Genomic DNA, 56,057 nt, shown 5'->3' with positions numbered 1-56,057 from the left:
GCGGCACCGCCACCGTGGCGCGGGCCGGCGGCTTCCGCCGCGAGTGCCCGAGCTGCAACGCCCACCACTTCCCCCGGGTCGACCCGGTGGTGATCATGCTGGTGCGCCGGGGCGACAGCTGCCTGCTCGGCCGCGGGCCGCATTTCCGGCCGCACATGTATTCCTGCCTCGCGGGCTTCCTCGAGCCCGGCGAGACGATCGAGGACGCGGTCCGCCGCGAGGTATTCGAGGAGACGCGGATCCGCGTCGGCGCAGTCACCTACCGGACGTCGCAGCCCTGGCCGTTCCCGTCCTCGCTGATGCTCGGCTGCGCCGCCGAGGGCCTCGACGAGGCCATCGTCACCGATCCGAGCGAGCTGGAGGATGCGCGCTGGTTCACCCGGGCCGACGTCGCGGCCATGCTGGCGGGGACGCATCCCGAGGGGATCCAGGCCCCGCCGCCCATGGCGATCGCCCACTACCTGATGCGCGCCTTCGTGGCCGGGGAGACCTGACCCGGGCCTGCCGGGCCTGCCGGTGCTCCGGCTCGCGGCGTCGACGGCTTCAGCCCGAATGCGCAACAGCCGCTGACTTGAAGCGCCCCCGGGGGCCAGAGGGCGTGGCGCATGGCGTCCGGCGGGCGGACGACGCCGCCCACGCCATCCGGCCTCAGACCGCGACGCGGCTCTGCTCGGCCTGGGCCGGGAGCGCGCCCCGCATCTCCGAGAAGGCCTCGCCCACCATCAGGAGTGCCGGACCGTCGAGGCCGGCCGCCTCGACCCGGTCGGCGAGGTCCGCGGCCGTGCCGCGCAGCGCCTGCTGGTTCGGGCGGGTGGCGTTGAACACCAGCAGCGCCGGCGTCGCGGGCGCCAGGCCCTCCGCCACGGCGCGTGCGAGCAGCGCCCGCAGGGTCCGCTTCGGCATGTAGACCACCGTGGTGACGCTCGGATCGGCGAGCGCGCCCCAGTTCAGATCGTCCGGCAGAGCGCCGCGGCGGTCGTGGCCGGTGACGAATTGCAGGCGGCGCGCGGCGTCGCGATGGGTCAGCGACAGGCCCAGGGACGCCGCCGCACCCTGCGCGGCCGAGACGCCCGGAACCACGGTCACCGGGATGCCGGCGGTCCGGCAGGCCTCGATCTCCTCGCCCGCCCGGCCGAAGACCAGCGGGTCGCCGGATTTCAGCCGCACCACCTGCTTGCCGGAGCGGGCGAGCTGCACCATCAGCGCGTTGATGTCGTCCTGGCGGCAGGACGGGCCGTGGCCGGTCTTGCCGACCAGCATGGTGCGGGCCTCGCGGCGGGCGTAGTCGAGGATCTCGGGGGCGACGAGGTCGTCGTAGAGGATGACGTCGGCGTTGCGCAGCGCCCGCAGCGCCTTCAGCGTGAGGAGCTCCGCGTCGCCGGGGCCGGCCCCGACCAGCGTCACGGCGCCGCCCTTCGGGGCGGTCTCGGTCTCGCCGAGCAGCTCGGCGAGATCCCGCTCCGACGGCGCCCGGTCGGGCTCCGCGAAGGCCCGGTCGGTGAAGCGCTCCCAGAAGAGGCGCCGGTCGGCGAAGCCGTGGAAGCGGGCGGTGACGCCGTCGCGCCAGTCGCGGGCGGCCGCGACCCAGCGGGCGAACCCGCGGGGCAGCATCGCCTCGATCCGGGCACGCACGGTCTGGCCGAAGACCGGGGCGGCGCCCTCGGTCGAGATGCCGACCACGAGCGGCGAGCGGTTGACGATGGCGCCGAACTTCACGTCGCAGAGGTGCGGCCGGTCCACCGCGTTGACGATGGCGCCGGCCCCGCGGGCGGCCGCCACGAAGGCGACGCACTCGGTTTCGTCCTCCATCGCGCCGATGCAGAAGGCCGCGCCCCAGAGGTCGTCCGGGCTCCAGGCGCGTTCGTGCAGCTCCACCCGCCCGTCGACGATCTCGCCCGGCACGGCGCGCAGCTCCTCGCCGGGCTCGGGCGCGTAGACGTCGACGTGGGCGCCGGCCGCGGCGAGGACCTTGACCTTCCAGGGGGCGCCGCCCGACGCGCCGGCGAGGACGACCCGCTTGCCGCGGAGGGGCACGAAGACGGGCAGCACCGCCAGCGGCTCCAGGCCGGCGGCCTTCGTCTCGCGGGGGGCGCGGGCTGCGCGCAGGGGGGTCTCGGTCACGGGCCTGTCCTGGATCGTCGCGAGCCGGCCACTCCCGTCCGCCCCCTCGCCCCGAGGAGCCGCGCAGCAGCCTCGAAGGAAGGCTCCAGGGATCGCGCGGCCGGCTGGAGGGCTCCTTCGAGGCCCGCGGACGCGGTCACCTCGGGATGAGGGGATCGGATGGGATCACCCGGTCCGTCCTTGCCGGTGAGTGTATCAGATAATCACGCGGCGCGGGCGGTCTGCCCGGCCAGCATCTTGCGGATCTCCGGTATGCAGGAGCCGCAGTTCGTGCCGGCCTTGCAGGCTGCGCCCACCGCCTCCACGGATGCGGCGCCCCCGGCAATGGTCGCGGCGATGACGTCGGCGCCGACGCCGTGGCAGGCGCAGACCACGGGGCCCGCCGAGGCGGTCGCCGCGCGGCCCGAGAGCAGCGCCCGTCGTTCGGCGGCGCCGGGCGCCTCGGCGGCGAACAGGGCCTTGGCGGCTTCCCAGTCCGGCCGTTCCCCGGCGGGCGCGTAGGCGAGGCAGGCGACGAGGCGGTCGCCGTCGTAGACCGCGCAGCGGTAGCGGTCGCGGGCGTGGTCGGCATATTCCGCCAGTTCGCAGCCCGACAGCGCCTCGCTCTGGATCAGCCCGCGGACCATCAGCGCCACCGCCCGGGAGCTGTCGGCGGTGGCGAATTGCGCGCCCCAGCCGCCGGTGATCGCGGCGCGCGCCCACCACCAGCCCTCGGGCATCGCCACCTGCCGGCGCGTCAGCAGGAAACCGCGGGCGCGGTAGCCGACGGAGGCGATGGCCGCCGGGGTCGCCTTGAGTTCGGGCTGACCGGAGACCGGGTCGGTCATGCCGCGCACCAGCGCGCCGACCCGGGCCCGCGACGCGAAGGCGCCGCCCCAGTGCATCGGCATGAACAGGCTGCCCGGCACCACCGTGTCGGTGACCGTCACTTCCAGCTCGGCCGCGCCGTGCGCGGTCGTCAGCCGGGCGATGTCGCCCTCCACCAGGCCGTGGGTCGCCGCGTCGTCCGGGTGGACCTCGACGAACGGGACGGCCCGGTGCGCCGAGAGGCGCTGGCTCTTCCCGGTGCGCGTCATCGTGTGCCAGTGGTCGCGGACCCGGCCGGTGTTGAGCATGAGCGGGAATGCCGTCGAGGCCGCGAGCGCGAGGGCCGGCGGCTGCACCGCGACGAAGCGGGCGCGCCGGTCGAAGGTGTAGAACCGGCCGTCGCCGAACAGACGAGCCTTGCCCTGGGTGGCACCCCGGAGGCCGGAGCGTTTCGGGATCGGCCACTGAACCGGCGGGGCCGCGTCGTAGGCGGCGTCGCTGATGTCGGTGAGCGCGCCGAGGTCGAAGTCGCGGGTGCCGTTGTTCTCGTAGGCCGAGAGCCCGGCATGCTCGCGGAAGATCGCCGCGGCGGAATCGAACGCGAAGGCCCGGCCGTGGCCGAGGCGGCGGCCGACCTCGGCCAGCGCCGCCCAGTCCGGCCGCGCCGCGCCCGGGCTCGTGAGGAAGCGGCGCTGGCGCGAGATCCGGCGCTCGGAATTGGTGACGGTGCCGTCCTTCTCGCCCCAGGCCTGGGCAGGCAGCAGCACTGTGGTCTTGCCGCGACCCAGGGCGGTGTCGGAATCCGCCACTGCCTCGGACACCACGTAGAGGTCGAGGCCGGCGAGCGACGCGCGGATCGCGTCGGCGCGCGGCATCGAGACCAGCGGGTTGGTGCCCATGACCCAGAGGGCCTTGATCTTGCCCCGGGCAATCGCATCGAAGAGCGCCACCGCCTTCATCCCCTCGCCGGTGATGATCCGCGGGGCGCCCCAGTAGCGGCGCACCCGGTCCACCTCCTCGGGGGTGAAGTGCATGTGGGCGGCCAGCATGTTGGCCAAGCCCCCGACCTCGCGCCCGCCCATGGCGTTCGGCTGGCCGGTCAGGGAGAAGGGCCCCATCCCGGTCTCGCCGATGCGGCCGGTGATGAGGTGGCAGTTGATGATGCTGTTGCCCTTGTCGGTCCCCTGAGCCGACTGGTTCACCCCCTGCGAGAAGGCCGTGACGACCCGGCGCGTGCCGGCGAACAGGGCGTAGAAGGTCGCGATGTCGGCCTCCGCCACCCCGGTGACGGCGGCGACCGCCGCGAGATCCGGCGCGATCTGGCGGGCGCGGTCGAGGGCGCCGTCGAGGCCGGCCGTGTGGGCATCGACGAAGGCGCGGTCGCGGAAGCCGTTGTCGGACAGGTAGACCAGCAGGCCCGCGAACAGGGCGGTGTCGGAGCCGGGCCGGATGCCGAGGAACAGGTCGGATTCCTGCGCGGTCTGGGTGCGGCGGGGATCGATGACCACGAACTTGGTGCCGCGGCGCTCCTTGGCGTCGGCCATGCGGCGGAACAGGATCGGGTGGCACCACGCGGTGTTGGAGCCGACCAGCACGATCAGGTCGGCCTCGTCGAGATCCTCGTAGCAGCCCGGCACCGTGTCGGAGCCGAAGGCCCGGCGGTGGGCCGCGACCGCGCTCGACATGCAGAGCCGCGAGTTGGTGTCCACGTGCGGCGTGCCGATGAAGCCCTTCGCGAGCTTGTTGGCGACGTAGTAATCCTCGGTGAGGAGCTGCCCCGACAGGTAGAAGGCGATCGCGTCCGGCCCGTGCTCCGCGGCGACCGCGCCGAGCTTCTTCGCGACGGTGTCGAGAGCGGCGTCCCAGGAGACCTGGGCGCCGTCGACCTGCGGGTGGAGCAGGCGGTTCTCCAGCGACAGGGTCTCGCCGAGCGCCGAGCCCTTCGAGCACAGGCGGCCGAAATTGGCCGGGTGCTCGGCGTCGCCCGCGATCGTGGCGCCGCCCTGGCCGTCCGGGGTCGCGAGCACGCCGCACCCGACCCCGCAATAGGGGCAGGTGGTCCGCACCGTCGGCGCCGCCACTGGCTGGGTCATGGCTGGATCCTCGAAGGGTCGTCCTGGGCGGGAGCAAGCGCCGCGCCGCATCGCCCTCCCCCGGCACAGGGGGGAGGGTTACCGGTGCTCAGTAGACGTCAGCCTGATACCGCCCGGCCTTCTTGAGCGCCGCGAGGTAGGCCACCGCGTCCTCGGGGCTCTTGCCGCCGAACTGCGCCGCCACGTCGATGATCGCCCGCTCGACGTCCTTGGCCATGCGCTTGGCGTCGCCGCAGACGTAGAAATGCGCGCCGCCCTCGAGCCACTTCCACAGCTCGGCGCCGTTCTCGCGCATCCGGTCCTGGACGTAGGTCTTCTCCGTGCCGTCGCGCGACCACGCCAGGGACAGGCGGGTGAGCACCTTGTCGTCCTTCAGGCTGTTCAGCTCGTCCTTGTAGAAGAAGTCGCTGGCCTGCCGCTGGTGGCCGTAGAACAGCCAGTTGCGGCCCGGCGCCCGCGTGGCGGCGCGCTCGCGCAGGAAGGCCCGGAACGGCGCGATGCCGGTGCCGGGACCGCACATGATCACGTCCTTCGCCAGGTCGGCCGGCAGGCCGAAGCCGTGCGCCTTCTGCAGATAGACCTTCACCTTGGTCTGCTCGGGCAGGCGCTCGCCGAGATGGGTCGAAGCGACGCCGAGCCGCAGCCGCGAGCGGTGATTGTAGCGCACCGCGTCCACCGTCAGCGACACCCGGCCGACATCCATCTTCGGCGAGGACGAGATCGAGTAGAGCCGCGGCTGGAGCTCGTCCAGGGCCTCGAGGAAGACCTCGGCGTCGGGCCGCGCGCCCGGGAACTTGTGGAGCGCGCCGAGCACGTCGAGATAGGCGGCGTCGCCGTCCGGATCCTCGCCGGAGGCGAGCGCCTGCGCCTTCTTGCGCGCCGCTCCGGAGGTGAGCAGCGACAGGAGCTGGTAGAGGTTGTCGGGCGCCGCGCCGAGCGCGTAGTTCATCAGCAGGTGCTCGCGCAGGGTCTTCTCGCCGATCACCCGCTCGGGCCGGGCGCCGAGCTCCGCGATCACGGCGTCCACCAGCGCCGGGGCGTTGGCGGGGAACAGGCCGAGGGAGTCGCCGACCTCGTACTGGATCGGCGTGCCGTCCAGGCCGATCTCGATGTGCCACGTCTCCTTCTCGCCGCCCGGATCGTTGAGGCGGCGGCGGGACAGGAACAGCGCCTCGACCGGGTTCTCGCGGCAGTAGCCGAGCGGGCCCAGATCGGCCGCCGCCTTCGGGGCGTCGTCGTCCGCCTTCGGGGCAGCCGGGGCGCCTCCGGCGGCGCCGAACTCCTCGTCGAGCTTCTTGAGCATGCGCAGGGTCTCTTTGCCGCCGGGCTGGCAAAGGTTCAGGCGCGCCTCGTTCTTCAGGAAGATCGCGTTGGCGTAGTCGGCGCAGTTGTAGCCGCACTGGCCGCAATCCTGCTGGGCCATGGCGGCCATCAGCTTCTGCGGCTCGGGCCGATCCTTGGCCATCTCCATCCGCTCGCCGATCGGCACGGAGGGGTCGTGCCAGGGGGCGTCGTCGTTGTCGGCGAGCTTCGGGCCGCTCGCGGGAGCATCGCCCGGCGCCAGCGCCGTGGCACCCGCGGCGGAGGGGCCGAGCAGGGCCGCGAAGTAGCCCGAGAGCCAGGCGCGCTGGTCCTCGTTGAAGGGCGCGGTCTCGGGGATCAGGACGAGGGGGGGCGAGACGTGCTGGGTCATGCGGCGGCCTTCAGGGCGGGCTGGTCCTCGGCGGCGTCGCGGAGCGCCTCCGCGCCGGTGCGGCTGGTGAAGGCCTGGAAGCTCTCCTCGGGGCCCTGGCGGAGGGCGAGGTAGGCGCGCAGCAGCGCCTCGACGCGGGCGGGCGCGTCCTCGGCCTTCACGGCCTTCCAGATCTCGGTGCCGATCTTCGGGTTCTCGGCGAAGCCGCCGCCGACCACGACGTCGTAGCCCTCGACGGTGTCGCCCTCCTCCGAGACCACGACCTTGGCGCCGATCAGCCCGATATCGCCGATGTAGTGCTGGGCGCAGCTGTGATGGCAGCCGGTGAGGTGGACGTTCACCGGCACGTCGAGGTTCGGCACGGCCTTCTCGACGTGGTCGGCGATGATCAGGGCGTGGCCCTTGGTGTCGGAGGCCGCGAACTTGCAGCCCCGCGCGCCCGTGCAGGCCACGAGGCCGGAGCGGATGCCCGCGGCCTTGGTGGTGAGGCCGAGCGCTTCCACGCGGGCTTCCACCTCGGCGACCTTCGCGTCCGGAACCCCGGAGACGATGAAGTTCTGCCAGACGGTGAGGCGGATCTGGCCGTCGCCGCACTCCGCCGCGACCTTCGCCAGCGCCCGGACCTGATCGCTGGTCATCTTGCCGACCGGCAGGACGACGCCGATCCAGTTGAGGCCGGGCTGCTTCTGGGCGTGGACGCCGACATGGGCGAAGCGGTCGGTGGGTTTGCGCGGGGCCACGTGCTCCGGCGCGACCCGGTCGAGCTTGCGGCCGAGCTTGTCCTCGACGGCGGCGAGGTACTTGTCGAAGCCCCAGGCGTCGAGGACGTACTTCATCCGGCTCTTGTTGCGGTTCGTCCGGTCGCCGTTCTCGATGAAGACGCGGATGATCGCGTCGGCGACGGCGTTGCAATCCTCCGGCTTCAGGACGATGCCGGTGTCGCGGGCGAGGTCGCGGTGGCCCGAGATGCCGCCGAGCACGAGGCGCATGTAGATGCCGGGCGGCACGGCGGCCCCGTCCAGCACCTCCACGGCCTGGAAGCCGATGTCGTTCGTCTCCTCCAGGGTCGGCATCACGCCGCTGCCGTCGAAGGCGACGTTGAACTTGCGCGGCAGGCCGTAGAGGGAGCGGTCGTTCAGGATCCAGTTGTGCCAGGACTTGGCGAGCGGGCGCGTGTCCAGAAGCTCCTGGCCGTCGATGCCGGCGGTCGAGGAGCCGGTGACGTTGCGGATGTTGTCGGCGCCCGCGCCCCGGGCCGTGAGGCCGATATCGGTGAGCCCGTCGAGGAAGGGCTGGGCGTGCTCGGGATCGATCTCCCGCACCTGCAGGTTCGCCCGGGTGGTCACGTGGACGTAGCCGCCGCCGTGCTGGTCGGCGAGGTCGGCGACGCCCGCGAACTGCCAGTGGTGCAGGATCCCGTTCGGGATCCGCAGCCGGCACATGTACGAGACCTGGTTCGGCGCGACCCAGAACATCCCGTGGTAGCGCCAGCGGAAATTGTCCTCGGGCTTCGGCTGCTTGCCGGCGGCGGCCTCCCGGATGAGGCGATTGTGGCCGTCGAACGGGTTCTCGGCGCGCTTCCACTTCTCCTGATCGCAGAGCTTGCCGCCGTCCCGGACGGTCCGGTCCTGCGCCTTGATGTGGATCGCGTCCGGGCCCGTGGGCTCGGCGGGCGGCGCGGCCGCCCCGGCCCCGCCCGGGGCGAGGCCGCCGGTCAGGCGGACGGCGGCGATGCCGGAGGCGAAGCCTTCGAGGTAGCGCTTCTGCTCGGCCTCGAACGCGCCCGCGGCGCTCTGGGTGGTGGTCTCGGACATCCGCGCCTCCTCAAGCAGCGAGCGGCTCGGGCGCGGGGCGCCCGAACATCAAGTCGTCCACGTTCTCGATCGGGGCGCCGGAGCGGATCAGGCCCTTGCAGGCGCCCTGCTCGGCGATGTCGCCGACGAACACCGCGCCGATCAGTCGGCCGTCGCGCACCAGCAGCTTGCGGTAGAGGCCGGCACCGGGGTCGGAGAGCACGATCGCCTCGGCATCGTCGGGCGTGTCCACGATCCCGGCCGAGAAGACCGGCAGGCCCGACACCTTCAGGCTCGTGGACAGGGCCGTGCCCCGGTACTCGGCCGCCTCGCCGGCGAGGTGGCGGGCGAGCGTGTCGGCGTGCTCGTAGGCGGGCTCGACCAGGCCGTAGATCTGGCCGCGGTGCTCGGCGCACTCGCCGAGCGCGAAGATGCGCGGGTCCGAGGTCGTCATCCGGTCGTCGACCGTGATCCCCCGGCCGATCGCCAGCCCCGCTTCCTGGGCCAGCGCCACCGAGGGGCGCACGCCCACCGACATCACCACGAGGTCGGCCGGGAGCGCGGTGCCGTCCGCCAGGATCAGGCGCTCGACCCGGGACGCGCCCTCGACGCGGGCGGTGTCGGCCTCGAGGATGACCCGCACGCCGCGCGCCTCCATGGCGCGCTTCACCAGCCCGGCGGCGTGGTGATCGAGCTGGCGCTCCATCAGCCGGTCCATGACGTGGAGCAGCGTGGTCTCGACCCCGAGGCGCGCGAGCCCGACCGCCGCCTCGAGGCCCAGGAGGCCGCCGCCGATGACGACGGCCCGGGCGTGCCGGACGGCCGCCGCGCGGATCGCCGCCACGTCGGCGAGGTCGCGGAAGGTGATGACGCCCGGAAGGTCCATGCCGGGCTTGGGCAGGCGGATCGGCAGGGAGCCGACCGCGAGGACCAGCCTGTCGAAGGGCACGACGTGGGTCTCGCCCACGATGACGAGCCCGTTCTCCCGATCGATCTGCGTCACGGGCGCGCCGGTGATCAGGCGGATGCCGTGATCCGCGTACCAGTCGAGGCCCCGGAAGGCGCAGGCCGCCTCGTCGACCTCGCCGCCGAGCAGCGAGGAGAGCAGGACCCGGTTGTAGGCGGCCGTGGGCTCGGCCCCGATGCAGGTGATGTCGTAGCGGCCGGGCGCGGCCTCGGTCAGCCGCTCCAGGAAGCGCAGCGAGGCCATGCCGTTGCCGACGACGACCAGCCTCTCGCGCGGCGGGCCGTTCCCGGCGCGCGCGTCGTGTCCGCGTGTGTCCTTAGGGGATGTCGCCATCGCTCGATCGCGTCTGGAACCTCGATTGCAGGGTCGTTGGCGGACCGCCCACGAAAAAGCCGCTGCCGGTCATCTCCCGGCAGGCTTCAGCCTCAGGGAGAACCGGATCAGCGGCCTCGCTGACGGCGCTGTCCGTCGCCGTTGACGGACGCGGGGGGTCTAGCAGGTTCCGTGCCAGACGGCGGCCGGCCCGCGAGGGGCGCGCGGATTGTCAGGACCGGCGGCGCGCTCGGTGCTCGGCGGCGGGTCGGAGCGGCGGCTGCGGCACTGCACAAAAACTGTGCGACCCGTCGCGAAAGCGATCAGGCGCGGACCGGACTGCCGGTCGGGATTGTGGACGGTCGCGCGCGTGCGGAACGCGCGAGGTCGAAGGGGTCACGCGCACGGTCGATCGTGCCGTCGGCGCGCGGGGTGTGGCCGGCAGCGCCGCGCGCGTGGACGCTCTGTGCGGATCTGGTCAGGTCGCACGACCATGCCGCCGCGCGAAGCTCCCATGTTCGCGAGACGGAGCCACAGCTTCGCAATACAGGTGATCTGCGGGTGCCTGGCCGGCGATCCGTTACAGGAGCGTCGACAGCATCGCCAGAAGGCCGAGCGTCGGCATCGCGCCGGCGGCCAGGACCCAGTACCACGCGTGGTGCGCGCCGGCCCGACGGTTGTCATTGCAGGCGCGGGGCACTCGGCCGCCCCGGGTCACGTAGCGTCGAAGCTCGACCCGCCCGCGCGGATGCGAGATCAACGATCCAGTTTCGAGTTTGCGGCATCCAGGCATGGCGGAAGCACAACGGGCGAGCCTGCCCGACGTTCCGCCACTGTTCGCACCGATACCGCGGGTCGGTGACGAACTGCGGGAAGTGTCGCCGCCCTCAGGAATCCGCGACCGCCGCCCTGTAAAGATCCGGCCTGTAGACCGTCGCGATCGCCGCCGCGATGTCGAGATCCGCGGGGAGCTGCCGCGCCGCGCGCATCTGCTCCAGCAGCCACCGGGCCTGCGCGGCGCGCGGCTCCTCGACCGCCGCGCCGAAGCGGATGCGCGGGCCCGGCTCGGCGGACGCGTCCGGATCGCCGGCGAAGGCCCGCCCGACCAGGGCGGGATCGAGGTCGAGGTAGGTCCGGCGGGCGAGGCGATGGATCAGTTCGGCCCGGTTCTCCGGATCGGCGCACCAGCGTCCGGCCCGGGCGACCGCCCGCACCAGCGGCAGGATCGCGCCGTCGAGCCGCGCGGAGACGGCCAGCACTTTCTCGGTCGCGTTCGGCGCCAGGGCGCTGCCGTGGACCGCGATCCGCCCGTGGCCGGCCGCGGCCGCCACGTCGTTCCAGGGCGCGCCGGCGCAGAACCCGTCCACCAGGCCGCGCGCCAGCGCCTCCACGCAATGCTGCGGCGGGACCACGACCGTGCGGAAAGCCGCCGCGTCGAGGCCGCCGGCCTCGGCGAACAGCCGCAATTGGTAGCTGTGGCACGAGAAGGGGTGCACCGTGCCGAGCGTCAGGGGGCTGCCGGCGCGGAGCCGCGCCTGCGCCACGCCCGCGAAGGCGCGGGCGACGTCCGCCAGGGCCTCGCCGTCCGGGTCCATCGCCGCCCAGAGGGTGCGGGACAGCGTGACGGCGTTGCCGTCGGTGCTGAGCTGGAGCGGCACGATCAGGTCGGAGGGCGGCCCCGACAGGGCGAGCCGGCTCGCCAGCGCCAGCGGCGCCAGCATGTGCGCGCCGTCGAGATGGCCCAGCGCCAGCCGGTCGCGCAGCGTCGCCCAGGAGGGCTCGGCGGTGAGGTCGAGGTCGAGCCCCTCGGCCCGGGCGAAGCCCAGTTCGTGGGCCGCGATCAGCGGGGCTGCATCGCAGAGCGGAACGTAGCCGAGCTGGAGCCTCATCCGAGCAGGTCCGCGGTGGTGACGATCGCCCGGGCGATGTCGGCGATCTTGCGCTTCTCGTTCATGGCCTTGCGGCGCAGCTGCTTGTACGCCTCGTCCTCGGACAGGCCCTTCATGGTCATCAAGATGCCCTTCGCCCGCTCGATCAGCTTGCGATCGGCGAGTTCGCTCCGCGCCTCCGTCAGTTCGCGCTGGAGGCGCGCGAAGGCGTTGAAGCGCAGGATCGCGATGTCGAGGATCGACTTGATCCGTTCCGCCCGCAGGCCGTCCACAACGTAGGCGGAGATCCCGGCATCGACGGCGGCCTGCATCATGGTCGAGTCCGAGCGGTCGACGAACATCGCCACCGGCCGCTCGACCTGCCGGGAGACGCCCGACATCTGCTCCAGGATGTCCCGGCTCGGGCTCTCCAGATGGATCACCACCACGTCGGGCTTGAGGGCGGCGACGCGCTCCATGAGGTCGGCGGTGTCGGGAATCACGACCACGCGCCCGATCCCGGCGGCGCGCAGGCCCTCTTCCAGGATCGCCGCGCGGGCGCGGCTCGGGTCGATCACGGCGACGGTGAGATTGGTCTCAGTCATCTTGGCCCGGTACGGGGCGGGTCTTCTTCTGGAGGCCGGCCCGGCGCGGGCCACCGGACGCTAAGCAAGGCCCGTGCCCGCGGCGCGCCCGTCGGCGGACGTTTCCGCGGTATCCCGTCCCGCGGCAGCAGTAACCGCCGCGCAAAGAAATGGTCCAGCTTCCGCCGCAATGCTGACCGCACTCTGCAGACCTCGCGGCGGTCATGGAGATCGGTGATTCGGATGCGCAGGCCAGATCAGCCCGCCCTGACGGACGCCGCCCACGGCCGCGTGTCCATGCCCTTCCTGCCGACGCTGGCCGTCGTGGCGGTCCTGGGCGTGGCCTCGCTGTACTGCCCGAGCTCGAAACCGGTACAGCCCGGCGCCCGGGCCGAGGCGGGCGTGTCCGCCGCTCCCGGACCCACGGATTTCGCGCCGATGGCCGCCATCGCGGCGCCGGGCCGACCGCCCGCCGTGATCGCGTTCGCCGAGCAGTACCCGCTCGACGCCGTGATCGCGCGGACGGGGTCCCTGCCCGCCCGTCCGGCCGTGGCCGCCCGCGCGACCTCCCACGTCGCGGCCGCGGGCCGGCGCGCCTGCCCGGGCCGGCGCTGCCCCGAGGCGCCGCGCAGCAACCCCGATCCCATGGCGCCCGCGCGCGCGGCGGCCGCCGATGAGGCCGAGGACACCCTGCTCCCGTCGCAGGCCCTGCCCTTCGCGGCCTCGGTGGTGGAGACCCTGGTTCCGGCCGCTCGGGCCGTCGGTGATGCGGCGACTCTCGTGCGCAGCGGCGCGAAGGCGGTCCAGGGCACGGTGGCCCTGGCCGTGGCGGACTGCCTGCGCTGACCGCACCCGGCGGCGGGCGTCCGAACCTCTGGATCTCGTGACCGGACGTCCTAGGTGCGTCGCAGCGGACGGACCGGACTGCCGGCCGCGGACCGGAGCCGGGGCCGGATGGCTGCACGCATCGAGGATTACGCGCTCGTCGGGGATTGCCGCAGCGCCGCGCTGATCAGCCGGCAGGGCAGCGTGGACTGGTTGTGCTGGCCGCGCTTCGACGCGGCCGCCCTGTTCACCAGCCTCCTGGGAACCGAGGCGCACGGTTTCTGGAAGATCTTCCCCGAGGCCGAGAATGTCGAGACCCGCTGGTCCTACAGGCCGGGCAGCCTCGTGCTGGAGACCCGCCACACCACGCGCCAGGGCGAGGTCCTGGTCACGGATTTCATGCCGGTCGGCGACGGGGCCCATCTGGTGCGGCTCGTGGAGGGCGTGCACGGGCGCGTCGCCATGCGGATGGAGATGGCGGTCCGCTTCGATTACGGCTCGGCCGTGCCCTGGGTCTCCCGCTCGGAGCTGGGCGACCTGCGCGCCGTCTCGGGCCCCCACAAGGTCGTGCTGCGCACCGACGTCCATCTCAAGGGATCCGACGCGCAGACGACGGTGTCCGAGTTCACCGTCCATGCCGGCGAGAAGCACCGGTTCGTCCTGAGCTACGGCCCCTCGCACGAGGACGATCCGCCCCCGATCGAGCCGCGCAAGGTCCTCGGGGCCACGGACCAGCACTGGCGCGAATGGTCGTCGCGCTGCACCGGCGGCACGCGATGGGACCGGATGCTCCAGCGCTCGCTGCTGACCCTCAAGGCCCTGATCTACGAACCCACCGGCGGCATCGTGGCGGCGCCCACGGCCTCCCTGCCGGAGGGGCTCGGCGGGATCCGGAACTGGGATTACCGCTTCTGCTGGCTGCGCGACTCGACCCTGACGCTGATCGCCCTGATGGACGGGGGCTACATCGACGAGGCGCGCGACTGGCTGGGCTGGCTGCTGCGGGCCGTGGCGGGCAATCCCGAGCAGGCGCACATCCTCTACGGCATCGCCGGCGAGCGGCTGCTGCCCGAGATCGAGCTCGACTGGCTGCCCGGCTACGAGAACTCGCGGCCGGTCCGGATCGGCAACGCCGCAGCCAGCCAGTTCCAGCTCGACGTCTACGGCGAGCTGTTCGACGCGCTCTATCAGGCCCATGCCCGCGGCCTGCCGGTCAGCAAGGACGGGATACGGGTCGGCCTCGCGATCCTGAACCACCTGGAGAAGGCGTGGCGCGAGCCCGACGAGGGGATCTGGGAGGTGCGCGGCGGCCGTCGCCACTTCACCCACTCGAAGGTGATGGCCTGGGTGGCGTTCGACCGGGCCCTGCGCATGCACGAGATGCACGAGAACGGCGCCACCGACGCGCAGGCCGCGCGCTGGCGCGCGATCAAGGACGAGATCCACGCCGAGGTCTGCGCGAAGGGCTTCGACCCCGCCCTCAACAGCTTCGTGCAGTCCTACGGCGCGAAGGCGCTGGACGCGAGCCTACTGCTCATCGCCCATACCGGCTTCCTCCCGCAGCACGATCCCCGGGTGGTCGGCACCGTGGAGGCGATCGGCAAGGGGCTGATGCGGGACGGCTTCATCCTCCGCTACGAGACCGAGGGTCAGACCACCGACGGGCTGACAGGGACCGAGGGGGCTTTCCTCCCCTGCACCTTCTGGTACGTCGACAACCTCATCGGCCTGGGGCGGCGCGACGAGGCCGGGGCGCTGATCGAGCGCCTGATCGGCATCTGCACCGATCTCGGACTCGTCAGCGAGGAATACGACGTGCAAGCCAAGCGTCTTGTGGGTAACTTCCCTCAGGCGTTCACCCACGTCGCCCTCGTCAACACGCTCCTCAGCTATACGCGCGGCGAAGGGCCGGCGGATCGGCAGGGTGGTAAGGCCAACGGAGCTCCTCCCGCCGTCCTACGGCAGCGCGAAGCCGCGAAGCGGACCGCGCGAGGCGAACTGGAAGACGCGACATCATGAGCGGTGCTGACACTCCCGCCAAGGCGGCCCTCGCTGAGATCGATACGCTCAGCATCAACACGATCCGGACGCTCGCGATCGACGCGGTGCAGAAGGCCAATTCCGGCCATGCCGGCGCGCCCATGGCGCTGGCGCCGGTCGCCTACACCCTGTGGAACCGCTACCTGCGCTACGACCCGGCGCATCCGCACTGGCCCAACCGCGACCGGTTCGTGCTGTCCTGCGGCCACGCCTCGATGCTGCTCTACGGGCTCCTGCACCTCGCGGGCGTCGCCGAGAGCGACGGCGGCAACGCCCCGGCGGTGTCGCTGGAGGACATCAAGAAGTTCCGCCAGCTCGACAGCCGGACCCCGGGCCACCCGGAATACCACTTCACCACCGGCGTCGAGACCACCACGGGCCCGCTCGGCCAGGGCGTCGCCAACTCGGTCGGCATGGCCATGGGCAGCCGCTTCCTCGGCCAGCACCTGAACCGGCCGAACCTGCCGCTGTTCGACTACAACGTCTACGCCGTCTGCTCGGACGGCGACCTCATGGAGGGCGTCGCCTCGGAGGCCGCCTCGCTGGCCGGCCACCTGCGGCTCGCCAACCTCTGCTGGATCTACGACGACAACACCATCACCATCGAGGGCCACACGGAGCTGGCCTTCGGCGAGGAGGTCGCGACCCGCTTCCTGGCCTACGGCTGGCAGGTGCTGCGCGTCGCCGACGCCAACGACGTGCACGCGCTGGCGGGCTCGATCGAGACGTTCCTCGCGACCAACGACCGGCCGACGCTGATCATCGTCAAGTCGGTGATCGGCTACGGCGCGCCCAAGAAGCAGGGGACCTCGAAGGCCCACTCGGACGCGCTCGGCGAGGACGAGGTGAAGGGTGCCAAGCGCGCCTACGGCTGGCCGGAGGACGCCCAGTTCCTCGTGCCGGACGGCGTGCAGGAGAACTTCCGCGATGGGATCGGCAAGCGCGGCGCCGGCCTCTACGACGCGTGGCAGGGCCTGCTCGCCAAGGCGAAGGAGGCCGATGCCGCCCACGCCGAGGACCTGAACGCCTTCCTGGAGGGCCGCCTGCCGGAGGGCTGGGACAAGGACATCCCGGTCTTCGAGCCGGACGCCAAGGGCCTCGCCACCCGCGAATCCTCCGGGAAGGTGCTGAACGCCATCGCCCAGCACGTGCCGTTCCTGCTCGGCGGCTCGGCGGACCTGGCGCCGTCCAACAAGTCCAACCTGACCTTCGAGGGCGCGGGCTCGTTCGGCCCGTTCTCGCCGGGCGGCCGCAACCTGCATTTTGGCGTCCGCGAGCACGCCATGGGCTCGATCGTGAACGGGCTCGGCCTCTCCGGGCTGCGGGCCTACGGCGCGACCTTCCTGGTCTTCGCCGACTACATGCGCCCGCCGATCCGGCTGGCCTCGCTCATGGAGCTGCCGGTCTTCCACATCTTCACCCACGACTCGATCGGCGTGGGCGAGGACGGGCCGACCCACCAGCCGGTGGAGCAGCTCCTGTCGCTGCGCTGCATCCCCGGCCTCGTCACCCTGCGCCCGGCCGACGCCAACGAGGTCGCCGAGGCCTACCGGGTGATCTTCACGCTCCGGAACCAGCCGGCCGTGCTCGCGCTGTCGCGCCAGCCGCTGCCCACGCTCGACCGTACGAAGTACGGCGCGGCCTCGGGCACCGCCAAGGGCGGCTACGTGCTCGCCGACTGCGACGGCACGCCCGACGTGATCCTGCTCGCCTCGGGTTCCGAGGTGCAGCTCTGCGTCGGCGCCTACGAGGCGCTGAACGCCGAGGGCGTGAAGGCCCGGGTCGTGTCGATGCCGTCCTGGGACCTGTTCGAGCGGCAGGACCGAGCCTACCGCGACGCGGTGCTGCCCCCCGCCGTCAAGGCGCGGGTCGCCGTCGAGCAGGGCAGCGTCATCGGCTGGGACCGCTACGCCGGCTCCGAGGGCGCGGTGATCGGCATGCACACCTTCGGCGCCTCGGCGCCGATCAAGGATCTCCAGACCAAGTTCGGCTTTACCCCCGAGAAGGTCCTGGACGCCGCGAAGGCGCAGGTGGCCAAGCATAAGAAGTAGCCCGGGGGGCTGCTCTCCCGCCCGGTCCGGGCGGGAGAGCGCGTTCGGGCGCGAGTACGCGGTACGCGAGACGAGGAATCGACATGAACGCGCTCAAGGCCCTGCACGACGAACAGGATCAGGCGGTCTGGCTCGACTTCGTGGCCCGCGGCTTCATCGCGAAGGGCGAGCTGAAGCAGCTCGTGGAGCGCGACGGCCTGCGGGGCGTCACCTCCAACCCGTCGATCTTCGAGAAGGCGATCGGCCACTCGGACGAGTACGACGACAGCCTCAAGGCGGTGCAGGCGACCGGCGACAGCCGCGTCATCGACCTCTACGAGGGGCTCGCCATCGCCGACATCCAGGCGGCCGCCGACGTGCTCCGCCCGGTCTACGAGGCGAGCGACGGCGCGGACGGCTACGTCAGCCTGGAGGTCTCGCCCTACCTCGCCCTCGACACCGAGGAGACGTTGGCCGAGGCGCGGCGCCTGCACAAGGCGGTGTCCCGCGACAACCTGATGGTCAAGGTCCCGGCGACACCGCAGGGCATCCCGGCGATCCGGCAGCTGACCAGCGAGGGCATCTCGATCAACGTCACCCTGCTGTTCTCGCAGGAGGCCTACGAGGCCGTGGCGCGCGCGTTCATCGACGGGCTGGACGAGCGTGCGAAGGCCGGCCACGACGTCTCGCGCATCGCCAGCGTGGCGAGCTTCTTCATCAGCCGCATCGACGTGCTGGTCGACAAGCTGCTGGACGAGAAGATCGCGGAGGCCAACGACCCCGACGAGAAGATCGCCCTGGAGCAGCTCAAGGGGAAGGTGGCGATCGCCAACGCCAAGCTCGCCTATCAGCGCTACAAGCGCATCTTCGCCGAATCCAAGTGGACGGCGCTCGCCGAGAAGGGCGCCAAGGCGCAGCGGCTGCTCTGGGCCTCCACGGGTGTGAAGAACAAGGCCTATTCCGACGTCCTCTACGTCGAGGAGCTGATCGGCCCGAACACCGTCAACACCATGCCGCCCGCCACCATGGACGCGTTCCGCGACCACGGCGTGGTGCGGGCGACGATCGAGGAGGACGTGCCGGGCGCCGAGGCCGTGATGGCCAAGCTCGCGCGGACCGGCATCGACATCGAGACGATCGCCGAGCAGCTGGTTCGCGAGGGCGTGCAGCTCTTCATCGACGCCGCCGACAACCTGCTGGGCGCCGTCGCCGGCAAGCGCGCCGCGCTGCTGGGGCACCGGCTCGACGGCCAGAGCCTCGCCATGGACGACACCCTGGCGGCCGAGGCGAAGAAGGCTGTCGAGTCCTGGCGCGCCAGCGGGTCGATCCGCCGGCTCTGGGCGGGCGACGCCTCGGTCTGGTCCGGCCACGACGAGGCGAACTGGCTCGGCTGGCTGCACATCGTCGAGGAGGAGCTGGAGAAGGCCGCCGACTACGCCGCCTTCTCCGAGTGGGTGAAGGCGCAGGGCTTCACCGACGCCGTCGTGCTCGGCATGGGCGGGTCGAGCCTCGGCCCGGAGGTCCTGAGCCTGACCTACGGCCAGCGCGAGGGCTTCCCCAAGCTCCAGATCCTCGACTCGACCCACCCGGATCAGGTGCGCGCCCTCGAGGCGAGCATCGACCTGGGCAGGACCCTGTTCATCGTCGCCTCCAAGTCCGGCTCGACGCTGGAGCCGAACGTCTTCCGCGACTACTTCCTGGCCCGCGCCAAGGACGTGCTCGGCGACCGGGCCGGCGACCATTTCGTGGCCGTGACCGATCCCGGCTCCGACATGGAGCGCGCCGCGCAGAGCGATAAGTTCAAGAAGATCTTCTACGGCGTGAAGCAGATCGGCGGGCGCTACTCGGTGCTCTCGGCCTTCGGCCTCGTGCCGGCCGCCGCCATGGGCCTCGACGTGAAGGCGCTCCTCGAGACCGCCCGCATCATGGTCCGCTCCTGCGGCCCGGCCGTGCCGCCGGCCGTGAATCCGGGCGTCCTGCTGGGCACGGCCATCGGCGCTGCGGCGCTCGCCGGCCGCGACAAGGTGACGATCGTCGCCTCCCCGGCGATCGCGAGCTTCGGCGCCTGGGCCGAGCAGCTGATCGCGGAATCGACCGGCAAGCAGGGCAAGGGCCTCGTGCCGGTGGACGGCGAGCCGGTCGGCGTTCCGGCGGTCTACGGCCACGACCGGTTCTTCGTCTACCTCCGCCTCGACGGCAACGCCGAGGCCTCGCAGGACGAGGCCCTGCGCGCCCTGGAGCGGGACGGCCACCCGATCGCCCGCATCACCCTCGACTCGATCGAGCAGCTGCCGCAGGAATTCTACCGCCTGGAGATGGCGACCGCGGTGGCCGGCGCGGTGATCGGGATCAACCCGTTCGACCAGCCCGACGTCGAGGCCAGCAAGGTCGAGACCAAGAAGCTGTTCGCCGAGGCCGAGGCGAAGGGCGCCCTCCCCGCCGAGACGCCGCTCTTCTCCGACGACGCGATCGCGCTCTACGCCGATCCGCGCAATGCCGAGGGTCTGCCGCAGGCGACCGACGGCCTGGAGGCCGCGCTCAAGGCGCAGGTCGTGCGGCTCAAGGACGGCGATTACCTCGGCCTGCTCGCCTACGTGCCGCGCGATGCCGAGGCCGCCGGCATCCTCCAGGAGGCGCGGATCGCCGTGCGCGACGCCCGCAAGGTGGCGACCTGCCTCGAGTTCGGGCCGCGGTTCCTGCACTCCACCGGCCAAGCCTACAAGGGCGGCCCGGATACCGGCGTGTTCCTGCAGATCACCGCGGATCCGTCGCAGGATCTCCCGATCCCGGGCCGGTCCCTCGGCTTCGCCACGGTGGTGGCCGCGCAGGCACGGGGCGATTTCGCCGTGCTAGCCGAGCGCGGCCGGCGGGCGCTGCGGGTCCACATCAAGGGCGACCTCGAGGCCGGGCTGAAGCGCGTCGCGGCCGCCCTCAAGGCCGCGGTGGCGTAGGCGCACCTTTCCCCCTCCCCGGTTTCAGGGAGGGGAGACTCTGAGGAGATCGGCAATGCAACTCGGCATGATCGGCCTCGGCCGGATGGGCGGCAACATCGTCCGGCGCCTCCTGCGCGACGGGCACACCGCCGTGGTGTTCGACCAGAACCCGGCGGCCGTCGCCGCCCTGGTCGAGGCCGGCGCGGTCGGCGCGTCGAGCCTGGAGGACCTGGTCTCCAAGCTGGAGGTGCCGCGCGCGGCCTGGGTGATGCTGCCGGCCGGGGCGATCACCGAGCAGACCGTCCAGGCGCTCTCGGGGCTGATGCAGGCGGACGACTGCATCATCGACGGCGGCAACTCGTTCTACGGCGACGATGTCCGCCGCGGGGCCGCCCTGAAGGAGAAGGGCCTGCACTACGTGGATGTCGGCACCTCGGGCGGCGTCTGGGGCCTGGAGCGCGGCTACTGCATGATGATCGGCGGGGACAAGGAAGCCGTCGACCGCCTCGACCCGATCTTCAAGACCCTGGCGCCCGGCGTCGGTGACATCCCGAAGACGCCGAACCGCGAGGGGCGCGACCCCCGCGCCGAGCAGGGCTACATCCACGCGGGTCCGACCGGCGCCGGCCACTTCGTGAAGATGGTCCATAACGGCATCGAGTACGGCCTGATGCAGGCCTACGCGGAGGGTTTCGACATCCTCCGCCATGCGAATTCCGCGGACCTGCCGGCCGAGCGCCGCTTCGATCTCAACATGGGCGACATCGCCGAGGTCTGGCGCCGCGGCAGCGTCGTCTCGTCCTGGCTCCTCGACCTGACCGCCCAGGCGCTCGCGGGCGACGAGCAGCTCACCGACTTCTCCGGCTACGTCGAGGATTCGGGCGAGGGCCGCTGGACCATCAACGCCGCCGTCGAGGAGGGCGTCCCCGCGACGGTGCTCTCGGCCGCCCTCTACCGCCGCTTCCGCTCCCGCGAGCACGCGAGCTACGCCGACAAGCTGCTCTCGGCGATGCGCAAGGGCTTCGGCGGTCACCAGGAGCCGAAGGGCTGAGCGGGACGCCCGCGGACCGCCCCGTCCGACCCCCGAAGCCGCAGGGCCCGAACCCATGAGCCTTCCCGTCGGAACGCACGTCCTGAAGGATCCGGAGGCGGTCGCCCGCGAGGCGGCCGAGCGGATCATCGTGGCCTGCGGCGAGACTCGGTCCGAGCGGATCGCGCTCTGCCTCTCGGGCGGCTCGACCCCCAAGGTGCTGTACGGCCTGCTCGCCGGGCCGGATTACGCGGCCCGGGTGCCGTGGGAGCGGATCCACTGGTTCTTCGGGGACGACCGCGCGGTGCCGTGGGACGACCCGCGCAGCAATGTCCGGATGGTCCGGGAAGCGTTCGGCCGCGGATCCCGGATCCCGCCGACGCATCTCCACTTCATCCCCTCGGACGCGGGCCCCGAGGCGGGCGCCCGCGCCTACGAGCGGACGCTCCTCGACTTCTACGGCGCCGACAGCCTCGATCCGGCCCGCCCGCTGTTCGATCTCGTGCTGCTCGGCCTGGGCGAGGACGGCCACACCGCCTCGCTGTTTCCCGGCAAGCCCGCCGTCGACGAGACCCGGCGGCTCGTCGTCGCCGTGCCGGAGGCCGGCCTGGAGCCGTTCGTCCCCCGGATCAGCCTGACGTTGCCGGCGCTCGCGTCTTCCCGGCACGTGCTGTTCCTCGTCACCGGTGCCGGCAAGCGGACCCCGCTGGCCCGGCTCGCCGCGGGCGAGGCGCTGCCCGCCGGCCGCGTGACCAGCACCGGCGCCGTGGCGTGGTTGCTGGACGAGGCCGCGGCCGGCTGAGGCCGGCTGCCGCTCCCGCGTCGTCCGGGTGGACGCGCCGGCGTCGGGCTCGCGGGGTTCTCCGCCCTCGCGCAACGCGGTTTCTCGCGGCCGCGCTTTCGCGCAATGACTTTGCCGCACCGGGCGATATCGGGTGCGAGAACGCAACCCGCCCACGCAGGACCTTGGGTACTCTTCGTGCAGCCTCGTGAAGGGCACCGAAGGAGACTGGCCGATGCCGCAGACTGCGACCCCGAACGACGTCGAGGCGATGCTGGCGAACCTCGCCCGCTCCGCGGGCCGGTCGCCGGAGGCCTACCTGGCCTCGGCCCGGTCCACCCTGGTCCGCATCCTGGCGCAGCCGGACCTGCTCGACCCGTCGCGGCTGGTCGGCCAGGGGCCCGGCCTGAGCCGGAACCTCCTGTTCGGCACCGAGGCGATCAGCGTCTGGGCGATGGTCTGGGCGCCCGGCACGGTGACGCCGGTCCACGACCACCACTGCTCGTGCTGCTTCGGCCTGTTGCGCGGCAGCCTCCGGGAGACGTGGTACCGCCCGATCAGCGAGACCCACGCCGTGGCGACCATGGACGCCGTCCGCGAGCCCGGCTTCGTCGCCTGCATGATGCCCACGGGGCCGAACCTGCACCGGATCGCCAATGACGGGCCGGAAGCGGCCGTCTCGATCCACGTCTACGGCTACGACCACCGGGCGCAGGACTCGTCGATCCACCGGACCTACGCGGTGGCGGCGGGCTGAGCCCCGCCGCAGCGCGGTCGCCTCACGCCACGTAGATCGTCGGGACGGCGGTCGTGTACTTCATCTCCTCCATGGCGATGGAGGAGGACAGATTCGAGAAGTCGAGCTTGGCGATGAGGCGCTGGTAGACCGCGTCGTAGGCCTCGATGTCGGGCACGACGATCCGCAGCAGGTAGTCGATCTCGCCGGTCAGGCGCCACGCCTCGACGATCTCCGGGAAGCCGGCGACCACCCGCCGGAAGGCGTCCGACCAGTCTGCGGCGTGGCGCGGCGCCTTCACGGCCACGAACACCGTGGTGGGGACGTTGACCTTGCGGCGATCCACCAGGGCGACCCGGCGACGGATCACTCCGGACGCCTCCAGCTTCTTCACCCGCCGCCAGCACGGCGCCGCGCTGATGCCGACCTGCTCGGCGAGCTCGGCCACCGGGAGCGTCGCGTCCTGCTGGAGGAGATCGAGGATCTTCCGGTCGACGGCGTCCATGCGATCGCTGCTCCCGTCTGCGGGTCCGGGCCGGACTACAGGGCGAAATGCTTCGAGAGCTTGAGCCCCTGGGCCTGGTAGTTCGAGCCGGCCCCGGCCCCGTAGAGCGTCTCCGGCAGGTCGAGCATCCGCTCGTAGACGAGGCGGCCGACGATCTGCCCGTCCTCCAGGAGGAACGGCACGTCGCGGGAGCGGACCTCCAGCACGGCCCGCGCGCCCGCCCCGCCCGCCCCGGCATAGCCGAAGCCCGGGTCGAAGAAGCCCGCGTAGTGGACCCGGAACTCGCCCACCAGGGGATCGAACGGCACCATCTCGGCGGCGTGGTCCGGCGGGACCTGCACGGCCTCCTTCGAGGCCAGGATGTAGAACTGGCCGGGGTCGAGGATCAGGCTGCCCGACCCGTCGGCGGCGAGGGGCTCCCAGAAATCCGCGGCCCGGTGGCGGCCGGGGGCGTCCACGTCGACGAGGCCGGTGTGGCGCTTCGCCCGGTAACCCACGAGGCCGTCGAAGCCGGCGAGGTCCACCGAGACCGCGACGCCGCCCTGGAAGGACGGGCTGCCGGCGTCGACCAGGGCCGAGCGGGCGTGCAGCAGGCCGAGCTCGACCTCGGTCAGCCGCGGCGCCCCGCGGCGGAAGCGGATCTGCGACAGCCGCGAGCCGCTGCGCACGAGGACCGGGAAGGTGCGCGGCGAGATCTCCGCGTAGAGCGGCCCGTCGTAGCCGGGCTCGACCTGGTCGAAGGCCTCGCCGCGGTCGGTGATCACGCGGGTGAAGACGTCGATGCGCCCGGTCGAGCTCTTCGGGTTCGCGGCCGCCGCGAGATCGGCCGGCAGGGCGAGGCTCTCCTGGAGCTCCGCGATGTAGACGCAGCCCGTCTCCAGGACGGCGCCCGGGCGCAGGTCGACGGCGTGCAGCGACAGCCGGTCGACGCAGGCCTGGACCGTCCGTCCCGAGCCGGGCAGGAAGCTCGTCCGAACCCGGTAGGCCTTGGCGCCGAGGCGCAGGTCGAGGCTCGCGGGCTGGATCTGGTCGGGTGCGAAGGGGCTCGCGGTCCGGATGCCGCCCGCCTGGGCCAGGGCGGCGATCGCCTGGGCCGGCAGAATGCCGGATCGGCCGTCCGCGCTCGACTCGGCGGCTCCCGTGGCTGCGCCCGCGTTCATCGCGCCCCTGACTCCCTCGCGCGCCCCGGCCGGTCCGCGTCACTCCGATCAGCGTTGTCCGTCGGGACCCGCTAACGCGGGCTTAACCGCTTCCGCAGGCCGCGTCATGCCGGCGCCGCGCCCCGCCGGGGGACCGGCGTCGCGCGAGGTAGTCCGCCGCAATTGACGGCGATTCCGCCGCCCACTACCACCGGCCGGGAAGCGCGTTCCATTCGGCTTCAGCGAGTCGTACCGTCCGAAGAAGGGCCAAATAGGGCGATGTACAAGGCCGAGACGCGGGGAATAAGTGTGACGGTTCAGTCTCGTTTCGTCGAGGAGGAGTCCTCGCCGACCGAGAGCCGCTACTTCTTCGCCTACACGGTCGAGATCGTGAACAACGGCAGCGAGCAGGTCCAGCTGCGCTCGCGCCACTGGCGGATCATCGACGGCCACGGCGCCTGCCAGGAGGTGCGCGGCACCGGGGTGGTCGGCAAGCAGCCGGTGCTGGAGCCGGGCGAGTCCTTCTGCTACACCAGCGGCTGTCCGCTCAACACGCCCGACGGGTTGATGGCCGGCAGCTACACCATGGCGACGGTGGCCGGCGAGAGCTTCGAGGCCGAGATCCCCGCCTTCTCCCTCGACAGCCCGCACGTCCGCCGCAGCCTGCACTGAGGTCCCGGCCGGGGCCTCGCCCCGGAGGAATCCATGTCCGCGACCGGCGAGCGGCTGAGCCCGCTCGACATGCTCGCCCGCCTCGTGTCCTTCGATACGGAGAGCGACAAGTCCAACCTCGCCCTGATCGACGCCGTCAGCGCCTATCTCGACGGCTGGGACGTCCCGTACCTGCGTCTCCCGAACGCGGCGGGCGACAAGGCCGCCATCCTCGCGACGGTCGGCCCGATGGTCGACGGCGGCGTCGTCCTGTCCGGCCATACCGACGTGGTGCCGGTGACGGGCCAGGCCTGGACCAGCGACCCGTTCACCCTGCGCGTCGCCGACGGCCGGGCCTACGGACGGGGCGCGGTCGACATGAAGGGCTTCGACGCGCTGGCCCTGGCCCTGGTGCCCGACATGATCGCCGCCGGCCTGAAGCGGCCGATCCACATCCTGCTCTCCTACGACGAGGAGACGACCTGCCTCGGCTCGATGGACGGGATCGCGCGGTTCGGCGACGGCCTGCCCCGCCCGGCCGCGGTGATCGTCGGCGAGCCCACCGGGATGGAGGTGGCGGACGCCCACAAGAGCATCGTCACCTGCCTCACCACGGTCCACGGCCACGAGGCCCATTCCGCCCGCCCGGCCCTCGGCGCGAACGCCGTGTCGGCCGCCTGCGACCTCGTCGCCGGCCTCAACCGGATCGCCGACCTGATGATCGAGCGCGGCGACCCGTCCGGGCGGTTCGATCCCGCCTCGACCACGGTCCATGTCGGGACGATCCAGGGCGGCACCGCGCGCAACATCCTCGCCAAGGAGTGCCGCTTCCTCTGGGAGTATCGCGGCCTGCCCGATCTCGACCCGGCCGAGATCCCGCGGCTCTTCGCGGCCGAGGTCGAGCGGGTCACCCGCGAGCGCCTCAACCGCTACGGCGCGTACGGGCGGATCGAGACGCTGGAGGAGGTCGACATTCCGGGCCTCGCTCCGGAGCCGGGCTCGGAGGCCGAGCGCCTCTGCCTGCGCCTCGCGGGACGCAACCGCACCGTCGCGGTCCCCTACGCCACGGAGGCCGGGCGCTTCCAGGCGGCGGGTCTCCCGACGGTGGTCTGCGGCCCCGGCGACATCGCCCAGGCGCACCAGCCCGACGAGTTCATCACCCTCGATGCCCTGGGCCAGGGTGAGCACTTCCTGCGCAAGCTGATCGAGGTGGGTGCGTCATGAATGCGGTGACCGGTATCACCATCAAGCTGCGCCCGCTGGAGCGGGAGGACCTGCGCTTCGTCCACCAGCTCAACAACAACGACAGCATCATGCGCTACTGGTTCGAGGAGGCTTACGAGTCCTTCGCCGAACTGCAGCAGCTCTACGAGCGCAACATCCACAATCAGACCGAGCGGCGCTTCATCGTGGCCGACCCGAGCGGGGAGCCGGCCGGGCTGATCGAGCTCGTCGAGATCAACCACCTGCACCGGCGCTGCGAGTTCCAGATCGCGATCCACCCGAGCTTCCAGGGCCGCGGCTACGCGTGGCAGGCCACCCGGATCGCCATGGATTACGCCTTCAGCGTGCTCAACATCCACAAGCTCTACCTGCATGTCGACCGGGACAATGCCCGGGCCGTGCGGATCTACGAGCGCTGCGGCTTCCACCCCGAGGGCGTGCTGAAGGACGAGTTCTTCGTGAACGGGCGCTATCGCGACGCCGTGCGGATGTGCCTGTTCCAGCCCGAATATCTCAGGGCCCGCGGCGGCGGCGGCGACATCGCGGAGCCCGTCCTGAAGGCCTGAACCGGGTCCCGTCCGCCGCCCGCGGGCGCCGTCGACCCGAGACGACGAGGGGGAGGAGCCGGTCGGCCCCCCCCCCACGCTCACGCTTTTCAGTTGCGGCCGGTACCGCCCGCCTGGCCGCCGGCCCGGCCGGCGCCCTGGGCGCCGCCCATGGCGCCGTTGCCGCCCGTGCTGCCGCTCATGCCGCCGCGCTCCGCGCCGCCGGTCCGGCCGCCCTCGGCGCCGGACTTCATGCCGCCCTGCTGGCCCCCGCGATCCGACGCGTTGCGGATGCCGTCCTGCTGGCCGCCGCGCATGTCGCTGTTGCGCACGCCGTCGTTCTTGCCCTCCTGACGGGACGCCTTGTCCATCCCGCGATCCTGGCCGCGGTCGTTGCGGTCCGTCCGGCCGTCGTTGCGGCCCTCGTTGCGCGACGCGTTGCGGATGCCGTCCCGCTCGCCGCGATTGTCGAAGCGCGCCCCGGCGCGCTGCTCGGAGCGGAAGCTCGCGCTGACCGCGCCGCCGCCGCTCAGGCGCCGGTACTCGGCGGAGCCGTAGCGCACCCGCTGGCCGCGGATCGTCACGAAGCGGTCCTCCTGGACGGAGACGAGGCGGCGGTACTCGGGGGAGCCGTACACCACGCGCTGGCCGCGGATGACGACGTAGCGCGCGCGCGGGCCGGTCTCGCGGACGCTGACCAGGCGGCGGTACTCGGGTGAGCCGTAGAGCACCCGCTGGCCGCGGATCACGACGTAGCGCGCGCGCGGGCCGCGGTTCTCGGTGACGACGAGGCGGCGATACTCCGGCGAGCCGTACACGACCCGGCGGCCGCCGATGAACACGTAGCGGCCCTCGCGGCGGAAGCCGCCCTCGACCCGCTCGGACCGGACATCCGTCCGGCTCACGTCCGTCCGGCCGCGGAAATCGGTGCGGTCGGCGCGACGGTCACCGCGGCGGTCGCCGCGATCGGCACGCGCGCCGTCGCGATCCCCGCGCTCGTCGCGGTCGGCGCGATCGCCGCGGCGGTCGCCCCGCTCGGCGCCGGCCCTGTCCTGAGCCGTGCGATCCTGGGCCATGCGATCCTGGCCCGAGCGGCCCTCGCCGCCGGCCTCGCGGCCCTGCGCGGACCGACCCGCCTCGGCGCCGGAGCGGTCGGACGCCGCCTGGCGACCGCCCTGCATGCCGCTCTGCATGCCGCCGCGGTCGCCGCCACCGGCCTTCATGCCGGACTCGGCGCCACCCTGACCGCCGCGACCGCCCATCCCGGCGCCGCGATCGGCGCCACCCTGCTGGGCATAGGCCGAGGTGCTGATCAGCAGCGCGGCCAATCCGATCGACAATTTCCGCATGGCGTACCCTCCAATGTTGAATCTGCCACGCAACGTCAAAGGTCGCGAAACGGTTCAGCCTGGAGGGCTCAAAAATTTACGCAACGAATACCGATCTTCGTGCGTTTCGCGCGGAAAAGCTTGGCCGTAGACGCGGGCATGCTGGTCCGCAGGCCCGCTGTCCTGCGCTCTACTGGCTCGGCTGTCCGGCGATCTCGGCCTCGACCTCCTGGGGATCGAGGTCGTAGCGCCGGGAGCAGAACTCGCAGGTGATGACGATGCGCCCGTCATCCGCCACCATGTCGTGCCGTTCCTGCGGCGAGAACGAGCGGATCATGCCCATCACGCGCTCCCGCGAGCAGCGGCATGTCTCCTGGACCGGCTGACGGTCGAACACCCGCACGCCGCGCTCGTGGAACAGCCGGTAAAGCAGCCGCTCGCTGGACACGTGCGGATCGACCAGCTCGTGGTCCTCGATGGTCGCGACCAGCGAGCGGGCCTCGACCCAGGCATCGTCCTCCGGCGCCTCCCCCGAGAGATGCGCGTGGCCCTCCGGGATGTCGCCCGGGGGCAGGTCGGCGAGGCGCGCCCGGTCCACCGACTGGGGCAGGAACTGCACGAGCAGGCCGCCGGCCCGCCAGCGCCCGGCCCCCTCCTCCACGGCCTCGGCCACGGCGAGGCGCACCTGCGTGGGGATCTGCTCCGACTGGCGGAAATACTGGTGCGCGGCCTCCTCCAGGCTCTGGCCCTCGAGGGCGACGACGCCCTGGTAGCGGCTCGCGGCGGTGCCCTGGTCGATGGTCATGGCGAGATGGCCGGTGCCGATCAGCTCGGCATCCTTGAGCGGCCCGGCGCCGAGGGCGGCGACCCGCTCCGGCTCGAACCGCGCGGTGGCGCGCAGCCGGTCCGGGGCCTCGAAATCGACCACGATCATCGCGACCGGACCGTCGGTCTTGGTCTGGAGCTGGAACCGGCCCTCGAACTTGAGCGAGGAGCCGAGCAGCACCGTCAGCGCCGCCGCCTCGCCGAGGAGGCGCGCCACCGGGTCCGGGTAGCCGTGGCGGCGCAGGATCGTGTCCACGGCGGGACCGAGCCGGACGACGCGCCCGCGCACGTCCAGCGCCTCGACGGCGAAGGGCAGCACGGCGTCGTCCGCGCCGGCGTGGCCGTTGCCGGCATTCTCGGCCCGCGACTGGGATGGCGACTGGGGGTGCGACTGCGTTCCTGAGGTCATGCCCTCTCCGATCGATGCGTCCGGCCTCTCGTGCCGGCAGAGCGTGGACCCGTCCTCCCGGGGGCCGGGCGGCGTGAGGCGATGACCTTGGCGGAGCGATCGGATCCCTCACCCCGTCCAGCCCGGAGCGGGAGCGGCGGCGCAGCGCGCCCCGTTCGTCGCCGGGATGCCGCCTTCCGGCGGCCGCGATGGGGAGACGGACGGCACGGGCCGCCCGCTCACGCCTATATGGTGCCCCGACCCCGCGAGCGCGAGGCCGGACGTGGCGACCGCGGGCTCAGAGCCCGCTGGCGCCCAGGCACCAGGCCAGGATGCCCTTCTGCGCGTGCAGGCGGTTCTCGGCCTCGTCGAACACCACGGAGCGCGGGCCGTCCATCACCTCGGCCGTCACCTCCTCGCCGCGGTGGGCCGGGAGGCAGTGCATGAAGATCGCGTCCGGGTTCGCCGCCGCCATCAGCGCGTCGTTGACCTGATAGGGGCTCAGCAGGTTGTGCCGGTGCGCCTCGTCGTCGTCGCCCATCGACACCCAGCAATCGGTGACCACCGCATCGACGCCGTCCACGGCCGCGAAGGCGTCGGTGGTGACGTGGACGTCGGCACCCTCCTGCTGCGCCCAGGCGAGGAGCGCCGGCGGCGGCGCGAGTTCCGGCGGGCTCGCGATGTTCAGGGTGAAGTCGAACCGGGCGGCGGCGTGGACCCAGCTCGCCAGCACGTTGTTCGCGTCGCCCGACCACGCGACCTTGCGGCCCCGGATCGGCCCGCGATGCTCCTCGAAGGTCAGCACGTCGGCCATGATCTGGCACGGGTGCGAGACCTTGGTCAGCGCGTTGATCACCGGGACGGTGGCGTACTCGGCCAGCTCCAGCATCTGACCGTGGTCGAGGATGCGGATCATGATCGCGTCGACGAAGCGCGAGAGCACCTGCGCGGTGTCGCCGATGGTCTCGCCGCGGCCGAGCTGCATCTCGGAGCCGGTGAGCATCAGGGTCTCGCCGCCGAGCTCGCGCATCGCCACGTCGAAGGAGACGCGGGTGCGGGTCGAGGGCCGGTCGAACACCATGGCGAGGGTCTTGCCGGTGAGCGGGCGCTCGGCGGCCAGCTCGCCCTTGCGGCGGCGCGCCTTGATGGCGGCGCTGGCATCGAGGACCCGGCGCAGCTCCGCCCCGGAGAAATCCTTGAGATCGAGGAAATGACGAGGGCCGGCACCGTTCAGGTGCCTGGCCGGGGCGTGTGCCCGGCCGTCAATCTGGGCTTTCATCGCGTCACAATACTAGAGTCTGCTCAACGATCACCTGATCATGAACCGCACTCTACCTCCTGGCAGGGGCATCTCCGTCACGCGCGGCGGGATCGACCGCGCCCGGAAATGCTTCGGGCCGCCCTCCGGGATCCGGAGGGCGGTGTTCTCAAACGCGCGGATCGATCCTACTCGGCCGCGCCGCGCACGGCCTCGAAGCCGGACGCCGCCGCCTCCAGGCGGCGGACCGCCTCGTCGATCTCGGCCTCGCCGATGGTCAGCGGCGGCAGCAGGCGGACGATGTTGTCGCCCGCCGGAATCACCAGCAGGTGGGCGTCCCGCGCGGCGGCGGCGAAGTCGGTGTTCGGCACGCCGAGCTTGAGGCCGAGCATCAGCCCCTCGCCGCGGATCTCCTGGATGACGTGCGGGTGGCGGTCGCGCAGGGCCGCGAGCTTCTGCTTGAGCAGCAGGCCGGACCGGGCGACGCGCGCGAGGAAGCCCTCCTCCAGCACCACGTCCAGCACGGCGTTGCCCACCGCCATGGCGAGCGGGTTGCCGCCGAAGGTGGTCCCGTGCGTGCCGGCGGTCATGCCGCGGGCGGCCTCGCGGGTCGCGAGGCAGGCGCCGAGCGGGAAGCCGCCGCCGATGCCCTTGGCGACGCTCATGATGTCCGGGGTGATGCCGGACCATTCGTGCGCGAACAGCCGGCCCGTGCGGCCGACGCCGGTCTGGACCTCGTCCATGATCAGCAGGAGGCCGTTGGCGTCGCAGATCTCGCGCAGCCGGCGCAGGTCCGCGTGGGGGATCTCCCGAACGCCGCCCTCGCCCTGGATCGGCTCGATCATCAGCGCCGCCGTCTCCGGCCCGATCGCCGCCTCGAGCGCCGCCCAGTCGCCGGCCGGGACTTGGTCGAAGCCCTCGACCTTCGGACCGAAGCCCTCGATGTACTTCTGCTGGCCGCCGGCCGCGAGCGTCGCCAGCGTCCGCCCGTGGAAGGCGCCCGCGAAGGTGACGATCCGGTAGCGCTCCGGCTGCCCACCGGCCGCGTGGTACTTGCGGGCGATCTTGATCGCCGCCTCGTTCGCCTCCGCGCCCGAGTTGCAGAAGAACACCACGTCCGCGAAGGTCGCGTCGACGAGCCGCTGCCCGAGGCGCTCGCCGCCCGGAATCTGGAACAGGTTCGAGGTGTGCCAGATCTTGCTCGCCTGCGCGGTCAGCGCGCCGACGAGGTGCGGGTGCGCGTGGCCGAGGCCGTTCACCGCGATGCCGGCGCCGAAGTCGAGGTATCGCTCCCCGCCCTCCGTCACGAGCCAGGCGCCCTCGCCGCGCTCGAAGGCGAGCGGCGCGCGGACGTAGGTCGGCAGAAGGGCTGACGTCACGGGTCCCATCTCCGTTTCACACAGGATCCCGGAGCGAGCGTTGAGCCGGCTCCAAATGAAAGTGCCGCCTCAGTCCTGGGCGGCACGCGCGCGATTACTATGAAAGAGCCGCCGCCTGTCAACGTTTCAGTGCCCGGCGGACCCGCCGGGCAGCCCTGCACGCGGCACCGATAGGGCTGATCTCGACGGTCAAGCGGCGGCGGTCTCGCCCCGGGCCGACGGAGAATCGAAGGTCTGCGGAACCGGCACTTGCGCCGCGGGGGGCGGCCGTGCTCCTGCTCCCGCGGATTCGCAGGAACCAGGGAGAACCCGATGAGCTCGATCAAGGAACGCCTGGCGGCGCTGGGCCTGACCCTGCCGAGGGCGGCGGCGCCGGTCGCCAACTACGTGCCGTTCGTGCGCACCGGCAACTTGGTGGTGATCTCCGGCCAGGTCTGCTTCGGCGCGGACGGCGCCATCGCGGCCGAGCACAAGGGCAAGGTCGGCGGCGGCGTCTCGGCCGAGGCCGGCAAGGCGGCCGCCCGCCTGTGCGCCCTCAACGTCCTCGCCCAGCTCGAGGCCGCGGTGGGCGACCTCGACCGCGCGGTGGTCCAGTGCGTCCGGCTCGGCGGCTTCATCAACGCGGCGCCGGGCTTCTCGGCCGTGGCCGGCGTGATGAACGGCGCCTCCGACCTGATGGTCGAGCTGCTCGGCGACCGCGGGCGCCACGCCCGCTCCACCGTCGGCGTGGCCGAGCTGCCCCTCGACGCCGCCGTCGAGGTCGAGGCGATGTTCGAGGTCCGCTGACGGTGGCCGCCCCCGACTGGCTCACCGCGCGGCCGATCGCCCATCGCGGCCTGCACGACCGCGCGGCGGGCCGGCCGGAGAACACGCTGGCGGCGGCCCGGGCGGCGGTCGCGGGCGGCTTCGCCATCGAGTGCGACGTCCAGCTCAGCGCCGACGGCGAGGCGATGGTCTTCCACGACGCCGCCCTCGGGCGCCTGACGGGGACGGGCGCGGCTCTGGCCGACCGGTCGGCCGCCGAACTCGGGACGCTCGCCGTCGCCGGGTCCGCGGAGACGATCCCGACGCTGCCGGCCTTCCTGGCGGCGGTGGCCGGGGCGGTGCCGGTGGTGATCGAGGTGAAGTCCCGCTACGACGGCGACCTGCGGCTCGCGACCCGCACCGCCGAGATCGCCGCGGCCTGCGCCGGGCCGGTGGCGCTGAAATCCTTCGACCCGCAGGTGGTCGCGGCCCTGCGCGACCTCTGCCCCGCCACGATCCCGCGGGGCATCGTGGCGGAGACGACGCAGGACGATCCGGTCTACGCGGCCCTGACGCCCTCGCTCCGCCGGTCGCTCTCCGACCTGCTGCACCTCGCCGAGACGCGGCCCGACTTCCTGTCCTGGCGGGTGGACGACCTGCCCTGCGCGCCGACCTACCTCTGCCGGCTGCTCGGTCAGATCCCCGTCATGACCTGGACGGTCCGGACCGCGGAGCAACGCGCCCGCGCGGCCGCGCACGCGGATCAGATGGTGTTCGAGGGGTTCGTCCCGTAAATTTTCCTACGCCCTGTCCGATTCCGTCCGACCAAGATCGCCATGACCGTTACGAGTGACGCGCGCGCGCGGTTCGCGCGGCTCTGCCGGGGCCTCGCCCTCGCCGCGACCCTGCTCTCCCCGGCACCCGCTGCGGCGGCCGACCCGTGCGAGGGCACGACCCAGGCGGATCTCAACGCCTGCGCGGGCGCCGATTACCGGGCCGCCGACACCGCGCTGAACGCCGTCTACGGGCAGCTGACGAAGAAGATCGGCCCGAAGACGAAGGACGCCCTGCGGGGCGCCCAGAAGGCCTGGCTGTCGTACCGGGACGCGACCTGCTTCCTCGAGACCCTGGGCCTCGACGGGGGCTCGGCCTACGCGATGGCGTACAACGGCTGCCTGAAGGGGCTGACCGACGCGCGGATCAAGGTCCTGAAGGGATACCTCGACTGCAAGGCGGACGACGTCTCCTGCGTCGGCCGCCTCGGCGAGTGAGCGCGCGCCGCGACCGCGACGTCCGGTTCGGGCGTCCGGCGCGACGACGGGTCCGGGCCGCGGCGGGTGACGTCGGCGGCCGTCTGACAACGCTGCCGCGGGTGCCGTGCGCATCCGCCCGCTTGCTCCCGGCCGGTCACGGGCTAGACTCCGGCCCATGAAGCAAGCACCCGGGCCGACGCCGGAGACCGCCGCACTGACCGTGCGAGCGCTTCCCGGATTGAAGGAGATCGGCGCGGCGGAATGGGATGCCTGCGCCTTCTCGTCCGAGACCCTGGCGGCGGGCGACGAGACCCACAACCCCTTCCTGTCGTACGCCTTCCTGTCGGCGCTGGAGGATTCGGGCTGCGTCTCGCGCAGGACCGGCTGGCTGCCGCTCCACGTCTCCGTCGAGCGCGACGGCGCGCGCCTCGGCGTGGCGCCCTGCTACCTGAAATCGCACAGCCAGGGCGAGTACGTCTTCGACCACGGCTGGGCCGACGCCTACGAGCGGGCCGGCGGCGCCTACTACCCCAAGCTCCAGGTCAGCGTGCCGTTCACGCCGGTGACCGGGCCGCGCTTCCTGATCGCCCCGGGGGCCGATCCCGACGAGGCCACGGCCGGCCTCGTCGCGGGCCTGCGGGCGCTGCGGGGCGAGACCAAGGCCTCCTCGATCCACGTCACCTTCATGCGCGAGGCGGAGTGGGAGCGGGCCGGCGCGGCCGGCTTCCTGCAGCGCACCGACCAGCAGTTCCACTGGCAGAACGACGGCTACGCGACCTTCGACGATTTCCTGTCCGCCCTCGCCTCGCGCAAGCGCAAGACCATCCGCAAGGAGCGCCGCGACGCCCTGGCGCCCGGCATCACGGTGGAGCACCTGACCGGCGCGGACATCACCGAGGCCCACTGGGACGCGTTCTACGCCTTCTACATGGACACGGGCTCCCGGAAATGGGGCCGGCCCTACCTCAACCGCCGGTTCTTCTCGCTCCTGTCCGAGCGCATGGCCGACCGGGTGCTGCTCGTGATGGCCAAGCGCGGCGACGCCTACATCGCCGGGGCCATCAACCTGATCGGCGACACGGCGCTCTACGGGCGCAACTGGGGCTGCATCGAGGACCACCCCTTCCTGCATTTCGAGGTCTGCTACTACCAGGCGATCGATTTCGCGATCGCCCGCGGCCTGAAGCGCGTGGAGGCGGGCGCCCAGGGGGAGCACAAGCTCGCCCGCGGCTACCGGCCGGTCCTGATGCACTCGGCCCACGACATCGCCGACCCGGCGCTGCGCCGCGCGGTGGCCGATTACTTGCAGCGGGAGCGCGCCCACGTCGCCGAGGCGGTCGATGTCCTCGACACGCTGACGCCGTTCCGGCGCGCGGACCAGGGCGGCGCCCGCGAGGGCGCGACGCCGTCCGGATCCCCGTCCCCCAACACGTCCCCCCCCGAGAGTGCCGAGTCATGAGCCCGATCGACCGCATCAAGACCTACGCCGACGAGTTGACGGCCCTGCGCCGCGACCTGCACGCCCATCCGGAACTCGGCTTCGAGGAGGTGCGCACCGCCGGCATCGTGGCCGATCTCCTCGAGAAATTCGGCTGCGAGGTGCATCGCGGCGTCGGCGGCACCGGGGTGGTGGGCCTGCTCAAGGGCCGCACCGACAACGGAAAGCGCATCGGCCTGCGCGCCGACATGGACGCCCTGCCCATCGAGGAGGAGACCAACCTCCCCTACCGCTCGACCTACGCGGGCAAGATGCACGCCTGCGGCCATGACGGGCACACCACGATGCTGGTCGGCGCGGCGCGCTACCTCGCCGAGACCCGCGACTTCGACGGCACCGCGGTGTTCGTGTTCCAGCCGGCCGAGGAGGGCCGCGGCGGCGCCCGGGCCATGCTGAAGGACGGCCTGTTCGAGCGCTTCCCCTGCGACGAGATCTACGGGCTGCACAACCAGCCCGGCGGCGGCCACGGCATGATCAAGCTGCGGCCGGGACCGATCATGGCGGCGGCGGACTTCTTCGACATCCACATCCGCGGCAAGGGCATCCACGCCGCCCAGCCGCACCGGGGCGTCGACCCGATCATCATCGCCACCGGCCTTGCCCAGGCCCTCCAGTCGATCGTGTCGCGCAACGCCGATCCGCTGAAGTCCATCGTCCTGTCGATCACCCGGATCGAGGCGGGCTCCGCCTACAACGTGATCCCGGAGACGGCCCATCTCGCCGGCACGATCCGCACCTTCGACAAGGAGATCCGGGCGCTGGCCGGCACCCGCATGCGCGAGCTGGCGGCGGGCTTCGGCGCGGCCTACGGCGCCGAGGTCACCGTCGACCTGCAGGACGTGTTCTCCGTCCTGGAGAACGCCCCCGAGCAGGCGGCCGCCGCCACGGAGGTCGCCACCGAGCTCCTGGGCGCCGACAAGGTCGAGTCGAACGTCGTGCCCAAGATGGGCAGCGAGGACTTCGCCGACATGACCATGGCGGTCCCCGGCGCCTATGTCTGGCTCGGCGCCAATCCGGGCCCCGGCCTGCACAATGCCGGCTACAACTTCGACGACTCGATCATCCCGATCGGCAGCGCCTTCCTGGCGCGGATGGTGGAGCGCCGCACCGCGGCCTGAGGCCGGGCCGTCGCCGCCGTCCGGGACTTTCCGGATGGCGGGCGATGTCGCCGCGCGCGCCCGGTCGGCCGTCGACAGCGCGGCCGATCGGTGCGAATCCTGACGGAACTCGCCCGCGCGCCGACGCGGGCCGCGACGGGAGGGCGCCATGTCACCGGAGATGCGGGAATCGCGCGCGGCGCTCATCCTGCTCGCCGCCTCGGTCGGCGCGGTCCTGATTTTCGGCGCCTTCACGCTGCTCACCCAGCTCGGCTGAGGCGCGACCGCGATTACAACCTGAACGGGTTGGTTCCGGGTCATATCGACCCGGTGCGGCCGCCCGAAGAACGGGATTCCGCTATCCGCGCAGGGCAATGCCGTCGATGCGTGGCGGACCATCGAGTTGAGTTAACTGCTCATTAATTCCATCAGCGGTTGTATATCTCCGACGAAGGCGGGCATGGTGCGCGCTGCAACCGGAGTTCGCCCATGATTGCCGATGCAATCCAGGGCCCCCGCCCCCGGCCGGTCGATCTCTCGGCCGCCCTCGACGCCTCCGGGATCATCGGCACGTGGTCGTGGTCGCCGCGCGCCGAGCGCTGCGTCCTCGACGCCGGCGCCGCCGAGGTGCTGGCCGGCGATCCCGGACTGGCCGGACGCCCCCTCCCGCTCTCGGTCGCCAAGGCCTGCGTCCATCCCGAGGATCGGCCGGCCGTGGTGCGGCAGTTCAAGGCGGTGCGCGAGCGCGGCGGCCTGTTCGTGGCCGAGTACCGGACGCTGTCGCCCTCGGGTCAGGTCCGCCGGATCCTCGACCGCGGCCGGATCCCGACGGGCGCGTCGAGCCGGCGCCTCGGGCACGGCATCATCATCGACGTGACCGACGAGCCGTCGGCGGCGCACGCGGCTGCGCACGCGGCGGCCGAGCCCGCGGACCCGCTCGCGCGGGCGGTGGACCGCGCCCTCGAATGCCGCGACGCCCTCGAGGGCGTGGCGGATTCCGAGCTTCAACTCCTCATCGACATGCTGCTGCTGCACCTCGGCCGGCGCATCGCCAAGGCCTCCGCGACCGGCGCGCGCCGCGGCGGCCACTGAGCGGGGCTGCCGCGTCCCGCCGGACCGTCCGGCCCGGCTCACTGCACCAGCACGGCCTGGTTGCAGAGGGTGCCGTCGACGTCGAGATCGGCGTAGCCCAGACGCAGGCCGAGGCTGCGCAGGACGGTGTCGAGCACGAGGTCGATCCCCGGGGTCACGGTGCCCAGCGTCGTCGTCAGGGCCGACTGGAGCAGCGGCGGCACGCCGAGGCCGTCGATGTTCAGCACGAGGTTGCGCAGCAGGCTGCCGGTGAGCGACTGGGTCAAGTTGCCCGAGGCGACCGTGCGCACGGTGTGGTTGGCGATGTCGGCGTCCGAGAACACGAGGGTCTGCGACGCGGTGCCGAGCGTCGCGTGGGCCCGCCCGGAGACGTTGACCAGCGGCAGGGCGATCAGGGAGGCCGGCTGCGACAGGTCGGGGCCCGCGCTGCCCCCCGTGATCGCGGCGCGCGGGATCTGGGCGACGGCCAGCGTCGCCAGTCCGGTCTGCGCGTCGAGGGTGACCTTGCGTCCTCCGGACCCGGCGCAGCTGAGCGACCGCAGGGTCGCCTGCGCCGGTGCGACTTCCGCGTAGACCGGCAGGGAGAGCGTCCCGAGCCCGAGCGGCGCCGTGACGGTGGTCTCGATCAGCAGCCGGGTCTGCGCCGTCTGAACGGTGGCGTTCTGGCTGCCCGGCCGGACCCAGCCCGAGCTGCGCTTGCGCTCGCCGGTCGCCAGGGTCAGCCGGGTCGAGAGCAGTCCCGGCACGGTGGCTCCGAGATCGACCGCCACCTGGTTCTGGCCGTTCGCCAGGGAGGCGGCGGCGCCCAGGAGGTTCAGCACGTTGAGGGAGGGGCCGGCGAAGCCCCGGGGCGGCGCCAGCGCGGCGGCGTCGCCGAGCCCGTCCACTTGACCGATCGCGACGAGGTTTCCGGCGTTCGGCAGGGCGTTGAGGATCCCCGACAGGGCCGACGCCGCGCTGCCATTGTCCGACGCGGCGGCCCGGATCGCCATCAGCAGCTGACCGACGCTGGCATTCGCCTGGACGATGTCGGTATAGTTCGCGGCCTGCATGTTGAGGCTCGCCCCGAGGGAGTCCAGGACGCGCAGCCCGTCGACGCGGGCGCTGGCCAGGGCGTCGTAGTCGCTGACGCTGAGCGACAGCCTGGCCCCGAGCAAGGCACCGAGCAGGGCGTTGGCGATGCCGCCCTCGAGCCTCAGGGTGCCGGATCCGATCGTGAAGGCCGCGAACTGCGCGCTCGCGGCGGTGCCGGTCACCCGCAGCGGCACCGCCCCGGGCAGGCCGATCGCCCGGCCGAAGGTCACCGGGACCGAGGTCGAGAGGCCGACCCGCACCGCGTTCGCCGGGCTTCCGCCGGCGCTGAACCGGCCGCCCGGAGCGACGCCCCTGGTGCTGGCGTCGTAGCTGCCGGGCGCGACCGTGGCGGTCGCGGCACCGTAGCCGTTGTCGCTGAGCGACCGGCGGGCGACCGTGTCGGCTTGGCTCGGATCGACGGCCGCCAGCATGGCGGCGATGTCCGCCGCCCCTTGCGCCTTGCGCCGCGCCTGGAAGACCAGCCCGAGATCGATCCCGACCGCGCCCGCCCCCATCAGCATGGCGCTGCCGAGCGCCACCAGGATCGCGACGTTGCCGCCGCGCGCGGCCCCGAAGCGCAGCAGGCGCCCGCCCGGGCCGGTCACAGGCCGCCCTTCCGGACGCTGACGCTGCTGCGCAGCACCGTCGGGAGCATCGGCAGCAGGCGCGCGAAGACGTTGATGCCGAGCGTCGAGGCGTCGAGGGTGACGGTGACCGTGTACACCGTCGCGTCGCTGGGATCCGGCCCGACCTGCACGACGATGCTGCCCGGCCGGAACATCGCGCCGGCGCTCAGGCTCCGGTTCACCATGGTCTGGGCGAGGTTCGCGCGCTCGGCATCGGTGACGCCCGCCACGGAGGCGCGGGCCGCCTCGGCGGCGATCTGGCGGAGGTTGTGGGCGGCCCCGAGGCAGATCCCGAACACCGCGATCCCGGCGAAGAGCAGGAACAGCACGGGCGCCACCAGGGCGAACTCCACCGCGGAACTGCCGCGCCGGCAGGTCCAACCGCTCGGCGCGCTCCGCCGGCGCAAGCGCCGCATGCCCATCGCATCGCCCTCCGCGACTCGCGCAGCACGACCACTGCACGGCCCATCGTGACGGCGATGTTCTAACTAATGGTTGTTTTGATACTAGATTATACAACCAAAGCGAGCACAAAGCGCCGCGGCCGCGTCTCGCGCGCGCGGCGGGCCCGTTGCCGCCGCGCATCGTCGCGGTCTCAGATCGCCCGCGGCGGCCGCAGCAGGCCGATCCCGGCGGGGTCGAAGGACGCGCTCTTGATGATGGCGTGGACCTCGCGTCCCGGCGCGAGGCCGAGGTCGCGGACGGCCGCGCCGGTCACGCGCGCCACGAGACGGGCGCCGTTGCAGTCGATCTCCACCGCCGTCTCGGCGCCCGCGGCCGTCAGGCCGCAGATCCGGCCGGCCAGCACGTTGCGCGCGCTGAGGCCGCGGGGAGGCTCGGTGGCGACGAGCACGTCCCGGGCGGGGATGCGGACCCGCAGCCGCGTCCCGGCCGGGCGCGACAGGCCCGGCACCAGCAGGCGCCCGGCGGTGCCGGTCAGGCGCGTGAGCCCCGTGGCGTCGTCGAAGGCCTCGACGACCATGTCGAGGAGCGCGCCGGCCTCGGCCTCGTGGATCGGCACGAGATCGGCGCGGCGCAGGATCGTCTCCGCGGGGCCGGCGGCGGCCACCCGCCCGGATTCCAGCACGATCACCGTGGTGGCGAGCCGGGCGACCTCGGAGACCGCGTGGCTGACATAGATGACCGGCACGCCGGCCTCGTCGCGCAGGCGCTCGATGTAGGGGAGGATCTCGGCCTTGCGGGCCTCGTCCAGGGCCGCGAGGGGCTCGTCCATCAGCAGGAGGCGCGGCTTGGCCAGGAGCGCCCGCCCGATCGCCACCCGCTGGCGCTCGCCGCCCGAGAGGCCCGCGGGCCGCCGGTCGAGGAGATGGTCGATGCCGAGCAGGCCCGTCACCGCCGAGAAGGCCGCCGGGTCGGCGCGGCGCCGCGCGAAGACCCGGCCGTAGCCGAGATTGGTCCGGACGCTGAGATGCGGGAACAGCCGGGCGTCCTGGAACACCACGCCGACCTGCCGCCGGTGCGGCGGCAGGATGAGGCCGGCCGCGGTGTCGACCCACGGGGTGCCGCCGACCACGATCCGGCCCCGGTCCGGCCGCGCGAGGCCGGCGATCAGGTCGATCAGCGTGGTCTTCCCCGAGCCCGAGCGCCCGAACAGGGCGGTGAGCCCCGGCCCGGCCTCGAAGGCGGCCGCGAGCGCGAAGGCGCCGCGGCGGAGCTGGACGTCGACCTGGATGCTCACGCGGCGGGACTCGGGTAACACGAGCCCCGGCGCATCCCGGCGCCGGCCCGGACTTGCCCGCGATGATCACGGTCCACCACCTCGAGAACAGCCGCTCCCAGCGCGTGCTCTGGCTGCTGGAGGAACTGGAGCTGCCCTACCGCGTGCGCCGCTACGCCCGCGATCCGCGGACCCTGCGCGCGCCCCCCGAACTCGTGGCCGTACATCCCCTCGGCAAGGCGCCGGTGATCACCGACGGCGAGACGGTGGTCGCCGAGACCGGCGCGATCGTCGCCTACCTGACGGATCTCGCCGGCGCGCGGCTGGTGCCCGGACCCGGGACGGAGGAGCGGCGGCGCTACGTCTACTGGTCGCATTACGCCGAGGGCTCGGCGATGCCGCCGCTGCTGCTGAAGCTCGTCTTCGGGCGGCTGGCGCCGGGTAGCCCCTGGCCGCTGCGGCCCCTCGTCCGCCGGATCGCCGACACGGTGCTGCGGGGCTTCGTCGATCCGGACCTGCGCCGCCACGCGGCCTTCTGGGAGGCGGAGCTCGCCGGCCGACCCTATTTCTGCGGCGCCGACTTCACCGCGGCCGACATCCTGATGAGCTTCCCGCTGGAGGCCTTCGCGGCGCGCGGCACGGGCGCGGGCCCGCGCGTCGCGGACTGGCTCGCGCGCATCCACGCCCGGCCGGCCTACCGGCGGGCGCTGCAGCAGGGCGGTCCCTACGCGTATGCCTGAGCGGGCGTCCCGCCCCGGATCGGTCGCCATTCAGCCCGCCCCCAGGCGCCGACCGGCCCGCCGCGCCAGGAATTCCGAGACCAGCAGCGCCGTGACCGACAGCGCGATCGAGATCAGGGTGAGGCGCAGGGCCGGCCCCTCCCCGCCGGGGACCTGCGTCAGCGTGTAGATCGCCGACGGCAGCGTCTGGGTCTCGCCCGGGATGTTCGACACGAACGTGATGGTCGCGCCGAACTCCCCCATCGCCTTGGCGAAGGCCAGCACGGCCCCCGCGAGGCAGCCGGGCAGGCTGAGCGGCAGCGTGATCGTCAGGAACACCGCGAACGGGTTCGCGCCCAGCGTGCCGGCCGCCTGCTCCAGGCGCCGGTCCACGGCCTCGATCGACAACCGCATGGCTCGCACCATGAGCGGGAATCCCATCACCGCGCAGGCCAGCGCCGCCCCGGTCCAGCGGAAGGAGAAGACCACGCCGATCTCGGCGAGGGGGGCGCCGAGCGGTCCGCGCCGGCCGAAAGCCAGCAGGAGCAGGTAGCCGGTCACGACCGGGGGCAGGATCAGCGGCAGGTGGACCAGCCCGTCCAGCAGGGCGCGGCCGGGAAACCGGCGCCGCGCCAGCAGCCACGCCACGGCGAGCCCGGGCACGAGGCTCGCGAGCGTCGCCACCGTCGCCACCCGCAGGCTCAGGCCGACGGCGGTCCACTCGTCCGGCGTGAGGCCGAGCAAGGGGGCGGCGCGCCGCTACTGGCTGGCGCCGGGCTGCGCGACCACCGTGAAGCCCTGGCGCTCGAAGGAGCCCCGGGCCTCCGGGCCGCGCAGGTAGCCGAGCAGCGTCCCGGCATCCGGATTGCGCGACTCCCGGGTCACGGCCGCCGGATAGACGATCGGCGGGTGGCTGTCGGCCGGGAAGGTCGCGAGCACGTGCACGCTCGGATCCGCGGCCGCGTCGGTGGCGTACACGATGCCGAGCGGCGCCTCGCCCCGGGCGACCAGCAGGAGGGCGGCGCGCACGTTCTCGGCCTGGGCGACCTGCCCCTTCACGGCGTCCCAGGCGCCGAGCTTCTCCAGGGCGGCCTTGCCGTACTTGCCGGCGGGAACGGCGTCGATCGTCGCCATCGCCAGCCGCCCGCCGCCGAGTATCCGCGTCAGCGTGGTGCCGAGGTTCGGCGCCAGGGCCACCTGCGGATCCGAGGCGCTGTCCTTCGGCCCCGGGGCGATCAGCACCAGGGCGTTGCGCAGGAGGTCGATCCGCGAGCCGGCCTTCAGCAGCCCGGCCCGGTCGACGTAATCCATCCACGCGAGGTCGGCCGAGACGAACAGGTCCGCCGGCGCCCCCGCCTCGATCTGCTTCGCGAGGGCGTTCGAGCCGGCGTAGGAGATCCGCGCGGTCTTGCCGGTCGCCTTCGTCCAGGCGGCGGCGGCGTCGTCGAGGGCGTTCTTGAGACTCGCGGCCGCGAACACGACGACCGGCGCGTCCGCTCGCGCGGCCCTGTCCGTCGGCGCGAGGGTCAGGGCCGCGAGCGCGCCGGCGACCAGGATCCGTCGGGTCAGGGGCATCGGTGGGAACTCCCGGTCGCGACCCGCTATATACGGCGGGGAACGACGGGGATCATAGGCGCGCGCGGACACTCGGCCAAGGGCCGGCCGCCCCGAGGGGTGGCGCGGCTCCCGTCACGTCAGCCGAGCTCGGCCTCTTGCCGGTCCTTGGGCTCGGCCTCTGCCCGATGCAGGCGGCTCAGCAGGACGAGGAGATGGCCCGGGATGGGCCCGTCCGGTGCGGGGCCGCCGAAGATCCGCTCGCGCGGTCGGGCAGGCACGGCCGCACCGTTGACGACCACGGGCCCGCGGGGGCCGGAACGCCGGGACTTGGTCACGCTGTACGCACCCTGCTCAATCGTGATTCACGTAAAAAGCCGGCAAAAACGCCGCTGTCAGCGGCCGGTTCCGCGGCTGCGGTACATCATTTGGTTAACGCGCGACCATCCTGCCGCATTCCTGGGCACCCGCTCGCGCGAATCTGAGGGCGCGACCTCACCAGGTGCGGATGTCGTGCCGCTCGGTCGGGCGCGTCTCCGGCAGGCCGTTCATGCCGTTCGCGACCAGCACCGCCCAGAGCGTGGCCGCGGCCGTGGTCACGGCCGCGAAGGCGACGCTGATGAGGAGAGGCGCGGTCATGGCGGCACGATCGTCTGTCAAAACCGGCGCGCCGCTCCGGAACGAGCGGCGCGCCCGAGTTGAGGGTCTGGCCTTGGGGAAGCCGAGATTGTTTAAGCACACGCAGTGGCTGTGGACACTGCTTTGGATCGCGGGAAAGATAAGTATTGGCGCTTGTGACTGTCCGGCAACAACGGGTCCGGCCGCCGGTCCGCTCCGCCGCTCCGCCCCTGCCGGGCCCGTATTTTTTCGCGTCAGCCCCTGGGCTGCGGCCCGGCCCGGCGTTACAGCCGGGCACCATGCTCGAAGGCCTGCCGCCCCACCGCCCGTCCCACGTCCTGCGTCTGCTGACCGACGAACGCTCGGCCCGCGCGATGACCGACCTGCTGGGCGAGATGTTCGATCCCACGGAGACCGCGGTGGCGGCCTTCGAGGACGAGGACGGGCGCACGTGGCGCCTGGAGGCCTATTTCGCGGACGCGCCCGACGAGGACTACATCCGCGCGCTGATCCGCCCGGTCATCGGCGACGCGGCCGACGCGGCGGAATTCCGCACGATCGCGCAGCAGGACTGGGTGCGCGCGTCGCTGGAGGGCCTGAAGCCGGTCCGGGCCGGCCGGTTCCTCGTCCACGGCGCGCACGACCGCGACTCCGTGCGGGGCAATGATCTGGCCATCGAGATCGAGGCCGCCCTCGCCTTCGGCACCGGGCATCACGGGACGACCCTGGGCTGCCTCCGCGCCCTGGTCTCGGAGCTCAAGCGCCGGCGCCCGGTCCACGTCCTCGACGTCGGTACCGGTACCGGGATCCTCGCCTTCGCGGCCGCCAGGGCCCTGCGGCAGCCCGTGGTGGCCGGCGACCTCGACGCGGAGGCCGTGCGCACGGCCCGCGAGAACGCCCGCGCCAACGGGCTCGGCCCCTATCTCAAGCTCTACGAGGGGCCCGGGGTCCGCCACCGCCTCGCCGACCGGCCGCGCCATTTCGATCTCGTCTTCGCCAACATCCTGGCCCGGCCCCTCAGGCTCCTCGCGCCGACGCTGGCGCGGGTCGTCGCCACCGAGGGTGTGCTGGTCCTGTCGGGCCTGATCGAGCGCGACGTGCCCGGCGTGCTCTCCGCCTACCGCCTCCAGGGCTTCTCCCTCGTGCGGCGCGGCGTGATCGAGGGGTGGGTCGCCCTGGTCCTGACGCGCGGCGGTGCGGCACCGCGTCCGCGGCGCTGAACCGCGCGGAACCGCCCAGAACTCCGCGCGCGCCGGCGTGTTGTCCGGCCATGAGCCAGACGTCGCTCCACGCTCCGCCCGCGGACCCGATCGCCGAGGGCGCCCGCGCCCGGGCGCAGGGCCGTCCCAAGGATGCCTGCCCCTATCCGGCCGATTCGCCCGCGCGCCGAGCGTGGATCGAGGGCTACGACGGGGCGCCCGCGGATCGCGCGCCGGACCTGCCGGTCACGAACGGCTGATCAGCGCGCGGTGCGCAGCCGGCCCGGCCGATCCCGCTCGTCCGCGGCCTCGGCCGGCGCCCCCGCCGCGTCCACCTGTGACACGGGCGCGCCGAGCGCCGCCATCAGCGCGCGCAGGCCGTCGATCCACTCCTCGAGTTCGGCGAGCGAGTCGAAACCGTCGCGGCGGACCACCGTGTCGGGCTCGATCGTGACGACGGCGTCGAAGCGGCCGTCGGGTCTGTCGCTGATCCGGTAGTAAACGCGGCGTGGCATGTCTGAGTAATAAGCGAAAATCCGCGGCGTGATAAGATTGCTAACGATTTTTAAGCACCGCAACCGACCTTCGACCGACCTCTTTGTCGTGAGAACAGGGTGTTGCGACGCGGGAGCGGCGGGCGCTAGGCTCCGCGGATGACCGAGACCCGCACGTCCCGACCGCGTCAGCGCTTCCAGAGCTTCGACGACCCGAGCCACCGGAAGGGCGCCGAGCGGATCGAGGCGCTGCGGGCGGCCCTGCGCGAGACCGGGCTCGACGGCTTCGTCGTGCCGCGGGCCGACGAGCACCAGTCCGAATACGTTCCCGCCGACGCCGAACGGCTCGCCTGGCTCACCGGCTTCACCGGCTCGGCCGGGACGGCCGTAATCCTGATGGAGTCGGCGGCGCTGGTCGTCGACGGGCGCTACACCCTGCAGGCGCCCGAGCAGGTCGATACCGGCCTCGTCACGGTGGTACCGCTCGCCGAAACGACGCCGGAGGCCTGGATCGGCGCCAACCTGCGGCGCGATCAGGTGCTCGGCTACGATCCGTGGCTGCACACGCCGGACGGTCTGGCGCGCCTGGAGCGGGCCGTGACCCGCGCCGGCGGCGCGGTGCGGGCGGTGCCGAACCTCGTCGACGCGGTCTGGGCCGGGCGGCCGCGGCCGCCGGCCGGACCGGTGGTGGTCCACCCGGACGCGCTGTGCGGCGAGGCGTCCGCCGACAAGCTCGGCCGGATCCGGGCGGCGCTCGCCGAGGGCGGCTGCGACGCCCTGGTGATCTCCGACCCGCACAATCTCGCCTGGGCCTTCAACCTGCGCGGGGCCGATGTCGGCCACACGCCCCTGGCGCTGGGCTACGCGATCCTTCCGCGCGAGGGGCCGGCCCGGCTGTTCCTCGTCTCGCCGAACGTCGATCCGGCCCTGCGGGCCGCGCTCGCGCCGGTCGCCGAGATCCTGCCGCGGGCGGACCTGGACGACGGGTTGGCGTCCCTGGCGGGCGTGCGCGTCCGCCTCGACGCGTCGACCGGCGCCGTCGCCCTGAAGGAGAAGATCGAGGCCGCCGGCGGCACGGCCGATGTCGGCAAGGACCCGATCACCGGCATGAAGGCGGTCAAGAACGCCGCCGAGATCGCGGGCGCCCGCGCCGCCCATGTCCGGGACGGGACGAGCGTCGTGCGCTTCCTCGCCTGGCTCGACGGGGCGGCCGCGGCCGGCGGCCTCACCGAGATCGCCGCCGTCGAGGCCCTGGAGGATTTCCGGGCCGCGGGCGGCGACCTGCGCGAGGTCTCCTTCCCCACCATCTCGGGATCCGGACCGAACGGCGCGATCGTCCACTACCGGGTGAGCCGCGCCACCGACCGGACGGTCCGGCCGGGCGAACTGTTCCTGATCGATTCCGGGGCGCAGTACCCGGACGGGACCACCGACATCACCCGCACGGTCGCGGTGGGCGCGCCGAGCCCCGAGATGCGCGACCGCTTCACGCGCGTGCTGAAGGGGCACGTCGCCATCGCGCGGGCGGTGTTCCCGGTCGGCACGACCGGCGCCCAGATCGACGCCTTCGCGCGGGCGCCGCTCTGGCAGGCCGGTCTCGACTTCGACCACGGCACCGGTCACGGCGTCGGCGCCTTCCTGTCGGTGCACGAGGGGCCGCAGCGGATCGCCAAGACCGGCACGGTGGCGCTGGAGCCCGGTATGATCCTGTCAAACGAGCCGGGCTACTACGCCCGCGGCGCCTACGGCATCCGGATCGAGAACCTCGTCCTGGTCGAATCCCGCGCGATCGCGGGCGGCGAGCGCCCGATGCTCGGCTTCGAGACGCTGACGCTCGCCCCCTACGACCGCCGGCTGATCCGGCCGGACCTGCTCGAACCCGGGGAGCGGGCCTGGATCGACGCCTACCATGCCCGGGTGCGCGAGACCCTGGCGCCCGGGCTCGACACCGCCGCGCGCGACTGGCTGGAGCGGGCGACGGCGCCGCTGGAGGGGTGAGCCGGCCGCACGGGACCCCGGACGCGACCCCGGACGCGGTCCATGGTAAGACCCGGCGCCACGGAAACGCCCGCGCCGGGCGAGAGACGCCGCGCGTGAAACCGCGACCGCCCCGCGCGCGAAGGGACAGCATGATCCGCCGCCTCGCCATCCTGATCCTGGCCCTCGCCGCGAGCCTCTCGGCCGCCGCGGCGCAGGGGTTTCCGCAGGGCTTCCGCACGCCCGCGGACCTCGTGCGCGCGAGCCTCGTGGCCGAGCCCGCCGCGGTCGCCGGCGCGCAGCCCTTCACGCTGGCCGTGCGGATGCAGATCAAGCCCGGCTGGCACGTCTACTGGCGCAATCCGGGCGATTCCGGCCTGCCCCCGGAGGTGACCTGGACCCTGCCGGCCGGCTTCAACGCCGGCGCGATCCGGTGGCCGGCGCCGGAGCGCATCCCGATCGCGACCCTCATGAACTACGGCTACGAGGGCGAGGTCACGCTCCTCGTGCCGGTGACGCCGCCGCCGAGCCTCGACCCGGCGGACCCGGTGCGGATCCAGGCGAAACTGACCTACCTCGTCTGCGAGACCGAGTGCGTCCCCGGCTCGGCCGACCTCGCCCTGACGATGCCCGTGGGCAAGGCCGAGCCGGACCCGGCCAGCGCCGCGCTGTTCGCGCGCGCGCGCGCCGCCCTGCCCGTGCCGGCGCTCTGGCCCCTGCGCCTGTCGAGCCAGGGCGACACCCTGCGCCTCGATTTCGCCGCGACCGGTCTCAAGCCCGAGGCGGTCCGCAACGCCGCGTACTTTCCCTACGCCGAGACCGCGATCGACAACGCCGCCGCCCAGGTGATGACCGTCGACGAGACCGGCCTGCACCTGACCCTCGCGCGGAGCAGCCCGACCGATCCGGTGCCCACCGCGCTGCCCGGCGTCCTGACGGTCGACGAGGTCGACGCCGCCGGGACCCGCCGGCTCGCCTTCGCGTACGGCGACGAGCCGGTGCTCCCGGCCGCCGCGGCGCCGGCCCCGACCGCGCCGAACCCGGGCGCGACCGGGCCGGCAACCTCCGACTTCGACGCGCTGACCCTCGCGACCGCCGCGGCCTTCGCCTTCCTCGGCGGCCTGATCCTCAACCTGATGCCCTGCGTTTTCCCGGTCCTCTCGATCAAGGTCCTGAGCCTCGTGCGGCACGCGGGCGAGGGGCCGGCCCGGCTGCGGCTCCACGGCCTCGCCTACACGGCCGGCGTCCTGGCGAGCTTCCTGGCGCTCGCCGCTGCGCTGATCGGCCTGAAGAGCGGCGGGGCCGCGATCGGCTGGGGGTTCCAGCTGCAATCGCCCGCCGTGGTCGCGGGGCTCGCCTACCTGCTGTTCGCGATGGGCCTGAGCCTCTCCGGCGCGGTCCATGTCGGCGGGCGGCTCGCCGGCCTCGGAGACGGCCTCACCCGGCGCGCCGGCCTGAGCGGCTCGTTCTTCACGGGCGTGCTCGCCACCCTGGTGGCGACGCCCTGCACGGCGCCGTTCATGGGCTCGGCGGTGGGCTTCGCGCTGACCCAGAGCGCCGGCGTGGCGCTCGCCGTCTTCGCCAGCCTCGGCCTCGGCCTCGCCCTGCCCTTCCTGCTCCTGACCCTCTGGCCGCCGGCCCTGCGGGCACTGCCGCGGCCGGGCGCCTGGATGGAGACCCTCAAGCAGGTGCTGGCCTTCCCGGTCTACGCCACCGTCGCGTGGCTGATCTGGGTGCTGGCGCAGCAGGTCGACCCGCGCGGGCAGCTGGCGGCGCTGATCGGCCTCGTGCTCGTGGGCTTCGCCGCCTGGGCCTGGGAGCACGGCCGCGCCGCCGCGCCGCGGACGGGTCGGATCGCGCAGGCCGCCGCGGTGCTGGCGCTGATCGCGGTCGCCTCCCTCGCCGTCACCCTGCCCCGGAGCAGCGCCGCGCCGGCGGCGCAGGCTGCCGCCGACGGGGTCGAGCCGTTCACGCAGGCGCGCCTCGACGCCCTTCTCGACGCGCACCGCCCCGTCTTCGTCGACATGACCGCCGCCTGGTGCATCACCTGCGCGGTCAACGAGGCGACCTCGCTCAACACCCGGGCGGTGCGGGCCGCGATGGCCGAGCGCGGCGTGACCTACATGAAGGGCGACTGGACCAACCAGAACCCCGAGATCACCCGCCTGCTGGAGAAGCACGGGCGCAGCGGCGTCCCGCTCTACCTGCTCTACACCGGGACGGGGGAGCCCCAGGTGCTCCCGCAGATCCTGACCGAGGGGACGGTCCTGGCGGCGCTGGAGGCGGTGCCGGCCGCCGCGGGACGGAGCGCGGCGCTGGCGCGCTGAACCCGTCCGCGGTCTCGGGCGCCTGAGCAGAGACGGCGCGCCGGAGCGATCTGTCGCTCCGGCAGTCCATGGGGCCTCCTCAGGCCTCGAGCGAGAAGGTCTCGTCGAAGGCGTAGCCCGAGCCGCGGACCGTGCGGATCGGGTCGGCTTGGCGCGGGCCGTTCAGCGCCTTGCGCAGCCGCCCGACATGCACGTCCACCGTGCGCTCGTCGATGTAGACGTCGTGGCCCCAGACCCCGTCGAGGAGCTGCTCGCGGGAGAAGACCCGGCCCGGCGCGAGCATCAGGAATTCCAGCAGCCGGAACTCTGTCGGGCCCAGATGCAGCTCCTCGCCGCCGCGACGGACGCGGTGGCCGGTGCGGTCGAGCTCCAAATCGCCCGCCGCCAGCCGGTCCGAGACGTGGGCGGGCTTGGCCCGGCGCAGCAGCGCGCGGATCCGGGCGAGCAGTTCAGGCACCGAGAACGGCTTGACGATGTAGTCGTCGGCGCCCGTGCCGAGACCGCGGACGCGGTCGCCCTCCTCGCCCCGGGCGGTGAGCATGATCACCGGCAGGCGCTCGGTCTCCCGGCGCGCCCGGATCCGGCGGCACAGCTCGATCCCGGAGAGGCCGGGCAGCATCCAGTCGAGCAGGACGAGGTCCGGGATCCGCTCCGCCAGGAGCAGCTCGGCGTCGTCGCCGCGCGCCGCCGAATCCACCAGGAAGCCCTCGGCCTCCAGGTTGTAGCGCAGCAGCGTGGTCAGCGCCTCCTCGTCCTCGACGATCAGGACTTGCATGCTCACGTTCGACGACTCGTTCTACCGGCGGTCCCGCGGATGGTGCAGGAGGCGCCGCCCGGCCTCAACCTGCACGGTTACTGGCCCCGGCCATGCCCGCAGGAAGGCCGGGGTCGGGGGCTCACGGCGCCTGGAGTCCGTCCACCGTCGCGTAGTTCGACGCGTCGTTCTTCGGCCGGTCGCCCGCCAGGGTCTCCCCCGTGGCGAGGTAGTGGATCGTCTCGGCGATGTTGGTGGTGTGGTCGCCGATGCGCTCGACGTTCTTGGCGCAGAACAGCAGATGCGTGCAGAACGAGATGTTGCGCGGGTCCTCCATCATGTAGGTCAGGAGCTCGCGGAACAGGGAATTGTACAGGGCGTCGATCTCACCGTCGCGCTCCCAGACGTCGTGGGCCGCCTGGACGTCGCGGCTCGCGTAGGCGTCGAGCACGTCCTTGAGCTGGCCCTCGGCGAGGTCGCTCATGTGGCGCACGCCGAGCACGATCTTCTGGGCCGGCGCCTGGTCGGAGATCGCCACCACGCGCTTGGCGACGTTCTTGGCGAGGTCGCCGATCCGCTCGAGATCGCCGGAGACGCGGATCGCCGAGATGGTCTCGCGCAGGTCGATCGCCAGCGGCTGGCGCCGGGCGATCAGCAGCACGGCGCGCTCCTCGATGTCCCGCTGCAGTGCGTCGAGGCGCTTGTCGGCGAGGATCACCGCCTGGGCGAGCGTGTCGTCCCGGCGCACGAGGGCATCGGTCGCCTCCGCGGTCATCTTCTCGGCGACGCCGCCCATCTCCGAGATCGAGCGACGCAGGTTCTCCAGGTCGGTGTCGTAGGAGGTGACGATATGGCCGGGCATGGCGGATCCTTCGATGGGGTCCCGGGGACGGCACTCCGGGAGGTTTGCGGATCCGCCGACGCGCCGGAGACGCGAGCGGCGGTCCCGGGACCGGAGCGGCCCGGCAGACTAGCCGAAGCGGCCGGTGATGTAGTCCTGCGTGCGGCGCTCCGTCGGATTCATGAACATCCGGTTGGTCGGACCGAACTCGACGAGCTGCCCCAGATACATGAAGGCGGTGAACTGCGAGATGCGCGCCGCCTGCTGCATGTTGTGGGTGACGATCACGATGGTGAACTCGTCGCGCAGCTGCTCGATCAGCTCCTCGATGCGGCCGGTGGAGATCGGGTCGAGGGCCGAGGTCGGCTCGTCGAACAGGATCACCTCCGGACGCTGCGCCACCGTCCGGGCGATGCACAGGCGCTGCTGCTGGCCGCCCGACAGGCCGGTCCCCGGCTGCCGGAGCTTGTCCTTCACCTCGTCCCAGAGGGCGGCCTTGCGCAGGGATTCCTCGATCCGGCCGTCGAGCTCGGATTTCGGCAGCTTCTCGTAGAGGCGCAGGCCGAAGGCCACGTTGTCGTAGATCGACATCGGGAACGGCGTCGGCTTCTGGAACACCATGCCGATGCGCGAGCGCAGCTCGTTCAGGTCGACGGAGGGGCTGAGGATGTTCTCGCCGTCGAGCAGGATCTCGCCCTCCGCGCGCTGCTCCGGGTAGAGGCTGTAGATCCGGTTGAAGCAGCGCAGCAGGGTGGACTTGCCGCAGCCGGAGGGGCCGATCAGCGCCGTCACCTGCCGGTCGTGGAAGTTGAGGTTGACGTCCTTCAGCCCGTGGAAGCTGCCGTAGTAGAAGTTCAGGTCCTTGACGGCGATCCGCACGGGGCCGCCCTCTTCGGCGCGGTTGCGGTTCAGCTCGACCGTCGGGATCGCGGAGGCGGCGTTCATCGTCGTGTCCTCGAAAGGGGGCTCAGCGCGAGGCCTGCGGCTTGATCACGAGGCGCGCGATGATCGACAGCGCCAGGATGGTCGCGGTGATCAGGAGCGCGCCCGCCCAGGCGAGGCCCTGCCAGTTCGGGTAGGGCGAGAGGGCGAACTGGTAGATCATCACCGGCAGGTTCGCGACGCCGCCCATCAGGTTGGCCGAGAACCAGGAATTGTTGTTGAGCGCGGTGAACAGCAGCGGCGCGGTCTCGCCGGCGATGCGGGCGAGCGCCAGGATGATGCCGGTGACGATGCCGGCCGAGGCCGCCCGCCAGGTCACGCTCATGATCACCGTCGAGGGCGGCGCGCCGAGCGCCGCGCCGGCCTCCCGCAGGGTTCCGGGGACGAGGCGCAGCATGTCCTCGGTGGTGCGCACGATCACCGGCACGGCGATGATCGCCAGGGCCACGCCGCCGGCCCAGCCCGAGTAGGTGCCCATCGGCCGCACCATCAGCGTGTAGACGAACAGGCCGATCAGGATCGACGGCGCCGAGAGCAGGACGTCGTTGAGGAAGCGGATCAGGGCCGCCAGCTTCGAGCCGCGCCCGTACTCGGCGAGGAAGGTCCCGGCCATGACGCCGACCGGTGTGGCGATCAGGATGCCGATCCCGGTCAGCACGAGGCTGCCCAGGATCGCGTTGGCGATGCCGCCGCCCTCGGAGCCCGGGCCCGGGGTCGGGTTGGTGAACAGGGTGGGCGTGAAGCCGCGCACGCCCTGGACGATCAGCATCACCAGGATCGAGCCGAGGACCAGGGCGCCCACCACCGTCGCGGCGGTGCAGGCGACGCGCAGGGCCCGGTCGGCGACGCGGCGTCCCTGGCGGACGCGGCCGGGGCGGCGCTGGGCGGCCGGGGCGATCGTGCTGGAGGAAACCATCGCGCGTGCTCCTCAGGCGGCCTTGACGCGGCGCGTCAGCAGCCGGGCGATGATGAGCACCACGAAGGTGATCACGAACAGGATGCAGCCCAGGGCCATCAGCGCGTTCAGCTGGAGGCCGTCCGCCTCGTTGAACTCGTTGGCGATGCGCGACGCGATGGTCGAGCTCGGGTCGAAGATCGAGGCCGAGAGCCGGTTGGCGTTGCCGACCACGAAGGTCACCGCCATCGTCTCGCCGAGCGCCCGGCCGAGGCCGAGCATGATCGCGCCGATGATCGAGACCGCCGCCTGCGGCACCAGCACGTGGCGCACGACCTCCCAGGTGGTGCAGCCGATGCCGTAGGCGCTCTCGCGCAGCACGGTCGGGATCTGGTCGAGCATGTCCCGGGCGATCGAGGCGATGAACGGCACGATCATGATCGCCAGGATGATCCCGGCGGTGAACACGCCGACGCCCGACGGTACCCGGGCGTAGAACAGCGTGCCGACGATCGGCATGCCCTCCACGAGGTTCGAGACCGGGATCTGGACGTAGCGCGCGAAGAGCGGCGCGAACACGAACAGGCCCCACATGCCGTAGATGATGCTCGGCACGGCGGCGAGCAGCTCGATCGTCATGGCGACCGGCTTGCGGGCCCAGCCCGGGCAGAGCTGGGTGAGGTAGACCGCGATGCCCAGCGAGACCGGCACGCCGATCAGCAGGGCCAGGAAGGCGGAGGCGACGGTCCCGATCACCGCGACCAGGGCGCCGTACTGCTCGGTCCCGACGTTCCAGGCGCTGGAGGTCAGGAAGCTGAAGCCGAACTCGCGGAAGGCGGGCCAGCCGCCGTACAGGATCGAGCCGAGGATGCCGGCGAGCACGAGCAGCACCAGCAGGGCCGCGCCGTACGAGCAGGTCCGGAACAGCGTGTCGAGGCTCCGGCTCGGCGCCTTCCGCGCGGTCGCGGTACGGGTTCGGCCGAGGGCGATCGATTCGGTCAAAGCGGGCATCCGCGGTTCTCTGCGAAGGGGGGCGTGGTAGCGCGCTGCGTTCCCGGAAGCGAGGGAGGAGGTTCTCACCTCCTCCCGGCCACGCTCACATGTTGAGGACAGGCTTGCCGTCCTTGCCCTTCACGTCCTTCCACTCCTGGTGGATCAGTTCGACGACGTTGTCCGGCAGCGGGACGTAGTCGAGGTCGGTGGCGAGCTTGTCGCCGTTCTTGTAGGCCCAGTCGAAGAACTTCAGCACGGCGGCGGACTTGGCCGGATCGGCGGCGTCCTTGTGGACCAGGATGAAGGTCGCCGCCGTGATCGGCCACGCCTCCTCACCCGGCTGGTTGGTCAGCGAGATGCCGAAGCCCGGGGCGGCCTTCCAGTCGGCGCTGGCGGCCGCGGCCTGGAACGCCTTGTCGTCGGGCTGCGGGTACTTGCCGGCCTTGTTCTGCAGCAGGGCGTAGGAGAGCTTGTTCTGCTTGGCGTAGGCCGACTCGACGTAGCCGATCGCGTTCGGCACCTGCTTCACGGTGGCGGTGACGCCCTCGTTGCCCTTGCCGCCCTGACCCACCGGCCAGGAGATCGTCGTGGCCGCGCCGTACTCCTTCTTCCAGGGCTCGGAGACCTGGGACAGGTAGGTGGTGAAGATGTTGGTCGTGCCCGACGCGTCGGAGCGGTAGACCGGGGTGATGTTGGCGTCGGGGAGCTTCAGCCCGTCATTGAGCTTGGCGATCCGCGGATCGCTCCACTTCGCGATCTTGCCGGCGTAGATGTCGGCCAGCACGTCGCCGGTGAGCTTGAGCTTGCCCGGCTCGATCCCCGGGATGTTCACGACCGGCACGACGCCGCCCATCACGGTCGGGAACTGGACGAGGCCGTCCTTGGACAGCTGCTCGGCCTTCAGGGGCGCGTCCGTGGCGCCGAAATCGACCGTCTTGGCCTGGATCTGCTTGATGCCGCCGCCGGAGCCGATCGACTGGTAGTTGAGGCCCGAGCCGGTCTCCTTGCGATAGGCCTCGGCCCACTTGGAGTAGACCGGGAAGGGGAACGTGGCGCCGGCGCCGGTGATATCGGCGGCGAGCGCCGCGGACGCCAGCTGAACCGTCGCGAGGCCGACGGCGAGCGCGTAAGCGAAGGGTCTCAAAGGAATCTCCGTTGCCGTCGGGCAAGAGCCTGCGCTGCCCCGCCGGCAAGCCCATGCCCGCGGCAGAGCCCTGCGGCCGATCTTCCGAAGAGACCCAGCGCCGGCCGCCCGATGGCCGGGCGGTTACGACAAGTAGATGACACCCGGATGACACGCGGGATGACACGCGGGGTGACACGGCGCTCCGCCCGGGCGCGGCACGGTTCCGGGCTCTCGCGCGTTCCTCTCTGCCAGGAGCGGCAGCCGGCAGCAGAAGGACGCGCGGATCGTGGGCGGCGACGAGGTGGGTGCAGCGACGGAATCCGATCCGGCCTGGCAGGCCCTGCACGCCGAGCGGGAAGCCGTGGAGCGGGCCCTGGCGCTGGCGCAGGCCCGTCAGAAATTCAGCCGCGATCCGGAGGCGGCCTCGGCGGCGCGCGTCGAGGAGGCGGAGCTGCTGGTGAGCCTCGACCGGGTGCTGACGCTGATTCGCGCGGCCGAGTATCGTCGGCGGCCGGGCGCGCGCCGCTGGTAGCGCCCGCGGTGCCGGGTCAGACCGCCCGGCGCAGCTCCCGCTCCTTCTGGCGCAGGCGCAGGAGCAGCTCGACATGCGTGTCGGTGATCGGCTGCGTGTCGACGCTGCCCTCGTAGACCGTGCGGAGCGTGAGGCCGAGCTGGCGGGTGTCGACCGCCCGCTTCAGAGG

General features: G+C 72.5%; 52 protein-coding genes (2 of these 52 only partly in view). 23 read left to right on the top strand and 29 right to left on the bottom strand.

Translation table 11 applies throughout. The annotated features are described in order from the left end of the window. Positions 1–494, top strand: partial view of an NAD(+) diphosphatase gene (gene nudC, locus ACTJK8_RS02880; protein ID WP_012319263.1) — the 3' portion only. 409 nt of this gene lie to the left of the window's left edge; the window shows 494 of its 903 coding nt (coding positions 410–903); the start codon falls outside the window, past its left edge; it ends in the stop codon at positions 492–494. Positions 495–648: 154 nt separating this feature from the next. On the opposite strand, the gene cysG is transcribed toward nudC, so the two are convergent. From cysG to ACTJK8_RS02840, 8 genes are all read right to left on the bottom strand, one after another. Continuing rightward, positions 649–2,121, bottom strand: a complete 1,473-nt coding sequence (gene cysG, locus ACTJK8_RS02875; protein WP_440761492.1) for a siroheme synthase CysG — start codon at positions 2,119–2,121, stop codon at positions 649–651. Positions 2,122–2,324: 203 nt separating this feature from the next. Beyond that, the gene (locus tag ACTJK8_RS02870; protein WP_024830051.1) at positions 2,325–5,021 is read right to left on the bottom strand and encodes a nitrate reductase; all 2,697 of its coding nucleotides are present in this window, start codon (positions 5,019–5,021) and stop codon (positions 2,325–2,327) included. Positions 5,022–5,109: 88 nt separating this feature from the next. Next, positions 5,110–6,714 (bottom strand): sulfite reductase subunit alpha, encoded by a 1,605-nt coding sequence (locus tag ACTJK8_RS02865; protein ID WP_043073722.1) that lies wholly within the window; start codon positions 6,712–6,714, stop codon positions 5,110–5,112. Next, entirely contained in the window at positions 6,711–8,528 is a 1,818-nt protein-coding gene (locus ACTJK8_RS02860; RefSeq protein ID WP_440761491.1) for a NirA family protein, read from the bottom strand. Before ACTJK8_RS02860 ends, ACTJK8_RS02865 begins: the two co-directional genes overlap by 4 nt. A 10-nt stretch (positions 8,529–8,538) precedes the next feature. After that, positions 8,539–9,807: an NAD(P)/FAD-dependent oxidoreductase gene (locus ACTJK8_RS02855; protein ID WP_024830048.1), complete on the bottom strand. Its 1,269-nt coding sequence runs from the start codon at positions 9,805–9,807 to the stop codon at positions 8,539–8,541. A 559-nt stretch (positions 9,808–10,366) separates the two neighbouring features. After that, positions 10,367–10,546, bottom strand: coding sequence for a hypothetical protein (locus ACTJK8_RS02850; protein ID WP_024830047.1), 180 nt, complete (start codon positions 10,544–10,546; stop codon positions 10,367–10,369). Between the two features lie 127 nt (positions 10,547–10,673). Beyond that, a complete protein-coding gene (locus ACTJK8_RS02845) occupies positions 10,674–11,675 on the bottom strand; it encodes a CmpA/NrtA family ABC transporter substrate-binding protein (RefSeq protein ID WP_024830046.1) in 1,002 nt (333 codons plus the stop codon). Further along, positions 11,672–12,259: an ANTAR domain-containing response regulator gene (locus ACTJK8_RS02840; RefSeq protein WP_012319270.1), complete on the bottom strand. Its 588-nt coding sequence runs from the start codon at positions 12,257–12,259 to the stop codon at positions 11,672–11,674. The genes ACTJK8_RS02845 and ACTJK8_RS02840 overlap by 4 nt, the downstream gene beginning before the upstream one ends. 222 nt (positions 12,260–12,481) lie before the next feature. Between ACTJK8_RS02840 and ACTJK8_RS02835 the strand changes: the two genes are divergently transcribed. The 7 genes from ACTJK8_RS02835 (at position 12,482) to ACTJK8_RS02805 (ending at position 22,634) form a co-directional block, all read left to right on the top strand. Beyond that, positions 12,482–13,084, top strand: a complete 603-nt coding sequence (locus ACTJK8_RS02835; RefSeq protein ID WP_012319271.1) for a hypothetical protein — start codon at positions 12,482–12,484, stop codon at positions 13,082–13,084. Positions 13,085–13,192: 108 nt separating this feature from the next. Next, on the top strand, positions 13,193–15,082 hold the full coding sequence (locus tag ACTJK8_RS02830) for a glycoside hydrolase family 15 protein (protein ID WP_440761490.1): 1,890 nt from the start codon (positions 13,193–13,195) through the stop codon (positions 15,080–15,082). Beyond that, positions 15,079–17,154, top strand: a complete 2,076-nt coding sequence (tkt, locus tag ACTJK8_RS02825) for a transketolase (protein WP_440761489.1) — start codon at positions 15,079–15,081, stop codon at positions 17,152–17,154. The genes ACTJK8_RS02830 and tkt overlap by 4 nt, the downstream gene beginning before the upstream one ends. An 83-nt stretch (positions 17,155–17,237) precedes the next feature. Continuing rightward, a complete protein-coding gene (locus tag ACTJK8_RS02820; protein WP_058606966.1) occupies positions 17,238–20,084 on the top strand; it encodes a bifunctional transaldolase/phosoglucose isomerase in 2,847 nt (948 codons plus the stop codon). A gap of 55 nt (positions 20,085–20,139) precedes the next feature. Beyond that, positions 20,140–21,117 carry a phosphogluconate dehydrogenase (NAD(+)-dependent, decarboxylating) gene (gene gnd, locus ACTJK8_RS02815; protein WP_012319275.1) on the top strand — a complete coding sequence of 326 codons (978 nt, stop codon included), beginning with the start codon at positions 20,140–20,142 and terminating at the stop codon, positions 21,115–21,117. Positions 21,118–21,172: 55 nt separating this feature from the next. Further along, on the top strand, positions 21,173–21,898 hold the full coding sequence (gene pgl, locus ACTJK8_RS02810; RefSeq protein ID WP_012319276.1) for a 6-phosphogluconolactonase: 726 nt from the start codon (positions 21,173–21,175) through the stop codon (positions 21,896–21,898). A gap of 214 nt (positions 21,899–22,112) precedes the next feature. After that, positions 22,113–22,634 carry a cysteine dioxygenase gene (locus tag ACTJK8_RS02805; protein ID WP_012319277.1) on the top strand — a complete coding sequence of 174 codons (522 nt, stop codon included), beginning with the start codon at positions 22,113–22,115 and terminating at the stop codon, positions 22,632–22,634. Positions 22,635–22,656: 22 nt separating this feature from the next. Here the strand turns inward: ACTJK8_RS02805 and ACTJK8_RS02800 are convergent, their stop codons facing one another. Together ACTJK8_RS02800 and ACTJK8_RS02795 are read right to left on the bottom strand one after the other, a co-directional pair. Next, a complete protein-coding gene (locus tag ACTJK8_RS02800; protein ID WP_012319278.1) occupies positions 22,657–23,118 on the bottom strand; it encodes an Lrp/AsnC family transcriptional regulator in 462 nt (153 codons plus the stop codon). A gap of 35 nt (positions 23,119–23,153) precedes the next feature. Further along, entirely contained in the window at positions 23,154–24,278 is a 1,125-nt protein-coding gene (locus ACTJK8_RS02795) for a 2'-deoxycytidine 5'-triphosphate deaminase (RefSeq protein ID WP_012319279.1), read from the bottom strand. Between the two features lie 258 nt (positions 24,279–24,536). Between ACTJK8_RS02795 and apaG the strand changes: the two genes are divergently transcribed. The 3 genes from apaG to speG are packed head-to-tail and all read left to right on the top strand — an operon-like array spanning position 24,537 to position 26,698. Further along, the gene (apaG, locus tag ACTJK8_RS02790; RefSeq protein WP_012319280.1) at positions 24,537–24,929 is read left to right on the top strand and encodes a Co2+/Mg2+ efflux protein ApaG; all 393 of its coding nucleotides are present in this window, start codon (positions 24,537–24,539) and stop codon (positions 24,927–24,929) included. Positions 24,930–24,962: 33 nt separating this feature from the next. Continuing rightward, positions 24,963–26,132 carry an acetylornithine deacetylase gene (argE, locus tag ACTJK8_RS02785; RefSeq protein WP_012319281.1) on the top strand — a complete coding sequence of 390 codons (1,170 nt, stop codon included), beginning with the start codon at positions 24,963–24,965 and terminating at the stop codon, positions 26,130–26,132. Continuing rightward, positions 26,129–26,698, top strand: coding sequence for a spermidine N1-acetyltransferase (speG, locus tag ACTJK8_RS02780; protein WP_012319282.1), 570 nt, complete (start codon positions 26,129–26,131; stop codon positions 26,696–26,698). The genes argE and speG overlap by 4 nt, the downstream gene beginning before the upstream one ends. Before the next feature lie 89 nt (positions 26,699–26,787). On the opposite strand, the gene ACTJK8_RS02775 is transcribed toward speG, so the two are convergent. From ACTJK8_RS02775 to ACTJK8_RS02760, 4 genes are all read right to left on the bottom strand, one after another. Beyond that, complete coding sequence (locus ACTJK8_RS02775) at positions 26,788–28,026, bottom strand: hypothetical protein (protein ID WP_440761488.1); 1,239 nt, start codon at positions 28,024–28,026, stop codon at positions 26,788–26,790. Positions 28,027–28,195: 169 nt separating this feature from the next. Continuing rightward, complete coding sequence (locus ACTJK8_RS02770; RefSeq protein ID WP_012319284.1) at positions 28,196–29,239, bottom strand: Hsp33 family molecular chaperone; 1,044 nt, start codon at positions 29,237–29,239, stop codon at positions 28,196–28,198. Between the two features lie 277 nt (positions 29,240–29,516). Then, positions 29,517–30,497 carry an ornithine carbamoyltransferase gene (argF, locus tag ACTJK8_RS02765; protein WP_012319285.1) on the bottom strand — a complete coding sequence of 327 codons (981 nt, stop codon included), beginning with the start codon at positions 30,495–30,497 and terminating at the stop codon, positions 29,517–29,519. A 167-nt stretch (positions 30,498–30,664) separates the two neighbouring features. Further along, on the bottom strand, positions 30,665–31,855 hold the full coding sequence (locus tag ACTJK8_RS02760; RefSeq protein ID WP_029360135.1) for an aspartate aminotransferase family protein: 1,191 nt from the start codon (positions 31,853–31,855) through the stop codon (positions 30,665–30,667). 312 nt (positions 31,856–32,167) lie between these two features. Here ACTJK8_RS02760 and ACTJK8_RS02755 point away from each other — a divergent pair, with 312 nt between their 5' ends. The 6 genes from ACTJK8_RS02755 (at position 32,168) to ACTJK8_RS02730 (ending at position 37,539) form a co-directional block, all read left to right on the top strand. After that, complete coding sequence (locus ACTJK8_RS02755) at positions 32,168–32,641, top strand: RidA family protein (protein WP_012319287.1); 474 nt, start codon at positions 32,168–32,170, stop codon at positions 32,639–32,641. A 2-nt stretch (positions 32,642–32,643) separates the two neighbouring features. After that, the gene (locus tag ACTJK8_RS02750; RefSeq protein WP_012319288.1) at positions 32,644–33,393 is read left to right on the top strand and encodes a glycerophosphodiester phosphodiesterase family protein; all 750 of its coding nucleotides are present in this window, start codon (positions 32,644–32,646) and stop codon (positions 33,391–33,393) included. Between the two features lie 42 nt (positions 33,394–33,435). Next, entirely contained in the window at positions 33,436–33,870 is a 435-nt protein-coding gene (locus ACTJK8_RS02745) for a lysozyme inhibitor LprI family protein (protein ID WP_012319289.1), read from the top strand. A 157-nt stretch (positions 33,871–34,027) separates the two neighbouring features. Next, on the top strand, positions 34,028–35,311 hold the full coding sequence (locus ACTJK8_RS02740; RefSeq protein WP_012319290.1) for a GNAT family N-acetyltransferase: 1,284 nt from the start codon (positions 34,028–34,030) through the stop codon (positions 35,309–35,311). Beyond that, positions 35,308–36,468: a M20 aminoacylase family protein gene (locus ACTJK8_RS02735; protein ID WP_012319291.1), complete on the top strand. Its 1,161-nt coding sequence runs from the start codon at positions 35,308–35,310 to the stop codon at positions 36,466–36,468. The genes ACTJK8_RS02740 and ACTJK8_RS02735 overlap by 4 nt, the downstream gene beginning before the upstream one ends. Before the next feature lie 468 nt (positions 36,469–36,936). Next, complete coding sequence (locus ACTJK8_RS02730) at positions 36,937–37,539, top strand: PAS domain-containing protein (protein ID WP_043073730.1); 603 nt, start codon at positions 36,937–36,939, stop codon at positions 37,537–37,539. A gap of 38 nt (positions 37,540–37,577) precedes the next feature. On the opposite strand, the gene ACTJK8_RS02725 is transcribed toward ACTJK8_RS02730, so the two are convergent. From ACTJK8_RS02725 to modC, 3 genes are all read right to left on the bottom strand, one after another. Continuing rightward, positions 37,578–39,218 (bottom strand): TadG family pilus assembly protein, encoded by a 1,641-nt coding sequence (locus tag ACTJK8_RS02725; protein WP_076728210.1) that lies wholly within the window; start codon positions 39,216–39,218, stop codon positions 37,578–37,580. Further along, the gene (locus tag ACTJK8_RS02720; RefSeq protein ID WP_234742043.1) at positions 39,215–39,655 is read right to left on the bottom strand and encodes a TadE/TadG family type IV pilus assembly protein; all 441 of its coding nucleotides are present in this window, start codon (positions 39,653–39,655) and stop codon (positions 39,215–39,217) included. The genes ACTJK8_RS02725 and ACTJK8_RS02720 overlap by 4 nt, the downstream gene beginning before the upstream one ends. Positions 39,656–39,834: 179 nt before the next feature. Next, positions 39,835–40,938 (bottom strand): molybdenum ABC transporter ATP-binding protein, encoded by a 1,104-nt coding sequence (gene modC / locus ACTJK8_RS02715; RefSeq protein ID WP_029360637.1) that lies wholly within the window; start codon positions 40,936–40,938, stop codon positions 39,835–39,837. Between the two features lie 62 nt (positions 40,939–41,000). Between modC and ACTJK8_RS02710 the strand changes: the two genes are divergently transcribed. Beyond that, complete coding sequence (locus ACTJK8_RS02710) at positions 41,001–41,657, top strand: glutathione S-transferase (RefSeq protein ID WP_012319297.1); 657 nt, start codon at positions 41,001–41,003, stop codon at positions 41,655–41,657. Between the two features lie 30 nt (positions 41,658–41,687). Here the strand turns inward: ACTJK8_RS02710 and modB are convergent, their stop codons facing one another. The 4 genes from modB to ACTJK8_RS02690 all read right to left on the bottom strand — a co-directional run bounded on the left by modB (position 41,688) and on the right by ACTJK8_RS02690 (position 43,829). Continuing rightward, positions 41,688–42,380, bottom strand: coding sequence for a molybdate ABC transporter permease subunit (gene modB / locus ACTJK8_RS02705; protein ID WP_012319298.1), 693 nt, complete (start codon positions 42,378–42,380; stop codon positions 41,688–41,690). Between the two features lie 15 nt (positions 42,381–42,395). Further along, the gene (gene modA / locus ACTJK8_RS02700) at positions 42,396–43,211 is read right to left on the bottom strand and encodes a molybdate ABC transporter substrate-binding protein (protein ID WP_029360639.1); all 816 of its coding nucleotides are present in this window, start codon (positions 43,209–43,211) and stop codon (positions 42,396–42,398) included. Between the two features lie 119 nt (positions 43,212–43,330). Further along, positions 43,331–43,471 (bottom strand): hypothetical protein, encoded by a 141-nt coding sequence (locus tag ACTJK8_RS02695; protein WP_244633107.1) that lies wholly within the window; start codon positions 43,469–43,471, stop codon positions 43,331–43,333. Positions 43,472–43,685: 214 nt separating this feature from the next. Then, on the bottom strand, positions 43,686–43,829 hold the full coding sequence (locus tag ACTJK8_RS02690) for a hypothetical protein (protein ID WP_164891278.1): 144 nt from the start codon (positions 43,827–43,829) through the stop codon (positions 43,686–43,688). Positions 43,830–44,107: 278 nt separating this feature from the next. Here ACTJK8_RS02690 and ACTJK8_RS02685 point away from each other — a divergent pair, with 278 nt between their 5' ends. After that, a complete protein-coding gene (locus ACTJK8_RS02685; protein ID WP_012319302.1) occupies positions 44,108–45,028 on the top strand; it encodes a 50S ribosomal protein L11 methyltransferase in 921 nt (306 codons plus the stop codon). A 50-nt stretch (positions 45,029–45,078) separates the two neighbouring features. Then, entirely contained in the window at positions 45,079–45,267 is a 189-nt protein-coding gene (locus ACTJK8_RS02680) for a ribosome modulation factor (protein ID WP_076728204.1), read from the top strand. On the opposite strand, the gene ACTJK8_RS02675 is transcribed toward ACTJK8_RS02680, so the two are convergent. Next, entirely contained in the window at positions 45,268–45,522 is a 255-nt protein-coding gene (locus ACTJK8_RS02675) for a hypothetical protein (RefSeq protein WP_440761487.1), read from the bottom strand. A gap of 138 nt (positions 45,523–45,660) precedes the next feature. Between ACTJK8_RS02675 and ACTJK8_RS02670 the strand changes: the two genes are divergently transcribed. After that, entirely contained in the window at positions 45,661–47,499 is a 1,839-nt protein-coding gene (locus tag ACTJK8_RS02670) for an aminopeptidase P family protein (RefSeq protein ID WP_287081000.1), read from the top strand. A 131-nt stretch (positions 47,500–47,630) separates the two neighbouring features. Then, a complete protein-coding gene (locus tag ACTJK8_RS02665; RefSeq protein ID WP_440761486.1) occupies positions 47,631–49,805 on the top strand; it encodes a protein-disulfide reductase DsbD family protein in 2,175 nt (724 codons plus the stop codon). A gap of 79 nt (positions 49,806–49,884) precedes the next feature. On the opposite strand, the gene phoB is transcribed toward ACTJK8_RS02665, so the two are convergent. The 6 genes from phoB to pstS all read right to left on the bottom strand — a co-directional run bounded on the left by phoB (position 49,885) and on the right by pstS (position 55,374). After that, on the bottom strand, positions 49,885–50,580 hold the full coding sequence (gene phoB, locus ACTJK8_RS02660) for a phosphate regulon transcriptional regulator PhoB (protein WP_012319307.1): 696 nt from the start codon (positions 50,578–50,580) through the stop codon (positions 49,885–49,887). A gap of 121 nt (positions 50,581–50,701) precedes the next feature. Then, positions 50,702–51,421, bottom strand: coding sequence for a phosphate signaling complex protein PhoU (phoU, locus tag ACTJK8_RS02655; protein WP_012319308.1), 720 nt, complete (start codon positions 51,419–51,421; stop codon positions 50,702–50,704). 108 nt (positions 51,422–51,529) lie between these two features. Then, a complete protein-coding gene (gene pstB, locus ACTJK8_RS02650; protein WP_012319309.1) occupies positions 51,530–52,345 on the bottom strand; it encodes a phosphate ABC transporter ATP-binding protein PstB in 816 nt (271 codons plus the stop codon). A 22-nt stretch (positions 52,346–52,367) separates the two neighbouring features. Continuing rightward, the gene (gene pstA / locus ACTJK8_RS02645) at positions 52,368–53,258 is read right to left on the bottom strand and encodes a phosphate ABC transporter permease PstA (protein ID WP_012319310.1); all 891 of its coding nucleotides are present in this window, start codon (positions 53,256–53,258) and stop codon (positions 52,368–52,370) included. Positions 53,259–53,270: 12 nt separating this feature from the next. Next, positions 53,271–54,248 carry a phosphate ABC transporter permease subunit PstC gene (gene pstC / locus ACTJK8_RS02640; protein ID WP_440761485.1) on the bottom strand — a complete coding sequence of 326 codons (978 nt, stop codon included), beginning with the start codon at positions 54,246–54,248 and terminating at the stop codon, positions 53,271–53,273. Between the two features lie 85 nt (positions 54,249–54,333). Then, positions 54,334–55,374 carry a phosphate ABC transporter substrate-binding protein PstS gene (gene pstS / locus ACTJK8_RS02635; protein WP_012319312.1) on the bottom strand — a complete coding sequence of 347 codons (1,041 nt, stop codon included), beginning with the start codon at positions 55,372–55,374 and terminating at the stop codon, positions 54,334–54,336. A gap of 268 nt (positions 55,375–55,642) precedes the next feature. Here pstS and ACTJK8_RS02630 point away from each other — a divergent pair, with 268 nt between their 5' ends. Next, a complete protein-coding gene (locus tag ACTJK8_RS02630; RefSeq protein WP_024830025.1) occupies positions 55,643–55,888 on the top strand; it encodes a hypothetical protein in 246 nt (81 codons plus the stop codon). A 16-nt stretch (positions 55,889–55,904) separates the two neighbouring features. On the opposite strand, the gene ACTJK8_RS02625 is transcribed toward ACTJK8_RS02630, so the two are convergent. Continuing rightward, positions 55,905–56,057, bottom strand: the 3' portion of a protein-coding gene (locus tag ACTJK8_RS02625) for a hypothetical protein (protein ID WP_024830024.1). It continues 48 nt past the right edge of the window; only the last 153 of its 201 coding nucleotides appear in the window; the start codon falls outside the window, past its right edge; its stop codon occupies positions 55,905–55,907.

Origin of the sequence: Methylobacterium sp. 22177 (assembly GCF_052045615.1) — a bacterium.
In the GTDB taxonomy this organism is placed as follows: domain Bacteria; phylum Pseudomonadota; class Alphaproteobacteria; order Rhizobiales; family Beijerinckiaceae; genus Methylobacterium; species Methylobacterium radiotolerans.
The sequence above is the reverse complement of the archived record's forward strand: the minus strand, read 5'-3'. Positions and strand labels throughout refer to the sequence as shown.

Excerpts from the sequence above, each read along its gene's own strand:
- ACTJK8_RS02770 (WP_012319284.1), bottom strand. The coding sequence starts at position 29,239 with ATGACCTCAGGAACGCAGTCGCACCCCCAGTCGCCATCCCAGTCGCGG.
- ACTJK8_RS02775 (WP_440761488.1), bottom strand. The coding sequence starts at position 28,026 with ATGCGGAAATTGTCGATCGGATTGGCCGCGCTGCTGATCAGCACCTCG.
- ACTJK8_RS02855 (WP_024830048.1), bottom strand. The coding sequence starts at position 9,807 with ATGGCGACATCCCCTAAGGACACACGCGGACACGACGCGCGCGCCGGG.
- speG (WP_012319282.1), top strand. The coding sequence starts at position 26,129 with ATGAATGCGGTGACCGGTATCACCATCAAGCTGCGCCCGCTGGAGCGG.
- ACTJK8_RS02840 (WP_012319270.1), bottom strand. The coding sequence starts at position 12,259 with ATGACTGAGACCAATCTCACCGTCGCCGTGATCGACCCGAGCCGCGCC.
- pgl (WP_012319276.1), top strand. The coding sequence starts at position 21,173 with ATGAGCCTTCCCGTCGGAACGCACGTCCTGAAGGATCCGGAGGCGGTC.
- ACTJK8_RS02685 (WP_012319302.1), top strand. The coding sequence starts at position 44,108 with ATGCTCGAAGGCCTGCCGCCCCACCGCCCGTCCCACGTCCTGCGTCTG.
- argF (WP_012319285.1), bottom strand. The coding sequence starts at position 30,497 with ATGAAAGCCCAGATTGACGGCCGGGCACACGCCCCGGCCAGGCACCTG.
- ACTJK8_RS02870 (WP_024830051.1), bottom strand. The coding sequence starts at position 5,021 with ATGACCCAGCCAGTGGCGGCGCCGACGGTGCGGACCACCTGCCCCTAT.
- phoB (WP_012319307.1), bottom strand. The coding sequence starts at position 50,580 with ATGCAAGTCCTGATCGTCGAGGACGAGGAGGCGCTGACCACGCTGCTG.
- ACTJK8_RS02865 (WP_043073722.1), bottom strand. The coding sequence starts at position 6,714 with ATGACCCAGCACGTCTCGCCCCCCCTCGTCCTGATCCCCGAGACCGCG.
- gnd (WP_012319275.1), top strand. The coding sequence starts at position 20,140 with ATGCAACTCGGCATGATCGGCCTCGGCCGGATGGGCGGCAACATCGTC.
- ACTJK8_RS02845 (WP_024830046.1), bottom strand. The coding sequence starts at position 11,675 with ATGAGGCTCCAGCTCGGCTACGTTCCGCTCTGCGATGCAGCCCCGCTG.
- ACTJK8_RS02835 (WP_012319271.1), top strand. The coding sequence starts at position 12,482 with ATGCGCAGGCCAGATCAGCCCGCCCTGACGGACGCCGCCCACGGCCGC.
- ACTJK8_RS02820 (WP_058606966.1), top strand. The coding sequence starts at position 17,238 with ATGAACGCGCTCAAGGCCCTGCACGACGAACAGGATCAGGCGGTCTGG.
- ACTJK8_RS02830 (WP_440761490.1), top strand. The coding sequence starts at position 13,193 with ATGGCTGCACGCATCGAGGATTACGCGCTCGTCGGGGATTGCCGCAGC.
- ACTJK8_RS02665 (WP_440761486.1), top strand. The coding sequence starts at position 47,631 with ATGATCCGCCGCCTCGCCATCCTGATCCTGGCCCTCGCCGCGAGCCTC.
- modA (WP_029360639.1), bottom strand. The coding sequence starts at position 43,211 with ATGCCCCTGACCCGACGGATCCTGGTCGCCGGCGCGCTCGCGGCCCTG.
- ACTJK8_RS02675 (WP_440761487.1), bottom strand. The coding sequence starts at position 45,522 with ATGCCACGCCGCGTTTACTACCGGATCAGCGACAGACCCGACGGCCGC.
- ACTJK8_RS02800 (WP_012319278.1), bottom strand. The coding sequence starts at position 23,118 with ATGGACGCCGTCGACCGGAAGATCCTCGATCTCCTCCAGCAGGACGCG.
- ACTJK8_RS02730 (WP_043073730.1), top strand. The coding sequence starts at position 36,937 with ATGATTGCCGATGCAATCCAGGGCCCCCGCCCCCGGCCGGTCGATCTC.
- ACTJK8_RS02795 (WP_012319279.1), bottom strand. The coding sequence starts at position 24,278 with ATGAACGCGGGCGCAGCCACGGGAGCCGCCGAGTCGAGCGCGGACGGC.
- tkt (WP_440761489.1), top strand. The coding sequence starts at position 15,079 with ATGAGCGGTGCTGACACTCCCGCCAAGGCGGCCCTCGCTGAGATCGAT.
- ACTJK8_RS02710 (WP_012319297.1), top strand. The coding sequence starts at position 41,001 with ATGATCACGGTCCACCACCTCGAGAACAGCCGCTCCCAGCGCGTGCTC.
- ACTJK8_RS02740 (WP_012319290.1), top strand. The coding sequence starts at position 34,028 with ATGAAGCAAGCACCCGGGCCGACGCCGGAGACCGCCGCACTGACCGTG.
- ACTJK8_RS02805 (WP_012319277.1), top strand. The coding sequence starts at position 22,113 with ATGCCGCAGACTGCGACCCCGAACGACGTCGAGGCGATGCTGGCGAAC.
- ACTJK8_RS02860 (WP_440761491.1), bottom strand. The coding sequence starts at position 8,528 with ATGTCCGAGACCACCACCCAGAGCGCCGCGGGCGCGTTCGAGGCCGAG.
- pstB (WP_012319309.1), bottom strand. The coding sequence starts at position 52,345 with ATGAACGCCGCCTCCGCGATCCCGACGGTCGAGCTGAACCGCAACCGC.
- ACTJK8_RS02755 (WP_012319287.1), top strand. The coding sequence starts at position 32,168 with ATGAGCTCGATCAAGGAACGCCTGGCGGCGCTGGGCCTGACCCTGCCG.
- ACTJK8_RS02720 (WP_234742043.1), bottom strand. The coding sequence starts at position 39,655 with ATGCGGCGCTTGCGCCGGCGGAGCGCGCCGAGCGGTTGGACCTGCCGG.
- pstA (WP_012319310.1), bottom strand. The coding sequence starts at position 53,258 with ATGGTTTCCTCCAGCACGATCGCCCCGGCCGCCCAGCGCCGCCCCGGC.
- ACTJK8_RS02735 (WP_012319291.1), top strand. The coding sequence starts at position 35,308 with ATGAGCCCGATCGACCGCATCAAGACCTACGCCGACGAGTTGACGGCC.
- ACTJK8_RS02745 (WP_012319289.1), top strand. The coding sequence starts at position 33,436 with ATGACCGTTACGAGTGACGCGCGCGCGCGGTTCGCGCGGCTCTGCCGG.
- ACTJK8_RS02670 (WP_287081000.1), top strand. The coding sequence starts at position 45,661 with ATGACCGAGACCCGCACGTCCCGACCGCGTCAGCGCTTCCAGAGCTTC.
- phoU (WP_012319308.1), bottom strand. The coding sequence starts at position 51,421 with ATGCCCGGCCATATCGTCACCTCCTACGACACCGACCTGGAGAACCTG.
- apaG (WP_012319280.1), top strand. The coding sequence starts at position 24,537 with ATGTACAAGGCCGAGACGCGGGGAATAAGTGTGACGGTTCAGTCTCGT.
- ACTJK8_RS02680 (WP_076728204.1), top strand. The coding sequence starts at position 45,079 with ATGAGCCAGACGTCGCTCCACGCTCCGCCCGCGGACCCGATCGCCGAG.
- pstC (WP_440761485.1), bottom strand. The coding sequence starts at position 54,248 with ATGCCCGCTTTGACCGAATCGATCGCCCTCGGCCGAACCCGTACCGCG.
- ACTJK8_RS02690 (WP_164891278.1), bottom strand. The coding sequence starts at position 43,829 with ATGACCGCGCCTCTCCTCATCAGCGTCGCCTTCGCGGCCGTGACCACG.
- argE (WP_012319281.1), top strand. The coding sequence starts at position 24,963 with ATGTCCGCGACCGGCGAGCGGCTGAGCCCGCTCGACATGCTCGCCCGC.